This is a genomic window from Pseudomonas putida S13.1.2 (genome assembly GCF_000498395.2).
In the GTDB taxonomy this organism is placed as follows: domain Bacteria; phylum Pseudomonadota; class Gammaproteobacteria; order Pseudomonadales; family Pseudomonadaceae; genus Aquipseudomonas; species Aquipseudomonas putida_Q.
The window spans coordinates 1875971-1933641 of record NZ_CP010979.1; the positions used below are offsets into that span (position 1 = coordinate 1875971).

47 protein-coding genes and 5 pseudogenes (2 of these 52 running past the window's edge) are annotated in these 57671 nt (G+C 60.4%); 14 read left to right on the forward strand and 38 right to left on the reverse strand.

Translation table 11 applies throughout. From position 1 onward, the window contains the following. The 8 genes from N805_RS08510 to N805_RS08540 form a co-directional block, all read right to left on the reverse strand. Window positions 1–422, reverse strand: the beginning of a protein-coding gene (locus N805_RS08510) for a GumC family protein (protein WP_028613939.1). It extends 1141 nt beyond the left edge of the window; the window shows 422 of its 1563 coding nt (coding positions 1–422); it begins with the start codon at window positions 420–422; its stop codon lies beyond the left edge, outside the window. A gap of 19 nt (window positions 423–441) precedes the next feature. Further along, entirely contained in the window at window positions 442–1557 is a 1116-nt protein-coding gene (locus N805_RS08515) for a hypothetical protein (protein ID WP_019473989.1), read from the reverse strand. A gap of 24 nt (window positions 1558–1581) precedes the next feature. Continuing rightward, window positions 1582–2139 carry a polysaccharide biosynthesis/export family protein gene (locus tag N805_RS08520; RefSeq protein ID WP_028613938.1) on the reverse strand — a complete coding sequence of 186 codons (558 nt, stop codon included), beginning with the start codon at window positions 2137–2139 and terminating at the stop codon, window positions 1582–1584. A 265-nt stretch (window positions 2140–2404) separates the two neighbouring features. After that, a complete protein-coding gene (gene eppA / locus N805_RS30735; RefSeq protein ID WP_016487266.1) occupies window positions 2405–2581 on the reverse strand; it encodes an EPS-associated small membrane protein EppA in 177 nt (58 codons plus the stop codon). 251 nt (window positions 2582–2832) lie between these two features. Beyond that, window positions 2833–3375 (reverse strand): helix-turn-helix domain-containing protein, encoded by a 543-nt coding sequence (locus N805_RS08525; protein ID WP_019473928.1) that lies wholly within the window; start codon window positions 3373–3375, stop codon window positions 2833–2835. Window positions 3376–3561: 186 nt separating this feature from the next. Next, window positions 3562–4980 (reverse strand): short-chain fatty acid transporter, encoded by a 1419-nt coding sequence (locus N805_RS08530; RefSeq protein WP_028613937.1) that lies wholly within the window; start codon window positions 4978–4980, stop codon window positions 3562–3564. A gap of 193 nt (window positions 4981–5173) precedes the next feature. Beyond that, on the reverse strand, window positions 5174–5830 hold the full coding sequence (locus N805_RS08535; protein ID WP_028613936.1) for a CoA transferase subunit B: 657 nt from the start codon (window positions 5828–5830) through the stop codon (window positions 5174–5176). A 35-nt stretch (window positions 5831–5865) separates the two neighbouring features. Continuing rightward, window positions 5866–6564 (reverse strand): CoA transferase subunit A, encoded by a 699-nt coding sequence (locus tag N805_RS08540; protein WP_028613935.1) that lies wholly within the window; start codon window positions 6562–6564, stop codon window positions 5866–5868. Window positions 6565–6704: 140 nt separating this feature from the next. On the opposite strand from N805_RS08540, the gene N805_RS08545 reads away from it, so the two are divergent. Both N805_RS08545 and N805_RS08550 read left to right on the forward strand, forming a co-directional pair. Continuing rightward, complete coding sequence (locus tag N805_RS08545; protein ID WP_028613934.1) at window positions 6705–7610, forward strand: LysR family transcriptional regulator; 906 nt, start codon at window positions 6705–6707, stop codon at window positions 7608–7610. After that, the gene (locus N805_RS08550) at window positions 7598–8419 is read left to right on the forward strand and encodes an aldo/keto reductase (protein ID WP_028613933.1); all 822 of its coding nucleotides are present in this window, start codon (window positions 7598–7600) and stop codon (window positions 8417–8419) included. The genes N805_RS08545 and N805_RS08550 overlap by 13 nt, the downstream gene beginning before the upstream one ends. Before the next feature lie 178 nt (window positions 8420–8597). On the opposite strand, the gene N805_RS08555 is transcribed toward N805_RS08550, so the two are convergent. Genes N805_RS08555 through lexA form a run of 4 tightly spaced genes read right to left on the reverse strand, consistent with a single transcriptional unit; the run spans window position 8598 to window position 14337 of the window. Next, entirely contained in the window at window positions 8598–11678 is a 3081-nt protein-coding gene (locus N805_RS08555; RefSeq protein WP_028613932.1) for an error-prone DNA polymerase, read from the reverse strand. Then, window positions 11675–13093 (reverse strand): Y-family DNA polymerase, encoded by a 1419-nt coding sequence (locus tag N805_RS08560; RefSeq protein ID WP_028613931.1) that lies wholly within the window; start codon window positions 13091–13093, stop codon window positions 11675–11677. The genes N805_RS08555 and N805_RS08560 overlap by 4 nt, the downstream gene beginning before the upstream one ends. A 6-nt stretch (window positions 13094–13099) precedes the next feature. Further along, the gene (gene imuA / locus N805_RS08565) at window positions 13100–13720 is read right to left on the reverse strand and encodes a translesion DNA synthesis-associated protein ImuA (protein ID WP_028613930.1); all 621 of its coding nucleotides are present in this window, start codon (window positions 13718–13720) and stop codon (window positions 13100–13102) included. Beyond that, window positions 13720–14337 carry a transcriptional repressor LexA gene (gene lexA, locus N805_RS08570; protein WP_028613929.1) on the reverse strand — a complete coding sequence of 206 codons (618 nt, stop codon included), beginning with the start codon at window positions 14335–14337 and terminating at the stop codon, window positions 13720–13722. Before lexA ends, imuA begins: the two co-directional genes overlap by 1 nt. A 92-nt stretch (window positions 14338–14429) precedes the next feature. Here lexA and N805_RS08575 point away from each other — a divergent pair, with 92 nt between their 5' ends. Both N805_RS08575 and N805_RS08580 read left to right on the forward strand, forming a co-directional pair. Then, the gene (locus tag N805_RS08575; RefSeq protein WP_028613928.1) at window positions 14430–15086 is read left to right on the forward strand and encodes an HAD family hydrolase; all 657 of its coding nucleotides are present in this window, start codon (window positions 14430–14432) and stop codon (window positions 15084–15086) included. Between the two features lie 160 nt (window positions 15087–15246). After that, entirely contained in the window at window positions 15247–16158 is a 912-nt protein-coding gene (locus N805_RS08580; RefSeq protein WP_019473550.1) for a LysR substrate-binding domain-containing protein, read from the forward strand. Here the strand turns inward: N805_RS08580 and N805_RS08585 are convergent. The 4 genes from N805_RS08585 to N805_RS08600 form a co-directional block, all read right to left on the reverse strand. Further along, window positions 16091–17476, reverse strand: a complete 1386-nt coding sequence (locus tag N805_RS08585; RefSeq protein ID WP_019473549.1) for an MFS transporter — start codon at window positions 17474–17476, stop codon at window positions 16091–16093. The genes N805_RS08580 and N805_RS08585 overlap by 68 nt on opposite strands. Before the next feature lie 156 nt (window positions 17477–17632). Further along, window positions 17633–17962 carry an NIPSNAP family protein gene (locus N805_RS08590; RefSeq protein ID WP_019473548.1) on the reverse strand — a complete coding sequence of 110 codons (330 nt, stop codon included), beginning with the start codon at window positions 17960–17962 and terminating at the stop codon, window positions 17633–17635. Then, window positions 17962–19680: an FAD-dependent oxidoreductase gene (locus N805_RS08595; RefSeq protein ID WP_019473547.1), complete on the reverse strand. Its 1719-nt coding sequence runs from the start codon at window positions 19678–19680 to the stop codon at window positions 17962–17964. Before N805_RS08595 ends, N805_RS08590 begins: the two co-directional genes overlap by 1 nt. Continuing rightward, a complete protein-coding gene (locus N805_RS08600) occupies window positions 19677–20504 on the reverse strand; it encodes an SDR family NAD(P)-dependent oxidoreductase (protein WP_019473546.1) in 828 nt (275 codons plus the stop codon). Before N805_RS08600 ends, N805_RS08595 begins: the two co-directional genes overlap by 4 nt. A 177-nt stretch (window positions 20505–20681) precedes the next feature. On the opposite strand from N805_RS08600, the gene N805_RS08605 reads away from it, so the two are divergent. Beyond that, a complete protein-coding gene (locus N805_RS08605) occupies window positions 20682–21554 on the forward strand; it encodes a helix-turn-helix domain-containing protein (RefSeq protein ID WP_019473545.1) in 873 nt (290 codons plus the stop codon). Window positions 21555–21673: 119 nt separating this feature from the next. Here the strand turns inward: N805_RS08605 and N805_RS08610 are convergent, their stop codons facing one another. The 21 genes and pseudogenes from N805_RS08610 to tssI all read right to left on the reverse strand — a co-directional run bounded on the left by N805_RS08610 (window position 21674) and on the right by tssI (window position 48194). After that, window positions 21674–22447, reverse strand: a complete 774-nt coding sequence (locus tag N805_RS08610) for an IclR family transcriptional regulator (RefSeq protein ID WP_019473544.1) — start codon at window positions 22445–22447, stop codon at window positions 21674–21676. A gap of 68 nt (window positions 22448–22515) precedes the next feature. Continuing rightward, on the reverse strand, window positions 22516–23970 hold the full coding sequence (locus N805_RS08615; RefSeq protein WP_019473543.1) for an amidase: 1455 nt from the start codon (window positions 23968–23970) through the stop codon (window positions 22516–22518). Beyond that, a complete protein-coding gene (locus N805_RS08620; protein ID WP_019473542.1) occupies window positions 23967–25277 on the reverse strand; it encodes a citrate-proton symporter in 1311 nt (436 codons plus the stop codon). The genes N805_RS08615 and N805_RS08620 overlap by 4 nt, the downstream gene beginning before the upstream one ends. An 82-nt stretch (window positions 25278–25359) precedes the next feature. Next, entirely contained in the window at window positions 25360–26535 is a 1176-nt protein-coding gene (locus N805_RS08625; protein WP_019473541.1) for a M20 aminoacylase family protein, read from the reverse strand. Between the two features lie 180 nt (window positions 26536–26715). Further along, window positions 26716–27513 carry an RHS repeat-associated core domain-containing protein gene (locus N805_RS29745; protein WP_026034670.1) on the reverse strand — a complete coding sequence of 266 codons (798 nt, stop codon included), beginning with the start codon at window positions 27511–27513 and terminating at the stop codon, window positions 26716–26718. 159 nt (window positions 27514–27672) lie between these two features. After that, window positions 27673–27990: a hypothetical protein gene (locus N805_RS30490; protein WP_157222806.1), complete on the reverse strand. Its 318-nt coding sequence runs from the start codon at window positions 27988–27990 to the stop codon at window positions 27673–27675. Window positions 27991–28061: 71 nt separating this feature from the next. Continuing rightward, entirely contained in the window at window positions 28062–28361 is a 300-nt protein-coding gene (locus tag N805_RS30495) for a hypothetical protein (protein ID WP_329959577.1), read from the reverse strand. 68 nt (window positions 28362–28429) lie between these two features. Further along, window positions 28430–28741, reverse strand: coding sequence for a hypothetical protein (locus N805_RS29390; protein WP_155412680.1), 312 nt, complete (start codon window positions 28739–28741; stop codon window positions 28430–28432). Between the two features lie 12 nt (window positions 28742–28753). Then, window positions 28754–28918 (reverse strand): hypothetical protein, encoded by a 165-nt coding sequence (locus N805_RS30965; RefSeq protein ID WP_019473536.1) that lies wholly within the window; start codon window positions 28916–28918, stop codon window positions 28754–28756. A gap of 666 nt (window positions 28919–29584) precedes the next feature. Beyond that, window positions 29585–30843 (reverse strand): annotated as a pseudogene (locus N805_RS08660) (type IV secretion protein Rhs); the annotation flags it as partial. Between the two features lie 412 nt (window positions 30844–31255). Then, window positions 31256–31975, reverse strand: coding sequence for a hypothetical protein (locus tag N805_RS08665; RefSeq protein WP_019473106.1), 720 nt, complete (start codon window positions 31973–31975; stop codon window positions 31256–31258). A gap of 142 nt (window positions 31976–32117) precedes the next feature. Next, a pseudogene (locus tag N805_RS08670) lies at window positions 32118–33317 on the reverse strand (DUF6531 domain-containing protein); the annotation flags it as partial. Between the two features lie 42 nt (window positions 33318–33359). After that, the gene (locus tag N805_RS08675; RefSeq protein WP_033692680.1) at window positions 33360–34013 is read right to left on the reverse strand and encodes an imm11 family protein; all 654 of its coding nucleotides are present in this window, start codon (window positions 34011–34013) and stop codon (window positions 33360–33362) included. Next, window positions 34010–36373: pseudogene (locus N805_RS08680) on the reverse strand (RHS repeat-associated core domain-containing protein); the annotation flags it as partial. The gene N805_RS08675 and the pseudogene N805_RS08680, both read right to left, overlap by 4 nt. A 235-nt stretch (window positions 36374–36608) precedes the next feature. Next, window positions 36609–37223, reverse strand: a complete 615-nt coding sequence (locus N805_RS08685; RefSeq protein WP_019473964.1) for a hypothetical protein — start codon at window positions 37221–37223, stop codon at window positions 36609–36611. Window positions 37224–37226: 3 nt separating this feature from the next. After that, window positions 37227–40444, reverse strand: a pseudogene (locus N805_RS08690) (RHS repeat-associated core domain-containing protein); the annotation flags it as partial. A gap of 243 nt (window positions 40445–40687) precedes the next feature. Next, window positions 40688–41035, reverse strand: coding sequence for a hypothetical protein (locus tag N805_RS08695; RefSeq protein WP_019473983.1), 348 nt, complete (start codon window positions 41033–41035; stop codon window positions 40688–40690). A 12-nt stretch (window positions 41036–41047) separates the two neighbouring features. Then, window positions 41048–45241 carry an RHS repeat-associated core domain-containing protein gene (locus tag N805_RS08700; RefSeq protein WP_028613925.1) on the reverse strand — a complete coding sequence of 1398 codons (4194 nt, stop codon included), beginning with the start codon at window positions 45239–45241 and terminating at the stop codon, window positions 41048–41050. A 6-nt stretch (window positions 45242–45247) separates the two neighbouring features. Continuing rightward, on the reverse strand, window positions 45248–45712 hold the full coding sequence (locus N805_RS08705; protein WP_028613924.1) for a DcrB-related protein: 465 nt from the start codon (window positions 45710–45712) through the stop codon (window positions 45248–45250). Between the two features lie 33 nt (window positions 45713–45745). After that, window positions 45746–46330, reverse strand: a complete 585-nt coding sequence (locus N805_RS08710) for a DcrB-related protein (RefSeq protein ID WP_028613923.1) — start codon at window positions 46328–46330, stop codon at window positions 45746–45748. A gap of 10 nt (window positions 46331–46340) precedes the next feature. Continuing rightward, window positions 46341–48194 carry a type VI secretion system tip protein TssI/VgrG gene (tssI, locus tag N805_RS08715; RefSeq protein WP_028613922.1) on the reverse strand — a complete coding sequence of 618 codons (1854 nt, stop codon included), beginning with the start codon at window positions 48192–48194 and terminating at the stop codon, window positions 46341–46343. Between the two features lie 267 nt (window positions 48195–48461). Here tssI and N805_RS08720 point away from each other — a divergent pair, with 267 nt between their 5' ends. Together N805_RS08720 and N805_RS08725 are read left to right on the forward strand one after the other, a co-directional pair. Next, window positions 48462–49487, forward strand: coding sequence for a hypothetical protein (locus N805_RS08720; protein WP_028613921.1), 1026 nt, complete (start codon window positions 48462–48464; stop codon window positions 49485–49487). Between the two features lie 50 nt (window positions 49488–49537). After that, window positions 49538–50047, forward strand: a complete 510-nt coding sequence (locus N805_RS08725) for a hypothetical protein (protein WP_033742562.1) — start codon at window positions 49538–49540, stop codon at window positions 50045–50047. Between the two features lie 76 nt (window positions 50048–50123). Here N805_RS08725 and N805_RS30500 read toward each other — a convergent pair. Further along, window positions 50124–50329 (reverse strand): annotated as a pseudogene (locus N805_RS30500) (ADP-ribosylglycohydrolase family protein); the annotation flags it as partial. A gap of 441 nt (window positions 50330–50770) precedes the next feature. On the opposite strand from N805_RS30500, the gene N805_RS08730 reads away from it, so the two are divergent. From N805_RS08730 to tssH, 7 genes are all read left to right on the forward strand, one after another. Then, a complete protein-coding gene (locus tag N805_RS08730; RefSeq protein ID WP_028613919.1) occupies window positions 50771–51520 on the forward strand; it encodes a hypothetical protein in 750 nt (249 codons plus the stop codon). A 64-nt stretch (window positions 51521–51584) separates the two neighbouring features. After that, a complete protein-coding gene (gene tssB / locus N805_RS08735) occupies window positions 51585–52124 on the forward strand; it encodes a type VI secretion system contractile sheath small subunit (RefSeq protein ID WP_012272397.1) in 540 nt (179 codons plus the stop codon). A 14-nt stretch (window positions 52125–52138) separates the two neighbouring features. Continuing rightward, window positions 52139–53641, forward strand: coding sequence for a type VI secretion system contractile sheath large subunit (gene tssC / locus N805_RS08740; protein WP_016499529.1), 1503 nt, complete (start codon window positions 52139–52141; stop codon window positions 53639–53641). Window positions 53642–53666: 25 nt separating this feature from the next. Beyond that, the gene (tssE, locus tag N805_RS08745; RefSeq protein ID WP_028613918.1) at window positions 53667–54149 is read left to right on the forward strand and encodes a type VI secretion system baseplate subunit TssE; all 483 of its coding nucleotides are present in this window, start codon (window positions 53667–53669) and stop codon (window positions 54147–54149) included. Continuing rightward, entirely contained in the window at window positions 54149–55969 is a 1821-nt protein-coding gene (gene tssF, locus N805_RS08750; protein WP_028613917.1) for a type VI secretion system baseplate subunit TssF, read from the forward strand. The genes tssE and tssF overlap by 1 nt, the downstream gene beginning before the upstream one ends. After that, window positions 55933–57003: a type VI secretion system baseplate subunit TssG gene (gene tssG / locus N805_RS08755; protein WP_028613916.1), complete on the forward strand. Its 1071-nt coding sequence runs from the start codon at window positions 55933–55935 to the stop codon at window positions 57001–57003. Before tssF ends, tssG begins: the two co-directional genes overlap by 37 nt. Beyond that, window positions 57000–57671: the start of a type VI secretion system ATPase TssH gene (gene tssH / locus N805_RS08760; RefSeq protein WP_028613915.1), read on the forward strand. 1926 nt of this gene lie beyond the right edge of the window; 672 of the gene's 2598 nt are visible here — the first part of the coding sequence; its start codon is at window positions 57000–57002; the stop codon falls past the right edge of the window. The genes tssG and tssH overlap by 4 nt, the downstream gene beginning before the upstream one ends.

Here is a 57671-nt window from a genome sequence, read left to right on the forward strand (position 1 = left end):
TGTTCGAAGGACACATTGAACGCAACTGTCGCCTCGCCCCGCCCGCGCACGAACGTGGTGAGGGTTTCGACCACGATGGCGTTGCGCATCTGGTCGATCTTGTCGGACTCGCTCAAGCGCTTGTCGGCGAACAGGTTGTACTTGTCGATGATGCGCAGCAGGTTCTCGCGCGTCATCACCCGCTGGCGAATCACCTCGATGCGCTCATCGGCAAAGCTGGTGGTGTTGGTCGACACCAGCTCGGGGGAAATCTGTTGCGACTCCACGAGAATGGTGCCGGTCGACTGGTAGATCGGCGGCACCATCAACGCGACACCCACGGTCGCGGCAAGAATGACTACGGCACTCACCCCTAACACCAGGGCCCTGTCCTTGATAATGGCGATGTAATCTCTGATGGAGAGTTCGTAGTCAGACTTCATGGGGCCACCTGCCTGAAGTTCAGATGTCGGGGTACCTGTACGTCAACGTCAAACCAACGATCGTAGCGGTTGCATCGGGCGCTTGGTCCTGTTGCCGTTCCTTGTACATGAGCGATAGGCGCAGGTCCCAGTACGGGGAAAACTGCCGGCTGGCCCAAACGCTGTAAGTCTGCAGTGTGTTAGGGCTCTGCCCCTTGCTGTCTTGCCAGGCAGCGTCAGCGCCCACCCGGGTCAGTTCGGTGACAGCGTAACTCCACACGCCACGCACCTGGTCCAGCTCGGCGAACCCGCCTTCGGCACTGGCCACCGTGCTGCGCTCAGCGGTCAGGCTGGCAATGGCACGCGTGCCGGTGTACAGCAACGCCACCCCTCCCTCACCGCGCCGGCCGCCGTCATCGCCAGACACCTGGTTGACGCCAATGTGGGCATCGGCGCTCAGGCCTTCGGCAAGCTGGTACTTGATGCCCACTGCCGGGGTGTAGCTGTTGGACGCGGTCGCGGTAAGGTCCTGCTCGGGGTCATAGCGTCGGGCACCGAAGCGGGTATACACATCGGCCCGCTCGCTCCAGGCGTAGGTCCAGGTAAATACGTTTGCCAGTTCGTCGTAGCCGGTCAGTGTGCTGATGTCATAACGGGCACGGTTGTAGGTGGTTTCGTTGCTCAGGGTGCTGCGCTCGGTAATCGCCTGGCTCCAGTTGCCGGTCAGGGTGTAGAGCTTTTGCGTACCGTCGGTGGTGATCACCCCGGTATCCAGCACTGTCCCCGACAGCGTCGAGCTTTCGTTGTACCGGGCCACCAGGCCGAAACGCCCACGTTCGGTGGTGCGCTGCCAGCCCAGGCTGATATCGGGGTCTTCACGGTCATCGACCACATCGGTGTCAGACGATCGCAACACATGCATGCCCAGCCCCAACCTCAATTCGTCTTGGTCGAAGGTACCGATCAGGGTGTAATCCGGCGCGATGATCGTGCGCGTTACGCCCTTTTCCCCCGACGTCAGCAACAAAGGGTTGCTGTCATACTCGACGGATGTCGGTACCACCACCGTAGACTGCCAATTTGCCGCCAGGACCGCGTCCGTAAACGGCAAAGCCAGGATTGCCGTTGCAATGCTAGTTGTTCTTAGAAGAGGCATTAAGTGTTCTTATTAAAGGCAAGATCAAGGAACGACCAGCGTATCGCCAGCCTGAAGTTGGATGTTGGTGGACATGTCCCGCCCAGACACCAGGTCCTTATATCGCACGGGCAGGATCTTTTGGGAAGCGCCGGTGCCGCGGACCACCTTGATATCGCTTTCGTCAGCAAATTTGTCCAGGCCGCCCGACATGCTCAGCGCCTGAAGCACTGCGGTAGGGCCCGCCATTTGCACAGGGCCCGGTTTGATCACTTTACCCTGTACATAGACCAGGTTGCCGGCGATGCTCTTGACGACAACGCTGACGTTCGGGTCGGGGAGGAATTTTTCGAGTTTGGCAGCCACTTGCTTCTCAACTGCCGTTACATCCAGCCCGGCAACATTGATGCGCCCGGCCAAGGGGAAGGTAATACTGCCATCGGGTAGTACGGTGGCTTCTTGACGCAGGCTGTCTTCCTGCCACACCGAAACCATCACCACATCACCGGGGCTGAGCAGGTAAGCCGCACCGCTCTGATCGGCGTTACCGGCACTGGACCACACGGCCAGCGCACAGAATGCGGCAATCATTGAACGCATCATGAGGGTCCCTCCGGCCAAATGGCCCGAAAAAGAGCACTGAATGAGAACAGCACACCAACTCTCGCTCTGCTTCGCGGCTTAAACCCGCCGCGATGGCCCGTCCTTCCTGGAGGCCCCAACCTTGACGCTTTACAGGTAGGCTGCCTTGCTCTGCAACCAAGGCCTTTCAAGGGCTACTGGGAATATAGCAACGGTTGGGAAATTCACAAGCCAGGCCCTGGGCTTGCAACAACTTGCGCTCGCGTTGAAAACGAGCCGATCAGGTTCAGATTTTTCTTCTGTTTGCCACCAGTACAAAGCCGACAACCGCGAATGCCAATAACCAGCCGGCGGTTGAAACAGGAATGATACTGTTTTGGTTTACGTATGAATCAGCCGCACGCGCAGCCCCACTCAGCAACACCAGCAAGAACATCGATTTGATAATCAAAGTCGTGCGCATACGCCCCTCCTAAAATTAGGAAAATCAATTAGTTATTTGCACGGTGTGGCGGGAGTTGTTTCGCTGTTGACTTGAGCTTATGGGCACAATGACACTACGTCAATGATCCGACACCATAATAAAATTCAATGGGAGATGGGGGCATTCGTCAAAATACCGACATGCAAAATATGCAAAGGGGTGGTGCTGTGATGGAGGCTGCGTTTCACGCATGAGAACAGGTGGGGGGCGTGCTCTACCCCCCCAGGGGTTTATTCGTCTGCGTGGTGAACCACGACCAGCAATTGCGCCGGTAGAGCACCCACCGAGCGTAGTCGATGCGGTGTCTGCGCGTTGAAATGCAGGGCATCGCCTTGCTCAAGCAGCACCCGTTCGTTCATGAAATCCACCTCCACCTGGCCTGCGTGCACAAACAGGAACTCCTCGCCCAGGTGTTCCTTGAACGTCGGGTCGCTGAACTCGTTCGGCGGCTGGATCAGAAACGGCAGCAGGCTGCGCTGCCCGACCTGGCTGGTGAGGGCTGCGTAGCCCGGTCCTTGCCCATCTCCTACCAGGGCCTGACGTTCGCCATGGCGCACCAGGCTGTAGCGGCTCTGGCCGACCTGCTCTTCAGCGAACAGCTCTTCGACATTGACGTTCAATGCCCGTGCGAGCTTTAGCGCGGCGGCAATCGAGGGTGTATTCAGGCCGCGCTCGACCTTGGACAGGTAGCTTTTGGTCATGCCGGTCTTCTCGGCCAGCATTTCCAGGGTCATTCCCAGTTTCTTACGCAGCAGTTTCAATCGGATAGACATGTGACGCGGGTTTCCCAGGCTGAGGCAGCCTGGTAATGATACGTGGACTGCCGGCGAAATGCTGGGGCTGCTTTGCAGCCCATCGCCGGCAAGCCAGGCTCCCACAAATACAGCGTCACTTTTTGGGCATGCGCCGGACCTGTGGGAGCTGGCTTGCCGGCGATGGGCCGCACAGCGGCCCTGCCTTCATGGCATCACAGGCGGTACGTATTGCAGCGTCGTGCCCAGCGCCCACAGCAACACCAGCACCAACGGCACATGCACCAGCAATTGCACAAACGAGAAGCCGATCAGGTCGCGCGCCTTGAGCCCCAGCACGCCCAGCAGCGGCAGCATGTAGAACGGGTTGATCAGGTTCGGCAAGGCTTCGGCAGCGTTGTAGATCTGCACCGCCCAGCCCAGGTGGTACTGCAGGTCGTTGGCCACCAGCATCACGTAGGGTGCTTCGATGATCCACTTGCCCCCGCCCGAAGGGATGAAGAAGCCCAGAACGGCCGAGTACACCCCCATCAGTACGGCATAGGTGTCATGGGTGGCAATCTGGGTGAAGAACAGCGAAATATGGTGGGCCAGCGTCTGTTCATCCACGCCCTTCACCTGGGTGAGAATGGCCGCGATGGACCCGTACAGCGGGAACTGGATCAGCACCCCCGTGGTGGTCGGTACGGCACGCGCCACCGCATCAAGGAAGCTGCGCGGGCGCCAGTGCAGCAAGGCACCGAGCATGATGAACAACAGGTTGTAGGTGTTTAGCCCGGAGATCGCGGTAATCGCCGGCTTGGTGGCGAACTCCTGGTACAGCCAGCCAGCGGCCAGGGCCACCAGCAGCAGGATCAGGATCGGGCTGTGCTCCAGCCACTCACCGGGGCGGGTGCGCTGCGGTGTAGGTGGCGCTGTGAAGCTAGGGTCGACGCCGCAGTCTTCGGCACTGCGTGCGCTGTTCGGGCCAGGGGCCGTGGCATAGGCGATCACCAGCGAGACCAGCACCAGCGCCAGCAGCATGACGCCAGACTGCCAGAGGAAGATGGTTTCAGTGAACGGGATCACCCCGGTAATCGACAGGATCGAAGGGGGCAGGCTGGCCGGGTTGGCCTGCAGTTGCGCCGCCGACGATGACAAGCCCAGCGCCCACACCGCACCCAGCCCCAGGTAGGCGGCCGCGCCAGCGGCGCGGTAGTCCATCTTGAGTTCGGTGCGCCGCGCCAGGGCGCGTACCAGCAGGCCGCCGAACACCAGCGACAGGCCCCAGTTGAGCAAGGAGGCCAGCATCGAGATCAGGGCTACCCAGCACACTGCCGAGCGACCATTGCCGGGGATGCGCGCCAGGCGATCGATCAGCCGTGCGGCCGGCGGCGAGCTGGCCACCACGTAACCGCCAATGACCACGAAGGCCATCTGCATGGTGAACGGGATCAGGCTCCAGAAACCGTCACCAAAGGCCTTGGCGGTGTCGGTCGGTTTGGCACCCATGGCCAGGGCACCGATACACACCAGCAGCACCGCCAGGGCAGCGAACACCCAGGAATCGGGGAACCAGCGTTCGGCCCAGTTGGAACAGCGCAAGGCAAAGCGCGCAGAACGGCTGTCTTGGATTTCAGCGGCCACAGTTGAATTCCTTTTATTGGTTTTATCGGATAAATCAGCCAAAACACAAAACCCCTGTAGGAGCGGCCTTGTGTCGCGAAAGGGCCGCAAAGCGGCCCCACGATCTCAGCGTCGATGCCGAAATCGCGGGGCTGCTTTGCAGCCCTTTCGCGACACAAGGCCGCTCCTACAGGGGGCGGTGTGTTGCGGGTAACTAGAAGGTCATTTCCTTCACATCATCCGGCACGATCAGCTTGCCGGCGGTTTTCGCGATGATCTCTTCAACGCTTACCCCCGGCGCGGTTTCGCGCAGGATGAAGGCGCCGTCTTCGATTTCCAGGTAGGCCAGGTCGGTGAGTACCTTGCGGATGCACCCGGCACCGGTCAGCGGCAGGCTGCATTGTGGTAGCAGCTTGGACTCACCGTCCTTTGAAGCATGGGTCATGGTGACGATGATGTTCTCGGCGCCGGCTACCAGGTCCATGGCACCGCCCATGCCCTTGACCAGCTTGCCCGGGATCATCCATGAGGCGATGTTGCCTTGCACGTCCACCTCGAAAGCGCCCAGTACGGTGAGGTCGACATGGCCACCACGGATCATGGCGAACGATTGTGCCGAATCGAAGATCGAAGCGCCGCGGCGGGCGGTGACGGTTTGCTTGCCGGCGTTGATCATGTCGGCATCGAGGGTGCTTTCGGTAGGGAACTCGCCCATGCCGAGCAGGCCGTTTTCCGATTGCAGCATCACATCCATATCGGCGGGTACGTAGTTGGCCACCAGGGTCGGAATGCCGATACCCAGGTTGACGTAGTAGCCGTCCTTCAGTTCACGGGCGACGCGTTGCGCCATCTGTTCGCGGGTCAGTGCCATGGTCAGGGTCTCTTTGTTGTTCTGATGGAGGGCGCTCAGGCCTTGACGGTGCGCTTTTCGATACGCTTTTCGAAGGTGCCGACGATGACACGGTCCACGTAGATACCCGGGGTGTGAATTTCGCTGGGCAACAGCACGCCGGGTTCGACGATCTCTTCCACTTCGACCACGGTGATCTTGCCGGCGGTGGCCGCCAGCGGGTTGAAGTTTTGCGCGGTATTGCGGTACACCACATTGCCGTAGTGGTCGGCCTTCCAGCCCTTGACGATGGCGAAGTCACCGGTGATGGCTTCTTCGAGGATGTACTTGCGGCCGTTGAACTCGCGCACTTCCTTGCCCTCGGCGACCGGGGTGCCGTAGCCGGTGGCGGTGTAGAACGCCGGGATTCCCGCACCGCCGGCGCGCATCTTCTCGGCCAGGGTGCCCTGTGGGGTCAGCTCCACGTCCAGCTCACCGCTGAGCAGTTGGCGTTCGAACTCGGCGTTTTCACCCACATAGGAGGCGATCATCTTGCGAATCTGCCGGTCTTCCAGCAATACGCCCAGGCCGAAGCCGTCGACGCCGCAGTTGTTCGATACTACGGTCAAGCCCTTGACGCCGCGTCGCTTGATTTCGCTGATGAGGTTTTCCGGGATGCCGCACAGGCCGAAACCGCCGGCCAGTACTGTCATGTTGTCGGTCAGGCCTTCAAGGGCCTGTTCGTAGGTTGCAACGCGCTTGTCCAGTCCGGCCATGCTGATCCGCCTTTTGTAGTTGTAGAACCGACGAGGCTGTCGGTGAGCGTGTGCAGACATCTTCACCGCACGCGACTGATTTGTTAATTTTGTTTTCGTCATCGATTGATAATTTTTACAAAACAAACCATAGGCCTGTCATGAACGTCAAGCAACTGCGCGCCTTTGTCGCCGTGGCCAAGTACCAGAGCTTTGCCCAGGCCGGTGAACACCTGCATATCTCGCAACCCGCCCTGAGCCTGACCATCAAGGCCCTGGAAGAAAACCTCGGCGGCGCCCTGCTCAGCCGCACCACGCGCAGCGTCAGCCTCACCGCCGAGGGCGAAGTGTTGCTGCCGCTGGCACGGCGCCTGCTGGCAGACTGGGACGACACGGAAGAGATGCTGCGCCAACGTTTCACCCTGCAACTGGGCCGGGTGTCGGTGGCGGCCATGCCGGCCTTTGCCGGCAACCTCCTGCCCCACTCGCTCAAGGTATTTCGCCAGCGCTACCCCAAGGTCAACGTCACGGTGCATGACGTGATCAACGAGCAGGTGCTGGAACTGGTACGCCATCGCCGCGTCGAACTGGGCATCGGCTTCGAGCCAGAAAACATCGACGGGCTGGATTTCCACCCGTTGTACCTGGACCGCTTCGTAGCGGTGGTACCGGCCGACTCGCCCCTGGCGTTGCTGCCCCAGGTCAGCTGGGCACAGCTGATGGCCGAAGACTTCGTGGCCCTGCAACGCCCTTCGGCGGTGCGCCTGCTGATGGAGCAGAATGTGGCCGCCCACCACGGCAAACTGGCCGTGGCTTTCGAGAGCCACCAGTTGGCAACCATCGGCCGCATGGTCGCCAGCGGCCTGGGGGTCAGTGCCGTACCGGCGCTTTGCATCAACCAGATGCAGGAGCTCGGCGCCCGCTGCATCACCTTGGTGGAGCCCACGGTCGAGCGGCGCATCGGCGTGATTGCCCTCAGCGAACACAAGCTTTCCACTGCGGCGCAAGCGCTGCTTGAGGTTGTGCTTTCCAATACCCGCATCCCGGAGGTGACATGCGTTACGTGAAACTGGCAGGTTCGAGCGTTCCGGCCATCGGCCAGGGCACTTGGTACATGGGTGAGGACCCCGGCCGCAAGGCTGCCGAAGTGGCGGCCCTGCAACAGGGTATCGAGTTGGGCCTGACCCTGATCGACACCGCCGAGATGTATGCCGAAGGCGGCGCGGAAGAAGTGGTTGGCCAAGCCATTGCCGGGCGCCGCGACCAGGTGTTTCTGGTCAGCAAGGTGTACCCGCACAATGCCAGCCAGCGCGGCATGGCGGCCGCCTGCGAGCGCAGCCTCGCCCGCCTGGGTACCGACTGCATCGACCTGTACCTGCTGCATTGGCGTGGCCAGCACCCGCTGGAAGAAACCGTCGAAGCCTTCGAGCGTTTGCGCGAGCAAGGCAAGATCAAGCGCTGGGGCGTGTCCAATTTCGACCTCGACGACCTGCGCGAACTGCACAACCCGGACTGCGCCACCAACCAGGTGCTGTACAACCCGGCTCAGCGAGGCATCGAATTCGACTTGCTGCCATGGTGTGAAAAGCGTGCGTTGCCGACCATGGCCTACTGCCCGCTGGCCCAGGCCGGGCACTTGCTGCAGCACCCAGTGCTGGCAGAAATTGCCGAGCGCCATGGCGCCACGCCGGCACAGGTCAGCCTGGCCTGGGTGACCCGTAGTGACGGAGTGATCGCCATCCCCAAGGCCGTGGCGCCCGAGCATGTGCGGCTGAATGCAGCTGCAGGTTCGCTGACCTTGAACAGCGAGGACCTTCGGGCCATCGACCGGGCGTTCCCGGCACCGACGCGCAAGCAGCGGTTGGCGATGGTGTAACCGGCGAGCCGTGAATCGTTTTAATCTTGCCAATCTGAAAGCGTGCGCGGCCCTGTGGGAGCGGGTTTACCCGCGAAGAAGGCAACACGGTGGATGGCACGGGCTTCGCCCGTGTTCGCGGGTGAACCCGCTCCCACAAGGGATACGCGAGAATCACGGTTTTTGGTAGGGCCGGGGGTTAGTGAAAATCCCGGCTGCGAACATCAAGCCCTTGCAGCAACGGGGTCACATCCTCCAGCCGCCGGGCAATCAGGTGCCGCACGCCGTTCTCCTGCTCCAGCCGCCCACTGACCTTGAGCAGCTGCGACCCCACCAACGCCCGCCGCTGCCGTTCGGCAATGTCCCGCCACACCACCACGTTGACCATCCCGTGCTCGTCTTCCAGGGTAACAAAGGTCACTCCGCTGGCGGTCTGGGGTCGTTGGCGGCCTACTACCAGGCCGGCCACGGCAATGGTGTCGCCATGCTCGACACCTTGCAGCTCACTCGAACTGCGACACCCCAGCGCCCTCAGGCGGGCGCGCAACAGGGCCAGCGGATGCGGCCCCAGGGTGGTACCCAGGGCCTGGTAATCGGCCATCAGGTCTTCACCTACGGTGGGCACAGGCAAGTCCACTGGCGTTTCAGGCACCGCTTGCACATCAGCGAACAGCGGCAGCTGCGGCTGCACCGCCGCCACCTGCCAGCGTGCCTGGTGACGATCGCTGGCCAAGGCTCGCAGCGCCCCGCCATCGGCCAGCCGGGCTCGGGCCCGTGCGTCGAGCCCGGCACGCAGGCACAGGTCTTCGACATCGCGCCATGGCCGTTGCGCCCTCGCCTGCTCCAGGCGCCTGGCATCGGCCTCGGCCAAACCGCGCACCAGGCGCAAGCCCATGCGAATAGCCAATGTGCCTTCAGCATCAGGCTCGAGGGTGCAGTCCCACTCGCTGTGGCAGACATCAACCGGGCGCACCTCGATACCCTGGCGCCGGGCGTCTTGCAGCAACTGGTCAGGGCTGTAGAAGCCCATGGGCCAGCTGTTGACCAGCGCGCAAGTGAAAATCGCCGGCTCATGGCACTTCAGCCAGCTGCTGGCATAACACAGCAAGGCAAAGCTGGCCGCGTGCGATTCCGGGAAGCCATAGCTGCCAAAACCCTTGATCTGCTCGAAGATGCGCTCGGCAAACGCCAGGTCGTAACCATTGCGCAGCATGCCTTGCACCAGCCGCTCACGGTGCGGTTCCAGGCCACCGTGGCGCTTCCAGGCCGCCATGTTGCGACGTAGCTGGTCGGCCTCGCCCGGCGTGTAATCGGCAGCAACCATGGCCAGCTCCATCACCTGCTCCTGGAACAGCGGCACGCCCAAGGTACGCTCGAAGACTTCCTTGAGCTGCGGCGATGGGTAGGTGACGGGCTCCTGCTTCAGGCGCCGGCGCAGGTACGGGTGCACCATGTCACCCTGGATCGGCCCGGGGCGGACAATCGCCACCTCGATGACCAGGTCATAGAACGTGTTGGGCCGCAGCCGGGGCAGCATGGCCATCTGCGCCCGCGACTCGATCTGGAACACTCCCATGGTCTCGGCGCGGCTGATCATCGCGTAGGTGGCCGGGTCTTCGCCGGGGATGGTGGCCAGGGTCAGTTGTTGGCCGCGATGGCGTTGCAGCAGGTCGAAGCAGCGGCGCAAGGCACTGAGCATGCCCAGCGCCAGCACGTCGACCTTGAGCAGGCCGACCATGTCCAGGTCGTCCTTGTCCCACTGGATCACAGTGCGCTCCGCCATCGCGGCATTTTCCACCGGCACCAGCTGGTCGAGTGGCTGCTGGGAGATGACAAAGCCGCCCGGGTGCTGCGACAGGTGCCGGGGGAAGCCGATCAGCTCGCCAGCCAGCACCAGCACCCGCCGCAGTGAAGGGCTGCCGGCCTCAAAGCCGGCCTCGGCCAGGCGCTGGTCATCGGGAATGCGGTCGCTCCAGCGACCACAGCACTTGGCCAGGGCATCCACCTGGTCCACCGGCAAACCCAATACCCGCGCCACATCGCGCACCGCACCCGCGGCGTGGTAGGTGTTGACCACCGCCGTCAGCGCCGCACGGTGTCGGCCATAGCGGCGAAACACATACTGGATCACTTCTTCGCGCCGGTCGTGCTCGAAGTCCACGTCAATATCAGGCGGCTCGTTGCGTTCACGCGACAGGAAGCGCTCGAACAGCAGGCGATGCTGCATGGGGTCGAGCTCGGTAATGCCCAGCACGAAACACACCACCGAGTTGGCCGCCGAACCGCGGCCTTGGCACAGAATGCGCTCACGGCGGGCGAAGGCGACGATGTCGTGCACGGTCAGGAAGTAACTTTCGTAACCCAGTTCTTCGATCAGCGCCAACTCCGTGGCCAGCACCTCACGCACCTTGTCACTCGGCCCGCCTGGCCAGCGTAGCGGCAAGCCTTGCTCGCACAGTTCACGCAACCAGCTTGCCGGGGTATGGCCCTGGGGCACCAGTTCGCGCGGGTACTGGTATTTCAACTCGCTCAGGTCAAATTGGCAGCGCTCGGCAATGGCCAGGGTCTCGGCCAGCAGGTCGGCAGGATAGAGTTCGCCCAACTGTGCCTGGCTGCGCAGGTGCCGCTCGCCATTGGCAAACAGAAAGCGCCCGGCCTCGGCGACCTGGCAGTGCTGGCGGATGGCGGTCATGCAGTCCTGCAAGGCACGGCGACCGCGCACATGCATGTGCACATCGCCACAAGCCACGGCGCGGATACCCACTTCAGCCGCCAGGCCTCGCAAGCCTTGCAGGCGCAGGGCATCGTCACTGCCCCGGTGCAGGTGCACGGCCAGCCACAGGCGTTCGCCGAACACACTGCGTAACCACTCACCCGTGGCAGTGTCGGCGCAGTCATCGGCCACCCATAGCGCCAGCAGGCCTTGATGGTGTTGTTGCAGGTCGTCGCGAAACAGCTGGTACTCGCCCTTGTGCGCCCGCCGGCGGGCCCGCGTGATCAGCGCGCACAAACTCTGGTAACCGGCAAGGTTCTCTACCAGCAGCACCAGCTTGGGGCCGCCCTGCAGAAGCACCTCGCTGCCCACGATCAGCCGCAGTTGGTGCTCTTTGGCAGCCTGCCAGGCCCGAACAATGCCAGCCAGGGTGCATTCGTCAGTGATCGCCAGGGCCTGGTAGCCCTGCTCATGCGCGCGCCGGAACAGCTCGTCAGCGCTCGACGCCCCGCGCTGGAAGCTGAAGTTGGACAGGCAATGCAGCTCGGCATAACCCGGCGTGTTCATGCGAACCAGCCCTGCAGCCACAGCGGGCCGGCCTGGCCCAGGTCGCGGTAGGCCCAGCCGCGCAGGCCATCAGGGGTTTCGATGCGGTAGTAGTCGCGGCGCACGTCGCCGCCATCCCACCAGCCCGACTCGATGCGTTCGGCCTGGCCCTGTACCTGATAGCGGGTGGCGTCCAGCGCCATCGGGGCTGGCAGCAGCCAGCCCGGGCGAGTGCCCGGGGCAACCGGCATGCTGCCTTGGGCGCCTTGCTCTGCCAGTTGCCATGCGCATTCGGGGCGATGATCGGCTGCCGCGCTCAGGCCCTTGACGGCCTCATCCCCCAGGCGCGCGCGCAGCCGCTCGCGCAACTGTTCCCAGGGTTGTGCCTGCTGCGCACGTGGGTCGAATAACGCCTGGTGTTGCGGGACAAAGGGTGGCAGGTCCTCGGCAACCAGCCGCAGGTTGCGCACGGGTGCGGGGATGCGCAGCGGCTCCAGGCGCCCACGGGCCAGTTCGAACAGCATGGCGGCATCGCGTTCGGCCGCCAGCAGGCCCACCTTGAGCAGGGTGTCCGGCCCTTCGGCATGTTCCAGGTGCAGGCAAAAGCGCTGCACGCCACAGTCGCGCCCGCCAAGGAATGCGGCAAGGTCGTTGAGCATGCGCCGCAGCGGGAACAACAGCGCCTGGTGCGACTCGACGTCGAAGTTGAGCTCCAGTCGGGTTTCGAAGCGGTCCGGTGGCTGGTAGAAGTCCAGCCCCGGTTTACGCAGGCCAAGCAACTGGTCGAGGTGCAACTGCACCTGGGCTGGAAAGCGCCTGGCCAATGTATCGCGCGGCAAGGACAGTACCTGGCCCAGTTGACGCAGGCCCATGCGGGCGAACGCTTCGGCGGCGTCTGCCGGCAGGCCGATACGGCCGATGGGCATGCCTAGCAGTGCCGCACGGGTGGCGTCGGCATCGCCCACGGCCAAGCCATCATGACCATTGGCAAGCATGCGCGCCGCTACCGGGTTGCTGGCCAAAACGATGCGTTGGCGCAGGCCCAAATCTGCCAGCTCCTGACGCAGACGTGCCTCGAACAAGGGCCAAGGGCCGAACAGTTGCAGGCTGGAGCCTACTTCCAGGAGCAACGCCCGCGGGTAATGCAGGCTGACCTGGGCACTGAAGCGATAGGCCCAGGCCGCCAGCAATTGCTGCACCTGCTCGATACGCCTGGGATCGGCTTCGACGCAGGTGAAACCCTCCGCCAAGGCACGTGCCGCTGTAAGAGTCTGCCCTGCCCGCAACCCGAGTGCGGCCGCTGCCGGGCTGACCGCTTGCAATACCCGTCGCTGGGTAGGCCCGCCAAGCAGCACCAAGGGAGTGTCGGGGTCGTCACGCTCACGCAGGACCGTGTCCAGCGCCAGCTGCGGGAGCAGAATGCAGGCCCAGAGCATGGTGCATCAGCCCCGCCCCGGGCAGGCGATGGGCAGCGCCGGCGGCATGCCGCCCCGGCTTTTCAGCACACGCCACTGCGCGGGACGGGTGTCGACGGCAATGCGCAGCGCTGCTGGCGATGGGTTGTGAGCTGCCTGATGCGGCCGGCAAGCGAATGCCAGCGCCTGGCCGGTTTCCGCGGCCACCTGCAAACGCCGCAAGGCCCGATCATCGGCACGTTCAGGCCAGCACAGCACCGCCGCGCAACTGCCCGAGCGCAGGCACTGCTCGGCGGCCCACAGGGCATCGGCAGGGGCGGCGTCCACCTGCACCAGCCAGCGCAAGTCGACGCCCGCTGCCTGCCAGGCCGGCGCATAAGGAATGAAGGGCGGCGCCACCAGCACCACCCGGCTGCCTTCTGCACTCAGCCGGGCCAATGTGGGCCACAGCAGTTGCAATTCGCCGCAACCGGGGCTGGCCAGCAGCAACTCGCTAAGTGCCGCCGCCGGCCAGCCGCCTTCAGGCAGGCGCTCGTCAAGGGCAGCATGGCCGGTCGGCTGTAAACCGAGTGGCCGGGCCTGGGCCTGCCGGCCGCGCCATACACGGCGCTGGTCCAGCAGCCTGTCGAGGTCGACCACCGCGCCCATCAGTCACGCCTCAGCAAGCCGCAGAACACGCCTTCGATGAAAAACGCCTGGTCGGGCGTGACATCGATGGGTGCATAGGCTGGGTTGCGTGGCAACAGCCGGTAACCGCTGTCCAGGCGTTGCAGGCGCTTGATGGTCACTTCGCCGTCCAGGCGCGCCACCACGATCTGGCCATCGCGGGCGTCGGCCTGTTGCAGGATGCCGACCAGGTCACCGTCGAAGATGCCGTCGTCGACCATCGAATCGCCACGCACTTTAAGCAGGTAGTCAGGGGTGCGGCGGAACAGGCTGGGGTCGATCAGCAGCTGTTCGTGGATATCGAGGTCCGGGCCGATGGGGGCGCCAGCCGCCACCTGGCCAAGCACCGGCACTTCGAGGATTTCTGGCCGACGCAGCGGTTCGGCCAGGCGAATGCCCCGCGCCTGGTTCGGCGTGACATCGATATAACCGGCCTGGCACAAGGCGGTGATGTGCTTGCGCGCAACGCTGCGCGAAGCAAAACCGAAGCGCGTGGCGATATCGGCCAGGCTCGGTGGCTGTCCTAGATCGGCAATGCGCTCGCGGATGAATTCGAAAATGGCGCGGCGTTTGGGGGTAAGATTGTCCATGGAGCACATTTGTACTCTTTTCGGAGCACGCTGAACAGCCCCCTTCGTCGTCAGCTTTGGTTATCATCCCCTGGCTTGTGTTTTCTTGATCTGGATACCCCATGCTGACCGCCCTGCTATTCGACCTCGACGGAACCCTCACCGACACCGACACCCTGCACCTGCAGGCCTTCCGGCAACTGCTGCGTGAACAGGGCGGCCGTGAGCTGAGCCAGGCCCAGTTCGATGCCCAGGTCAGCGGCCGCGCCAACGGCGAGCTGTTCGCCGAGCTGTTCAGCGGTGCGAGCGTCGAACAGTGCCGGGCGCTGGCCGACCGCAAGGAGGCGCTGTTTCGCGACCTGTCACCGTCTCTTGACCCGATGCCAGGCCTGTTGCGCCTGCTGGAGCATGCCAAGGCCCACGACATCGGCATGTGCGTGGTAACCAACGCACCGCGGCTGAACGCCGAACACATGCTGAACGCCATGGGCCTTGGCCAGCAGTTCGAGCATGTGCTGGTGGCCGAGGAACTGGCGCGGCCCAAGCCAGACCCGCTGCCCTACCTCACCGGCCTGCGGCGGCTGGGCGCCGAGGCCGGGCAGGCGCTGGCCTTCGAGGATTCACTGCCGGGGGTGGCGGCCGCCAGTGGTGCGGGGATATTTACCGTGGGCGTGGCCACGACACAGACGCCGGAGCGGTTGCTGGAGGCGGGTGCCAAGCTGGTAGTGAATGATTTCAATGACCCGGCGTTGTGGGCGTTGATCGAGTCCATGCAATGACCATTCGGGGCCGCTTCGCGCCCCATCGCCGGCAAGCCGGCTCCCACCCCGACCGTGCTTTTCCTGTGGGAGCTGGCTTGCCGGCGACGGGATGCGCAGCGGCCCCAACACTTCAATCCAACCTGCATGCCCCTGCTATTGTTCGCACCCAGGCCAGCCCATGCTCATCGACGAAGAACTGACCCTCAAAAAGCTGGAAACCTTTCTTGCCTTCATGCGCACCGGCAACCTCGGCCGCGCGGCGGTCGAGTTGTCTACCAGTGCCGTCAGCGTGCACCGCGCCATCCACTCGCTGGAAAGCGCCCTGCGCTGCCCGTTGTTCAAGCACGAAGGCCGCCAGCTGATCCCGCTGGAAAGTGCCTACGTATTGGAAAAGAAAGCCCGGCAGCTGATCCAGGACGCCGAGCAGATGGTGCGCCAGACCCGAGAGGCCGCGGGCTTCTACGCTGAGCGCTTCCGCCTGGGTGCGCTCTACTCATTGACGGTGAAGACCGTGCCCAAACTGGTCATGGGCCTGAAGCTGCGCCGCAGCGAGCTGAACATCGACCTTACCCTGGGCTCCAACGTCGACTTGCTGCAGCGCCTGAAAAACCACGAACTGGAAGCCATCCTGGTGTCACTCGACGAAAGCGTCAGCGACCCGGCCTGCGAGCAGCTGCCGCTGTTCTCCGACGACATCTTCCTTGCTGTCCCCACCGACTCGCCCTTCGCCGAACAGCCCGAGGTGGACCTGGCCGACCTCGCCGACTCCACCTTCATCACCCTGACCCAGGGCTTCGCCACCCACCGCGATGGCGCGCGGGTATTCCAGCAGGCCGGCTTCGAGCCCAAGGTAGCCATGCAGGTGAACGATATCTTCACGCTGCTGAGCATGGTCAGCTCGGGTGTGGGCTTTGCCTTGCTGCCCGGACGCATTGCGGCGGTGTACGAAAACCGCGTCAGGCTGATTGCCTTGAAGCCGCAATACCGCTTGCAGCAACATATTGGCGTGGTGTTTCTGAAGGCTAGGGAGCGGGAGCCGAACCTGCTGGCGCTGCTGGCGGAGTGCCGGATGTACAGCCTTGAGCGCTAACCCGTAACGCAGCATTGCGCCCCTGCAACCCTACCGCCAATGCCGCCAGCCCGGCAGGCAGCAGCAGCGAAGCGAACACTTGGCCAAAACTCCAGCCTAACGCCAGCATCTGAGCCCCCGCAAACGCACTGAGCACCGCGCCAATGCGCCCGATGCCACTCATCCAGCTGGCCCCGGTCGCCCGCGCGTGGGTCGGGTAGAAAGCCGCCGCCAATGCATTCATGCCAACGCTCGCACCATTCAAGCCAAAGCCCACAGCCCAGGCAATAGCGCACAACCAGGCGAAATCACCCACCACTTGGCCAATGGTGAAGATGGCCGCGCCGCTGAACAGAAAAGTCAGCACCAGTACACGCTGCGGCTGACAACGGTCCATGGCCCAGCCTACCGAAATCGCCCCTACCGGGCCGCCAATCTGGAAACAGGCCGTGACAATGGCGGCTTCAGACACCGAAAAACCCCCGCCCTCCTTCACCAGTGTCGGCAGCCAGCCGCTGAACAGATAGACCAGGAACAGCGCCAGCACGTAGCCGGCCCAGAGCATGCAGGTACCAAAGCGATAGCGCGGCGAGAGGATAGTACCAATCGCACCGCCAGTACCCTGGGGTTTGGCGGGCATGACGAAGGTACTGTCAGCATTGACATGTTCAGGGGCCAGGCGGCGGACAATCGCCAGAATGCGCTGGCGATCTGCGCCCTTGCTGACCAGGAAGGTGACCGACTCTGGCAGGCGCCAGTACAGCAGCGGCAGGACCAGCAGCGGCAACACCCCGCCCAGCACCAGCACACTGCGCCAACCCAGGTTGGGTATCATCCAGGCGCTGACGAAACCACCCATCGCTGCCCCCAGGGAGAACCCGCAGAACGCCAGGGTGATCAGCAGCGAGCGGCTGCGCGCCGGGGCGTATTCGCTGACCAGGGTGCTGGCATTGGGCATGGCAGCACCCAGGCCCAGGCCGGTAAGAAACCGCAGCGCGACCAGGGTTTCCAGGTTTGGGGAAAAGGCCGAGGCCAGGGTCCAGATGCCGAACAGCAGCACGCTGCACAGCAATACTGCCTTGCGCCCGTAGCGGTCAGCCAGGGGGCCGGCAATCAGCGCGCCAAGGGCCAGGCCTATCAGCGCAGCGCTCAATACCGGGCCCAGGCTTTGCGCATCCAGGCCCCAGTCGCTTTTCAGCTGCGGGGCAATGAAGCCGATGATGGCCACGTCCAGGCCGTCCAGGGCGATGATCAGGAAGCCGAGGAACACTACCCATTTCTGGTAGCGGCCGATGGGTTGCTGGTCGATCAGTTGGCGCACGTCGAGTGTGTTGTTCATGGGTATCACCTGTTGTTGTTTTTATGACGGTGTTTCGGGGCCGCGTTGCGGCCCAATCGCCGGCAAGCCAGCTCCCACAGGGGAATCATGGCTACTGAGAACAGCACTCCACCTGTGGGAGCCGGCTTGCCGGCGATTGGGCCAGCACAGGCAACATCACTGCCTGTCGAGGCTGCGCAGATACACAGGCCTGATGATCCGTGTTTCCTGCGCCACCACCAGGTCACGGGTGGCATGCAGATACGCGGCAAAGTCCGGGTCGGCATCCCGCGCCGCGCTGCGCTTTTCAAAGTCCTCGAGGCTGTCATAGCCCCACAGGTGCACCACCTGGTTCAGCGGCCCGATGCTACTGGTGTAGAACGCCAGCGGTGCGCCGAGGTGGCGCAGCAGGATTGGCATCGCCAACTGGTCGAAGGCTTCGAGAAAGGCCGCCATGCAGCGCGGGCGAATGGTATAGATGCGGTGATCGACCACAGCCTTGTCCATCACGCCACCTCCCGCGCATTGCCCGCCGCCGCCAGCCCCTGCTCGACACCTGCCAGGTGGCGCCCGGTGATGTAGCCAAAGGTCATGATCGGCCCCAGGGTAATGCCGGCACCGGGGTAGTTGCCGCCCATGATGCTGGCGCGGTCGTTGCCCACCGCATACAGCCCTTCGATGGCCTGCCCATCAGCTGCCAGCACTTCACCGACCACGCTGGTGCGCAGCCCGTCGAAGGTGCCCAGATCACCCATGATGACCTTCACGGCAAAGTACGGCCCCTCGCCCACTGGCGCCACGCAGGGGTTGGGCTGTTGCTGCGGGTCGGCCAGGTAGCGGTTGAAGCTGGTGCTGCCGCGGCCATACTGGCGGTCCTCGCCCTGTGCTGCGCCAAGGTTGTACTCGCGCACGGTCCGCTCCAGCCCTTGTGCATCCATACCAGCCTTGCCGGCCAGCTCGGCGAGGGTCTTGCCCTTGAGCAGGTAGCCGTTACGCAGCAATGGCCCCAGCGGCATCGGTGCAGGCTTGGCAAAGCCCAGGCCGTACTTGGCCAGGGTGCGACGGTCGCACACCAGCCACATGGCGGTTTCCGCCTGCCCGGCGCAAGCCTCGATCAGCGCTGCGCCCACGTCGTGGTAGGAGTTGGACTCGTTGGTGAAACGCCGACCAGAGCGCAGCACCCCGATCACACCTGGCTTGTAGCGGTCCAGCAGATGCGGAAAGGCGATGTATCGCCCGGCACCTACCGGCACCTTCGACACGGGCATCCAGGCCGCCGGCGCTTGCAGGCGGATATCAACCTTTGCCCCCAACGCCTCGGCCATGCGAGCGCCATCGCCGGTATTACCCGCTGGCACCGGTGAAAAATGCTCACCACCACGGCGCACATGCGGGTAGGCCTGGCGCAACCGTTGCAGGTCATGGGAGAACCCACCACAGGCCAGCACCACCCCGCGCCGTGCCTGGATGCGCAGTTCGCTGTCGCCTTGCCCGGCCAGTGCGCCCACCACCCGCCCACCGTCGCGCAGCAGCTGCCGCGCCGGGGTGCCGGTGAGGATCGGGATGCCCAGGTCCAATGCCGAGCGCACCAGCCGCGCCGCCAAGGCATTGCCGCTGGTAACCTGGGTACCGCGGCGATACAGGGCCAGCTCCTTCAGGTGGGTGAGCATGCGCCTGGCCACATACACGAACGAAGTCAACGAGCGGGTAACGTTGAAGAAGTGCTTGAGGTCGGCATTCGACGAGTTGAACATCATGCCGATGAAGGTGATGGTTTTCAGCGGCGGGCGCAGGCGTGCCATGTCCGGCCCCAGGCCGCGGATGTCGTAAGGTGCGGCCAGTATCGAGCGGCCCACATCGACGCCACCCTCGACTTGAGGGTGATAGTCGGGGTACAGCGTGGGGACGAACTTCACGGCGGTTTCCTGCTCGAAAAAGTCCACCATCTGCGGCCCGTAACGCAAGAAAGCCTCAACCCCGGCCGCCTCAAAGCACGCACCGGTTTCGTTGCGCAGGTAAGTCATGGCCGCCTCAGGGCTGTCGTTGACGCCGTGCCTGTTGCCGGGCACCCACAACACACCGCCGGAAAACGCCGTGGTACCGCCAAAGCAGTCGTCCTTTTCGATGACGATCACGTCAAGGCCATGCTTCTTTGCAGTAATCGCGGTCGCCAGGCCACCCGCACCCGCACCGATAACCAGCACATCGCAGCTACGTGTGGTCATGCGCGTGCCCCCTCAAAGCCTGGGCGCGGGATCAGCGCCATGGGCATGCTTTCGAGCCCGCCATCCACGGTCAGCTCTGCGCCGTTGATATAGTCGGCGCGCTGGCTGGCCAGGAACAGCACGGCTTCGGCGATATCCTGTGGTTCACCAATGCGCTGGTTGGCGGTCATGGCGCTGCGCTGGCGTTCGATCTGCGGGTCGGCATAAAACGCTGCGGACAAGGGTGTGCGGATCAACCCCGGGCAGACGGCATTGCTGCGCACACCACGCGGCCCCCATTCCACGGCAATCTGGCGCGACAGCATGCTGACCCCGGCCTTGGCCGCACTGTAGGCACCGCTGTTGGGTTGCGGGTAATGGGCGGCGATCGAGGCCACGTGCACGATACGGCCCTGGCCCCGGGCCAACATCGAACGGCCGAAGGCCTGGGCACACAACAGGTAGCCCGTGAGGTTGACCGCCAGCACCTGGTTCCAGTGCTCCAGGCTCAGCCCGTCCAGCGCACCGGGGCGCAGCACGCTGGCATTGTTGACCAATACATCGCAGCGCCCATGCAGCGCCTGAACCTGGGCAGCGGCCTGCTCCACGCTGGCCGGGTCGGCGATGTCGCAGCCCAGGGCGCTGACCTCACCGACGCTGTGTTCACCCAAGGTGGCAGCCAGTTCACGGCATTTGTCCAGGTCACGGTCCAGCAGGACCACATGGGCGTGCTGCCCGACCAGGGCGCCGGCCAGCGCCGCGCCAATCCCACCGGCGGCACCGGTGACCACGCAGACGGCCGAGTCCAGGCCCAGCCATTGAGAGGGGATCTTGTTGTTGTGCATGCTGCTCTCCAGAGTGTCGCTTCATCTGGGTCACAGCCTAGGGCCGGCAGGCACACCGGCAGAATGGACAAAACCTGCAACCAGCCCCACATTCCCGACAATTTTCGCCCTGCCGCCTGAAGCCTGCAGGCAGCTGTGGCACAGTAGCCAGGTACCGAACAGAACAATTACAACATCATGAACAAGATCCCCAACTACGCCCTGTACGGTGAAACCGCGCAACCGGTGTGGCACGAAGCCCTGCATGTGGAGCAGATCTCCCAGCGCTCTGGCGCACACAACTGGGAAATTGCCGCGCACCGTCATGAAGGCTTGCTGCAGCTGCTGTACCTGCAAAGCGGCGGCGGTGAAGTGCTGTTCGACAGTGACCGGCTCCAGGTGCAGGCACCCTGCGTGGTCTATGTACCGGCACAAGTGGTGCATGGTTTCCATTGGGCTGGCCAGGTCGAGGGCCTGGTGATCACCGCCGCCCAGCACCCGCTGGAAAGCATTGCCCAGGTGCTGGCACCCCACCTGCTGGTGCAGGTGCGCAAACCCCAGGTGATCGCCCTGCCGTCGTGGGCAGCCGACGAAGACCCGTTGCTGCCGCTGTGCATGGCCTTGCGCGAGGAGTACCACAACCGCGCCCGTGAGCATGTGGCCAGCAGCATGGCGCTGTTGCTGACGTTGCTGATCCAGGTGCTGCGCCATGAACCGCACATGCCCCACGGTGAGCAGCGCCCAGTGTCAAGGCGCAGCCAGCAGCTGACCGCATTGCGTGAATTGGTGGACATGCATTACCGCGCGCACTGGCCACTGGCGGACTACGCCGCCGAGCTCGGCATGACACTGGCTACGCTGGGGCGGTTGTGTCAGGAGCACCTGGGCATGACGCCCATGAACGTGATTAACGCCCGGTTGGTACTGGAGGCCAAGCGCATGCTGGGGCATTCGAGCCTGAGTGTGAAAGAGATCGCCCATGAGCTGGGGTTTGCCGATGTGGGGTATTTCAGCCGGTTCTTTCGCAAGCATGCGGGGGTGAGCCCTAGCGGGTTTCGCGAGGGCCAGTAATACCGTCAGGCTTTTGTGGTCACCTGCACCGGCCCTTTCGCGGGTAAACCCGCTCCCACAGGGTCAGCGCAAAGCCTGGAGTCTGCATTCATTCTGTGGGAGGCCGGCACAGGTCAGCACTAGATTGCCAAGGCCCGCTGCACCTCGCCCACTGTGGTCGTCAGGCTGCTCAGGTGCAGATTCATTACCCGCTCCACCGGCGCCTGATCCAGCGGCCAGTGCAAGGCAATGCTCCCGGCCAGGCGCCCTTCGGCATGCACCGGCAACGCAATGGCGCGGATCAGGAATGGCAAGCGCACCGGGTACTCCCAGTACCCTTCGGTCCGCTGGCCAAAGCCCTTGTGCGCGTCTTCTTCGATGTTGCGCAGCACCGTGTCATCGCGCAGCCGCTCATGGGCCGCCAGGCGCTGCACTTCATCGACCGCCAGTTCACCCAGGCAGGCCCGCCCCATCGCCGAGTGAAACAGGCTGGCATGGTGCCCGACGATCTGGCAGGTATGCGGGTACCGCTTGCGCAATACCTGAGGGATGGCGCTTTCCATCACCTCCAGCCGCTCGCCGTCGAAACACGACAGGTCCACCACCAGCCCGGTGCGCTCGCTCAGGTCCAGCAGCATTGGTGCAGCACTTTCCACCAGGCGCCGCTTGAAGCGCATCTGCCGGTCACCGAACAGCCGCCGCGCGCACAGGCGATAACGCCGGTCGCTGAGGCCACGGTAGACCCAGCCCTGCTCCTGCAAGGTGGCCAGCATGCGCGAGGCCGTGGCCTTGGGCAGGCCGGTAAGGTAATGCAGTTCTTCCAGGCCCAGCGCCTGGTGCTCGCCCAGCAGGTCGACAATGGCCAGTGCGCGCTCCACCGAACGCACGCCGCCACTGTCTGCCGTAATGCCCATGGGTATGACCTCCCTGTAGCTGGATGGTCAGCATAGCCAGCAAGAACCGCGCCTGCCCAGTGCTTTCATCAGGCCTGCAGGCACGGTGGCGGGCGCCGCTCAACCCACCGGGTCAGCTGTTCATGGGCGTATGCCAGTTGCAACACCGCATGATCGGCCTGGGCCGGGCCTATGATTTGCAGGCCCATGGGCAAACCGTCGCTGTTGAAGCCGACCGGCACGCTGATGCTCGGCAAGCCGGCCAGGGTCGGCCCGATCACCACCTCCATCCAGCGATGGTAGGTGTCCATCGCCCGGCCCCCAACGGCCGTCGGCCACGCCAGTTTTGCATCGAAAGGGAACACCTGGGCGGACGGCAACAGCAGGTAGTCGTAACGGTCGAACAGGTTGGCCAAGGCGCGGTACCAGTCGCTACGGTCCAGCGAGGCTTGGTACAGCGAGGCCGCGCTCAGCTGCAAGGCGCCCTCTACCTCCCACTGTGCTTCGGGCTTGAGCAAGGCGCGCCTGGCTGGGTCGGCATAGGCCGCGCCAAGGTTGCCGTGCACCAGGAAGTGGCGGTGGGTGAGCCAACATTGCCACAAACGCGCCGGGTCGTATGCCGGTTGGCAAGCCTCGACCCGGCAGCCCAGTTCGGCGAAATCGGCCAACGCTGCTTCACACAGGCCCAACACCCCGTCATCCATCGGCAGGTAGCCGTTGTAGTCACCCAGCCAGCCAACCCGCACACCCCGAAAATCGCGCTGCAGCACTGCGGCGAAATCGCGGCGGCCCTCGCTCAGCGACAGCGGCACCCGTGCATCTACGCCTGCCTGGGTCGACAACAGCCGCGCCACATCCACCACGCTGCGCCCCATCGGCCCTTCGGTAGCCAGCTGCTGCACGAACAGTTCGGGTGCCGGACCATGAGGCACACGGCCCTGCGACGGGCGCAGGCCGAACACATTGTTGAACGCCGCCGGGTTGCGCAGCGAGCCCATCATGTCGCTGCCGTCAGCCACCGGCAGCAGGCGCATGGCCAGCGCCGCTGCCGCCCCGCCACTGCTGCCGCCGGCCACCCGCTGCGGGTTGTAGGCATTGGTGGTGGTACCGAACAGGGTGTTATAGGTTTGCGAGCCGAGGCCGAACTCCGGCACGTTGCTTTTGCCAACGATCAGCGCCCCGCTCGCGCGCACCCGCGCCACGCTGATTGCGTCATGCTCGGGTACCTGTTCAGCGAACAACGGCGAGCCCAGGGTGGTGCGCAGCCCGGCAGTGGCAGCCAGGTCCTTGATCGCCTGTGGCATGCCGTGCATCCAGCCGCGGGAATGGCCTCGCGTCAGCTCACGGTCACGCTCATCGGCCTCGGCCAGCACCGCCTCGGCCGGGCGCAGCGACACCAGTGCGTTGACCTGCGGGTTGCAGCGCTCGATATGCGCCAGGTAGGCCTGCATCACCTCCCGGCACGATACCTGGCGGGCATGGATGGCCTGGGACAAAGCTTGGGCATCGAGGGCAACGATAGGGTCGATGGCTAACGGCTTCACGGTTTTACTCCAAGGTTGAATGCGGCAGGCTTACCCGCCCGGGGTGCTTCTTTCAGGCAATAGGTACCCAGCAGCGTCAGCAGGCAGGCGAACAGCACGTAGAACGACGGTGCCACCGGGGTAGCGAGCACCTTGGTAAGCCAGGTGACGATCAATGGGGAAAAGCCGCCGAACACCATCACCGCTACGTTATAGGCCACCGAGACACCGGTGGAGCGCACCTCGACTGGGAACTGCTCGGCCAGGGCGGTCGGGGCCGGGCCAAAGAAGCCGCCGATGGCCGTGCACAGCAGTAGTTGCATCACCAGCAGGCGCTCCAGCGAAGGCGCAGCGGCCACCCACACATACAGTGGGTAGACCATCACGAAAAAGGCCAGGGTGAAAGCCATCAGCACCGGGCGCCGCCCCACCCGGTCAGACAACGCCCCGGCCAGAGGAATGACCACGGTCATCAGCCCCACGGCCAGCATCTGCACCAGCAGCACCTGGTCCAGCGGCAGCCCGAGGTTCTTGTGGGCGAAGGTCGGCATGTTCACCAGTACCACGTAGAACGACACCGTGGCGCCACAGGCCAGCCCCATCGACACCAGCAGGCTGCGCCGATGCTCACGCAGTACTTGCCACAGGCTAGGCGACTGGCCCTTGGCCTGGCGGCGCGCCTCGACGAACTCCTCGGGCTCTTCCATATGCTTGCGTATCCACAGCCCCACCGGGCCGATCAGCAGCCCGAGCACAAACGGGATGCGCCAACCCCAACTGTCCAGTGCCTCAGGCGAGCACAGGTGGGTAACCAGTGCCACCATCGCCGCCCCGGAAAACACCGCCAGGCACTGCCCTACCAATTGCCACGAGCCATACAGGCCCTTGCGGTGGGCCGGCGCGCTTTCTACCAGAAACGCCGTGGCGCTGGCGTACTCGCCACCGGTGGCAAAGCCCTGCAGCATGCGCGCCACCACGATCAGCAGCGGCGCGGCCATGCCGATGGCCAGGTAGTCGGGGGCAAAGGCGATCATGGCGATCGACACGGTCATCAGGCGGATGATCATCTGCATGGCCGCCTTGCGGCCCTTGCGATCGGAATACATGCCCAGCAACACGCCACCCACCGGTCGCATGAAAAAGCCGACCCCAAAAGTGGCCAGGGCCATCAGCAGAGAGGCGTACTCGTCATCCGACGGAAAAAACTGCCGGGCAATGATGCTGGCCAGAAAGCCGTAAACAATAAAGTCGTACCACTCCAGGGCGTTGCCGATAACGGCGGCGACCACTTGCCGGGTACGCGACACGCCGGTGCTCGAAGTCTGCATAGGGAACACTCCACACAATGATTGGGTGATCGCCCAGGCGCGGTCGCGCCCGGGTTCCAGCGGCAGTCGTCAAAAAGGCAGTTCAGGCGGGCGCGAGCCAGCGCTCTGCCAGCGCGCCCCAGTAGGCGGCACCGGTCAGCAGGATGTCGTCGTTGAAGTCGTAGGCCGGGTTATGCACCATCGGCCGCGATACACCATTGCCGATGAACAGGTAGGCGCCCGGGCAGCGTTGCAGCATCCAGGCAAAGTCCTCGCTGCCCATCAGTTTGCGGGTGTTGGCATCCACCGCCTCGGCACCGAGCAACTCCACCCCCACCTGCGTGGCGAAGGCGTTTTCTGCGGCATGGTTGACCAGTACCGGGTAGGCCGGGCGGTGCTCGATGCTGGCACGGCAACCAAAGCTTTCGGCCTGGCTGACGATAATTGCCCGCACCCGCTCCAGGGTCTGCGCCCGCACCTCGGCGTTCAGCGCACGCAGGCTAAGGCGTAACAGCGCCTGTTGCGGAATCACGTTGGCCGCTTCGCCGGCCTGCAACGCGCCGACGGTGACCACCGCAGCCTCCTGCGCATCGATGTTGCGCGCCACCACGGTTTGCAGCGCCATCACCACACTGGCCGCAGCCACCAGCGGGTCTACGGTCAGGTGCGGCATCGAGCCATGGCCGCCCACCCCGTCGAGGGTCACCGTAAGCAGGTCTTGCGAGGCCATCATCGGCCCCTCGCGAAAACCAAGATGCCCGGCCGGCAGCCCGGGCATGTTGTGCATGCCGAACAGCGCATCGCAGGGGAAGCGTTCCAGCAGGCCGTCGGCCAGCATCGCCTCGGCACCGCCCTGGCCCTCCTCGGCCGGCTGGAAGATCAGCGTCAGCGTGCCGTCGAACTGCCGGGTTGCTGCCAGGTAGCGCGCCGCACCCAGCAGCATGGTGGTGTGCCCGTCATGGCCACAGGCGTGCATGCAGCCCTGGTGCTGGCTGCTGTATACAGCGCCCGTTGCTTCGTGGATGGGCAGCGCGTCCATGTCGGCGCGCAAGCCCAGCCGGCGTGTGCTGCTGCCATTGCGCAGCACACCGACCACACCGGTCTTGCCGATGCCGGTGTGCACTTCATAGCCCCACGCCTCGAGCAGCCGGGCGACCAGCGCCGAGGTGCGGCTTTCTTCAAAACCCAGTTCCGGGTGGGCGTGGATATCGTGACGGATCGCCTGCAGGTCGCTGGCCACATCGTTCAGCCAGGCCAGGATGTGCTGATGTCGGGACATGTAGAGTCTCCTCGCGCGGGTGGTTTCCCGTTCTTGTTGTTCGCCTTGAGGTCACGACGTATAAGGCAGGTCGTGCTTGGCTTACAGATAAGCGCGAGGAGAGATGAAGCACAATCGAATCTGGTTTCACACTGTGGAACCGAAAGCATCGAGGCGACCTGGCACCGTTTGCCAGACTGTTCATCCCCTGCCGGCAGGCAGGCGAACTAATAATACTTTTTCTGGCAACGGCTCGAGGATGGCCGACTCCTGGCCGCGTATTCGATTCCACCCCGTAGCTTCCTTGATGGACTCAATTGCCAACCTACCGAAGGGCAGTCTATTCAACCTGGCTTGATGATAGGTCGACCTCATATCGGTCAACAGTTGCCTGATTTTACCCACCCCCGCAAGAGACGCGGCCCCTATCCCGGCCCCAGTCACCAGTTCAGCCCCTATAGACTCAAAGGGCGCTGAAAGAGCGAGCGCCGCCGCGGGTGCCTTGATCACAGTACCGGCCAGCCCACCAATAAATATCATCGCATTGTTGGTACGGCTCGCGTTATCAAACTCCTTCGGTATTGGCTGCCCTTGAGCCTTTTTAATCGAACGGTGGACTATTGCTCTGGATGCCTTGTTCAGCGACGAGAGCATCCCCACCGTTCCCCAGACGAGTCCGGTGGCCTGCCCGACTGCACGTGTGGGCGAATGGCCATCGCGGTCGCCATGGTTGATGGGATCACCCGTGCAATAGGCGTATGCATTGAGGCCTCCCCGACCAAACGGGCTGAATGCATCGGGGCTGAGAAAGCGCATTTGCACGGTGTGGCAGCCACGTTTGCCATTACCCAGCAGATAACAGTGCGGCGCTTGCGCAACAGCCTCGCCGGCAAAGGCCAACAAAGGCCTGCCCCGAACCACGTGATAACCATAGGGCGTGTATGCCCGCAGCAGGGCATCATTGCCTGTGTGTACTGGGGCTTGTTGGTAGGTTTGCATGGCTTCAATTTCCTGTTAGTGGTGATCGGCCATTCACACTAACCCCATCAACATGCCACAAACAACTCTCAGACTTGATGGCCGGAAACATTACCCACGGACGATCGAGACTTCCCTATGTATTCGGCTGAATCGGTGCCGGTTTCAGTCCTTGGATTATCAAAACTCAACAACCCCCACAGAAAACGCCCTGTCACTTACGCCCTCAGATATAACCAGCAGGTCTTTCCTATCTGCACTTTTCAAACAATATTCATAAACTACTTCCGGAAGCTTGTGCTGAAAAAAATAGCAACCGGCGTATTCATCCACGCAAGCAAAGGACTGCAATAAGTCACCTTTAGAGAACATACCAACCTCATTCATCGTCTCGCCCTCATGCCCTATGGCGATCAGGTCGCGAATACGAAATCGACTGGAAACTGCTAGCCGAGAAATAGTCTTCGAATCATCACCTAGCCTGAAAGTTTCGCTCAAGGCCACTTGGCCGGGCTCGCTGGCTTACGGCATGCACTGCCTGTATTCAATACTCTCGCAAAAATTCATACCTAACAAGGCTCGTTAGAGTCAGAGTTCTCCAAAAAAATTGACATCCATGAGTCCATCACATTCCATAAATCGATTCCTTCTGTGGGACTTTCTGGCTTTTCATGCCACCAGATAAAAGCCTCGCCTTTGAATGGGCCATCACCCAAAGCCAAATAATCACCAGCCCCGCTAGAAAAAACTCCTAGCATATCAGGAAGCGTCGGATAATCTTCATCGCACAAATCCTTGATTGGAACAAAATCTTCCAACCTTGATGGCCCCATAGTACAACCAACATAAAACCCAAAGCCATTATGCAATCTTGAATAGAACTGCCTGAAGCTCGCAGGAAGGCTGGGATAACTATCGAGATCTGACCCTTCAACGCCTAGCGGAGCCCCCCCATATAGAAATACAAATCACCACCCTCGCCATATACATACATGAGATACGGCCTATCACTCACTGCCAAAACAGTTCCTAACACACATTTGTCGAGCCACGCGCTTACCCAAGGCAAAAACTCAGAAAAATCAGCCCACTCCACAGGAATATGTTTTTTTTCACTATCTAGAAAACCAAACCCAAGCCACTGCTTGGGAAAGTCGACTTCAAGAGGAACATCGTCAACTGAAAAATACACATCATAACCCTTTAGCTCGCTTGTAATACGCAGCCTTAAAGAATCAGACCAATTCATCCTCATGTCACCTCAATACCCCAAAAGCAAATCATTGATATATTGCTGTAATTCCGGCTCCAATTTAGCGGCCTTATCTATCATGGCAGAACGAAACGCCGGACCAACAGAAACATCCCCCTTCTTGTACAGCTCCCACTCGGTGAAATACTTTGCCCCTTTTGAAGTATTTGCCACTTCACTCAATCCTTAGAAGTTCGGCTTCTAGTTTAGCACCTTTACTTGATTCTCGAAAGTCAACCGGGAAAGGCCCTACATCTCAGTAATTTTCTTCATGGGAACAATGTGATCCGCATGGAGAGGCTTCGTAACCTCAAGCCCGGGAAGCGCGGGGTCTTTCATGGGAAGAGTAACATCTTGATTCACAGCTTTTCGAATTGCAGCACTGGGAGTCTTACTCCTTAGCTCACCATATAGATCTGGTGAAACTTTATCAGACTTCGGAGGGAGAACCGGTTGTTTACAAGCTTGACGTTACCAAGGTTAGAGCCAAATCCCTGAGACTTAAACTCATATCGCGCATCGAGAGCTTTCCCACCTTCGCCACCAATACCACCCCCAAGAAGAGCACCACCCAAGCGAAAGATAGGTACCAATCGGTTGACCGATTCCAGCGCCAGTAGCTGCTCCCGCGCCAACCATCGCGGCTAGCGCTACAGCCCCAAGCCCGCCGCTCCCGATAACGGCAATACCTATGAGTACCGCGCCTGCACCAATTGCTAAGCCAGCAAGCAATCCACCTAAAGCGCTGGAGTGCTCGATTGGATCATCTAATCTAGCAGCAGCCGCAGTCATGCTGATTCGCCCTGTTCAGCATCCCTCTCGTTCGCGGGCAGATAGCGCACTGCCTACCAGCGAGCCAGTATCACGGCTACGCAACTGGCCGTTGGCTTCTATTTGTACTTGATCTCACCACGCAGCTTGTCGAGGGTGCGCACCAGTTCACCGGCCGGGTCGTACTGGTAACAGCGGTGGATCGGGTTGTACGCATGCTCCACCAGCAGCGACGTATTCACGCCAGTGTTGTGCACTTGCGAGAGCTTGTCAGCCGACAAGGTTGACGCAAACTGCCAGGCCTTGCGCCCCATGGCGTCATAACCGAAGCAGCTGGTGAGCTTGCCCTGGGTGCGGTACACCTCGCGGTGCAGGTCGTCTCGCTCCATGTCGCTGATCACCAGCCCGTCCAGGTTCAACTGGTGCAGGTGGCCGCTGCCGTAATACAGGTGATTGACCTTGCGCCCATCCGGCAGGGTCAGCGTGGTCAGGTTGCTGAGTGGGTCGTACTCGTAGCCAAGCGTTCCGGCGGGGGTGATTTCCTTCGTCAGCCGACCGAGCAGATCGTAGGCGTACTCAAGCTTTTCTTCCGTGATCCCAAGCTGCTTGCCGATCCCGGTCGGTTGCCGCTCGATGCTCAGCAACCGGTCACCGTCGTCATAGGTGAATCGCTGTTGTGCGTCGCTATTCAGTTTGGCGATCAGGCGACCAATGGCATCACGCTCGAACAGCGTATGGCGCTCTGGCCGCTCGGCATTCTCGCCATAGCCAATCTCATCCAGTCGCGTGAGATGGCCACCGACGTTGTAGCTGAAACGCCGGGTCAGGTTATCCACCCGCACTTCTTCGCTCAGCCGGTCCGACACGTCGTAGGCAAAGCTGTACGTGGCGTTGTTCTCGTTGACCAGCGCGGTCAGGCGAATGGCCTTGTCGTACTCGTAGCGAACCCGCTGGCCCTTGGCATCCTGGCGGCTGCTCGGCAGGCCGCAGGCGGTGCGCATCAGGCGGGTGGTCTGGCCCTTGCCGTCGGTGTGGCTGAGTACCTGGCCGTAGACGTTGTAGGTGAAGGTTTCGGTGGTGCCGTCCGGGTGGCTGATGCGCTGCACTTCGCCATCGGGCTTGCGTTCCAGCGTGGTGGTCTGGTTCAGCGCGTCCGTTACCGCCACCAGGTGCTGGCGCTCGTCATAGCGGTAGTACGTGCTCTTGCCCGAGCAGTCCTGATAACGCTCGACCTGGGCCAAGGTGTTCCACCACAGGTACTTGGACTTGTAGGTCGCATCAATGATGGTGTGCGGCAGGCCGTCATCGCTGTTCAGGTACTCGGTCATCTGGCCGAGGGCATCGATTTCGGCGAGCAGGTTACCCTTGTCGTCGTAGCGCGCCTGCCAGGTGCTGCCATCCGGGTAGCTGACTTTGGTCACCAGCGTGGTCGGGTGCCGATATTCGTAGGTGGTCTTGCGGCCCAGCGGGTCAGTCCCCTCGAGCAGGCGGGGGGTGTCCTTCCAGTAACTAAAGACTGAAGCTGGCAACTTAGTCTTTAGTACCCAGTTTATAAGTCACATCAGACCGACCAGAGTTCATCATGAATGAGCACCATTTCCAGGATCATCTGAAACCAGGATGAATCGTCTGCCCTTCAGCACTCAGCACTGCTTGCCTAGAAATTTCGCCGTGCTGCTGCGCGAAATTTGTTCGTGGCACCCCTGTAGATTTGAGATCAAGAGATACAGAAAATATAAATCAGGCAAACACGAAAGCCTTAACCGTAACGATCAGATCATCCAGCGAAAGCACGTGCTCGTCCCGCCGATCCTTTATCAAAACATACACATCTGCACTAGGAGAAATAACCTCTACGACTTGGTCAGACCAGTTTGTAATCTCAATAAAGCCGTCTGAAACGCCATTGATATTATCAATCTCTCTAAGCAGGCTTGACCACTGAAAATAGGCACCAGCCTCGTCAGTTCCACCGCCCGTTCTGGGATTATCAAAATAGACGCGCAGTTTAGGGTGCTTTTCTCTATGCCAGTTCAGGACCGGAATGTAGTGCAAACGCAACTCCCTAAAATCCTCCACTGACTCGCGACCAGAAAACTCACACCTATAAATTGGCAGGCATAAAAAAAGACTGCTTCTATCGATACCTTCTATGCCTTTCAAATAGCCATGATAGGTGGGTGGAACCACCATTATGTGCGTAAAGTTTGCTGTCACGCCCTTGAGTCCCAATACCGTCGGGGCAAATAAATTTAAATTTGACGAGACGGAGCCTATAACATCAATCGCTAGCTGATCGACTAGCTCGTCCTGACAAACCACAATCAAATCTTGGAACCCGGAAGACCTCAACCAATAATTATACGTATAATCTCGCATTTTATCTTGAAAGAAATATATATTACCAGGAAGTACCTCCACACTATCGCACTCTTCAAGCAAGTCATTTTTCGATATCATAAAAGTCATCCCTATTCGTAATTCGGCCCAACATCTTGCCGATATCTAATCCCAGAAGCGCCCATCTTAGCACTCTCTGAACTGTTAGCTGAGCGTAATTTTAGACTTATATTTTGAGTATTATTATATAAATCATTTCTTACGGGTAGCTGACTTTGGTCACCAGCGTGGTCAGGTGGTGGTACTCGTACTGGATCTTGCGCCCCAGTGGATCGGTTTCTTCCAGCAGGCGGGCGTATTCATCGTACTTGAAGGCGAGCCGGTTGCCGTCTGGCAGGCCCAGGCCGACCATGTTGCCGTGCTCGTCCAGCTCGATGGTGTAACGCTCGCCACCGTAGTCGCGGCTGGCGACCACGCGGTGGTCGGCGTTGTACTGCACTTGCAGCTCACGGCCGAGCACGTCGGTGGCGCAGCTGGTGCGGCTGTCGAGGTCGTAGCGGAAGTGGTAATGCTCGCCGTCGCTGGTCCAGTGCTCGACCACGCGCGGCTTGTCGCCCAGGGTTTGCCAACGGTAGTGGCAGCCCAGGCCCAGGGCGTTGCTGTGGGTCACCATCAGGCCGTCGGCGTAGCTGAAGCTGCGCACGGTGTCGCCGTTGCGGTTGATCACCGCGCTCAGTTGGCCGTGTTCGTCGTAGCGGTACTGGGTGAGCGTTTCCACCGCTTCGTTGTTCACCACGCGCTTGATGTCGGTCAGGCGGCCCAGCGGGTTGTCGTAGTGCAAGTGCACGCGGGTGCCGCCGGTGGCGCTGATGTCAGTCAGCGTGCCGTCGGGTGTGCGGGTGAAGTGCAGGAAGTGGCCGAGGGCGTTCTCGATGCGTTGCAGCGGCACTTCGGTGTTGGTGTCGGGCACTTCGCCGAAGTAGAAGAACAGGTTGTCTAGGGTCTGCAGGATGTAGTGGCCGCCCTCGGTGCACACCAGGTACACCTGCTCATGCGGGTTGTAGATCCGTTCGCCCGGTTGCAGAGTCACGAACGGGACTTCGCGGCCTTGGTTGTCGGTGAGGTAGATGAATGCACCCTGGCGGCGCAGGCTCTGCTCCCAGGGCAGCACCCAGCCGCGGCCGAGTACGCTGTCGACCGACAGGTCGCTGGCGTAGAAGCGCGACCACTCGATCGGCATCAGGCCCGGCAAGCTGAAGTCGATTTCATCGGGGATCAGCTTGCGGCCCGTGGTGAGGTCGACCGGGTTGCCGACCAGGCCGCCGATCGCCTTGCGGGCCACGGGTTCGACCACGTAGCGGCTGGCCACTTCACCGGCGACGAAGCCGGCAGTGAACTTTAGCGCGCAAGGCATGATGGCTTTCATGCCGGCTTGGGTACCGGCCTTGGTCAACTGGGTTAATATTTAGTAGATAGTTTATAAATCACCATGCATCAATAGCAATTAGAGCTCATCAAGCTCCGCCCATGGATCATACTTATAGAAACTATCCACCTTGCCAAACGAAATCCCCTTTAAATCACTTGCCGCCAACAAGAACCGCTCACTACAAAATAACTCCAGCGTCTCTTGGCAACGAAAAATATCACTTTTTACAGATTTAGAAACAACAAACAAATCTATTTTATCAATACTCACTGAGCCAGGGTAAAGCGGACTATTTATTATGAGGCCGCTCTCAATATCTTTTGACACTTCGTATATGGAGCGCTCTTTATCCATCGCCGCCAAGCTTTCGCCCGGAAGAAAAATAAAAAATTCACCCTGTCTTATTTTGTTTCCAGATTTCAAGTCAAAGGGAACAGCCCTGTACTTGGCACCCACACTATCGCAAACGTCTAAGAATTTTTTTGAAACATATATAGCGCCGACCTGATAAAAATCGAAATCTAAACTTCCAAAATCCAAATCCAAATCCAAATCCAAACTCGTCAACTCAAGACTATAGTGATGCTTTATATCCAACTTTTCAGGATTCGATTCATAGGGATCCCATTCGAATTTCTGGCAATTGAAAAAACCTGCCATGCTCACAGGACATCCTGCCTCCGTCGAGTTATAGCTGATAACATAGTAATTCTCTTCATTCTCACTCATAGCAAGCGCCCCGTAATCGCATCCACTACAAACCTGTTGGCTTCAAGCCCTTCTCTCGCGAAGTTTTGGATTTTACCAATACCTAACACCAACTGAGTATCAGATAGCTTCCCAGCCTCAAACATTTTACTTAAATTTGAAACCTTCGACTCAATCACGTCCGTGTACTTTCCGTGATTTGACCAATGACCCGCAAGATTAATTTTTTGCGTCAAACCTTTGCTACCCGGCAGGAAAATCCAATTTGACGCTCCATCACCATTAAATCCAACCAATTTAAGCCGCTCAAACATATTTGCGTATTGCGGGTTGCTTAGTATTTCTTCTGGAATAAGGTGATGGTTTGCCATTCCATCACCTTTTCTAGCTCCCATATTTTTCCCCAGATTCGTGGAACACCACCCTAAAGGGTCAATTTCTTGAACGGGGTTAGTAGCATACAAATAAGTATTAGTACCACCAGCCAATCCTATCGGATCATGCGATATAAACCTTCCGATTTCAGAGTCGTAGAATCTAAACGTATTGTAATGTAAGCAAGTTTCATGATCGAAGTACTGACCCTGAAAGCGTAAGTTCTGCTCAACCTCACTAACAGCCAGTTGCTCTACAGCCCCCCAAGAACGGTAAGTAGCCTGCCAAACAATCTCACCCTCGCTATCCGTCAACTCCAGCGGCGTACCAATCTGGTCAGTATGGAAGTAATAAAGCTTCTGCTCCTCCCCTTCCACCTGATCGACGCGCGCTAACGGCGCATAGCTACCCGGCTCGTACAGGTACAGGATGTTCTGTCCAGGCGTTTCCTCCCGCAGCATCCTTAGCCCTTGCCAGAGGAAGCGCTTCTGTTCGACCTCACCGTCGATCTCAGCCCGCTTGGCCACCCGCCGCCCCAAGCTGTCATACCGGTACTGCCCAGTGCTTCCCAGTCTGTCACCGACATACGTTTCAGCTTTAACCAGCCGGTTCTCGCAGTCATAACTAAAGCTCTGCAGCTTGCTGTGCCCAGAGCGCTTCTCGATCAGGTTGCCCCACGGGTCGTAGCGGTACTCCTGGTCCCGCCACTGTTTGATCCGGTTGTCCTTGACCTTGTCGAACTGCCGCGCATTGAAGTCCAGGCGGTTAGCCGCCGGGTCGTAGCGGAACTCTTCACTGCCTACCAGCGAGCCGGTATCACGGCTACGCAACTGGCCGTTGGCTTCATATTCGTACTTGATCTCACCACGCAGCTTGTCGAGGGTGCGCACCAGTTCACCGGCCGGGTCGTACTGGTAACGGCGGTGAATCGGGTTGTACGCATGCTCCACCAGCAGCGACGTATTCACGCCAGTGTTGTGCACCTGCGAAAGCTTGTCGGCCGACAAGGTTGACGCAAACTGCCAGGCCTTGCGCCCCATGGCGTCATAACCGAAGCAACTGGTGAGCTCGCCTTGGGTCCGGTACACCTCGCGGTGCAGGTCATCGCGCTCCATGTCGCTGATCACCAGCCCGTCCAGGTTCAACTGGTGCAGGTGGCCGCTGCCGTAGTACAGGTGATTGACCTTGCGCCCATCCGGCAGGTTCAGCGTGGTCAGGTTGCTGAGTGGGTCGTACTCGTAGCCGAGCGTGCCGTCAGGGGTGATTTCTTGGGTCAGACGGCCGAGCAGGTCGTAGGTGTATTCAAGCTTTTCTTCCGTGATCCCAAGCTGCTTGCCGATCCCGGTCGGTTGCCGCTCGATGCTCAGCAGCCGGTCGCCGTCGTCGTACGCGAATGTCTGGCTCGCATCACGGTTGATCTTGGCGATCAGCCGGCCAATGGCATCACGCTCGAACAGCGTATGGCGCTCTGGCCGTTCGGCATTTTCGCCATAGCCAATCTCATCCAGTCGCGTGAGATGGCCACCGACGTTGTAGCTGAAACGCCGGGTCAGGTTATCTACCCGCACTTCTTCGCTCAGCCGGTCCGACACGTCGTAGGCAAAGCTGTACGTGGCGTTGTTCTCGTTGACCAGCGCGGTCAGGCGAATGGCCTTGTCGTACTCGTAGCGAACCCGCTGGCCCTTGGCAGCCTGGCGGCTGCTCGGCAGGCCGCGGCCGGTGCGCATCAGGCGGGTGGTCTGGCCCTTGCCGTCGGTGTGGCTGAGTACCTGGCCGTAGACGTTGTAGGTGAAGGTTTCGGTGGTGCCGTCCGGGTGGCTGATGCGCTGCACTTCGCCGTCGGGCTTGCGTTCCAGCGTGGTGGTCTGGTTCAGCGCGTCCGTTACCGCGACCAGGTGCTGGCGCTCATCATAGCGGTACCAGGTGCTCTTGCCCGAGCAGTCCTGAAAACGCTCGACCTGGGCCAGGGTGTTCCACCACAGGTACTTGGACTTGTAGGACGCATCGAGGAAGGAGTAGGGCAGGTTGTGTTTTCTGTAACAGTAATCGTGAGCATGTCGAGTGAATACAGATCTTGCAGGTGGAGAATTGTGAAGATAACTGGCAAAGAAATTGCCCTCCTCGCTTCGACTGAAACATACGTTTCAGCCGTGAATAGCCAGTTTTTTAAAGATCAACTATCAAGTGCATTAGCGGCTGAACACGTAAACAGCACACTTCAAAACATTCGCTACAAAAGCACTACAGGAGTCCGTCGAGCAGCGGAATATCGTAGGCCTTGTCCTTTACAATTTTCTTTGAGGTCATCGCTTCTTTTATTTTAACATCATTCCCAGCCACGCCCCCCAACTTAGCAGCACAATGTATCAATACAGCAGGATATGAGTATTCATCTGGAGACAAAACAATATCACTTATAGTCCTATCAGTTGGCACGATAGCAGCTAGCATTTTGGGAACATAAAACTCCTCCAGAACAATCCGAATATGACTACAAACCTCATCCACCAGAGCATTAGGCGGTGTTTTTATAGCCCCATCCCCCCCGCCACTAAACCGCTTACTGTGCTCACCTGACGAAATGAAAGAAAAACAGCCATCATTAAATAAATTACTTTTGTAAGGAGGGCTGAATTTTGACGCGCACTCAAAAAGCTCCCCCCCGGAAACTATCCCGGCAAGCACATAAGAATCTACGCGCGCAAGGTGATCCAAGAAAAGTTCAGCCACATTCTTTTTATTATACTTAAATTTTAATTTATTCTTTACGGCCATCACGCCTTCAAACCTTGAGGCAACTACCTTTAGCTCTTTAAGCAAAGCAGCTTCAAAATGCAACCGATCCTCTGAACTCATAATTCACCCATATTTAAGGACGTTAAATATCGCATCATGCACGGCTCCTTTACCACCAAGCAATTTGCCGCGCGCACTTTTAGTATCAACTTTCAGCTTAGCCGCAGTACCGTTGGATGGCTTAATGGTCCCACCCCCAAGGTGCTGCGTAGTATTTGCAGGATTGCTCATGTCAAATACACCTGCGGCTTTTTGGTTTTTAGTAAGCGAACCTGCGCCATGCTTTACTTCGAACACATGCAAATTCCCCTGAGCATCTCTAGCAACGAAATCCGCTCTAACCCTACTTCCATTAACCTTCATGGTAACTTCTTCGGCAACGATCTTAAAGCCGTTACGCTCTAAGTCGTGCATCGCCTTTGATCGTCCCTTCTCACCACTAGCGGCGCTTTTGCACAAGCCTAATGGATCAATCCAGGTCAACGCACTTGGTGCATACTCATAGAGATTATACCCGCCCTGAAGGCTTATCGGATCCTGCGTAATAAATCGCCCTGTCTCAGGATCATAATATCTGAATAGACTATAATGCAGCCCTGTTTCGCCATCAAAGTATTGGCCTTGGAAGCGCAGATCCTGCTCAACCTTACTAACGGGCAGTTGCTCTACCGCCCCCCACGAGCGATACGTTGCCTGCCAAACAATCTCACCCTCGCTATCCGTCAGCTCCAACGGCGTACCAATCTGATCGGTATGGAAGTAATAGACCTTCTGCCCTTCCCCTTCAACCCGATCAACCCGCGCCAACGGCGCATAGCTTCCCGGCTCGTACAGGTACAGGATGTTCTGTCCAGGCGTTTCCTCCCGCAGCATCCTTAGCCCTTGCCAGAGGAAGCGCTTCTGTTCGACCTCACCGTTGATCTCAGCCTGCTTGGCCACCCGCCGCCCAAGGCTGTCGTACCGGTACTCGCCTCGGCTTTCCAGCTTGCCGTTAACCAACGTCTCCGCCCGCACCAGCCGGTTCTCGCAGTCATAGCTAAAGCTCTGCTGCTTGCTGTGCCCAGAGCGCTTCTCGATCAGGTTGCCCCACGGGTCGTAGCGATACTCCTGGTCCCGCCACTGTTTGATCCGGTTGTCCTTGACCTTGTCGAACTGCCGCGCATTGAAGTCCAGGCGGTTAGCCGCCGGGTCGTAGCGGAACTCTTCACTGCCTACCAGCGAGCCGGTATCACGGCTACGCAACTGGCCGTTGGCTTCATATTCGTATTTGATCTCGCCACGCAGCTTGTCGAGGGTGCGCACCAGTTCACCGGCCGGGTCGTACTGGTAACGGCGGTGAATCGGGTTGTACGCATGCTCCACCAGCAGCGAGGTATTCACGCCAGTGTTATGCACCTGCGAGAGCTTGTCAGCCGACAAGGTTGACGCAAACTGCCAGGCCTTGCGCCCCATGGCGTCATAACCGAAGCAGCTGGTGAGCTTGCCCTGCGTGCGGTACACCTCGCGGTGCAGGTCGTCACGCTCCATGTCGCTGATCACCAGCCCGTCCAGGTTCAACTGGTGCAGGTGGCCGCTGCCGTAGTACAGGTGATTGACCTTGCGCCCATCCGGTAACGTTAGCGTGGTCAGGTTGCTGAGTGGGTCGTACTCATAGCCGAGCGTGCCGTCAGGGGTGATTTCTTGGGTCAGCCGGCCGAGCAGATCGTAGGCGTACTCAAGCTTTTCTTCCGTGATCCCAAGCTGCTTGCCGATCCCGGTCGGTTGCCGCCCGATGCTCAGCAGGCGGTCGCCGTCGTCGTACGCGAATGTCTGGCTCGTATCACGGTTGATCTTGGCGATCAGGCGGCCAATGGCATCACGCTCAAAGAGCGTATGGCGCTCTGGCCGTTCGGCATTCTCGCCATAGCCAATCTCATCCAGTCGCGTGAGATGGCCACCGACGTTGTAGCTGAAACGCCGGGTCAGGTTATCCACCCGCACTTCTTCGCTCAGCCGGTCCGACACGTCGTAGGCAAAGCTGTACGTGGCGTTGTTTTCGTTGACCAGCGCGGTCAGGCGAATGGCCTTGTCGTACTCGTAGCGAACCCGCTGGCCCTTGGCATCCTGGCGGCTGCTCGGCAGGCCGCGGGCCGTGCGCATCAGGCGGGTGGTTTGGCCCTTGCCGTCGGTGTGGCTGAGTACCTGGCCGTAGACGTTGTAGGTAAAGGTTTCGGTGGTGCCGTCCGGGTGGCTGATGCGCTGCACTTCGCCGTCGGGCTTGCGTTCCAGCGTGGTGGTCTGGTTGAGCGCGTCCGTTACCGCGACCAGGTGCTGGCGCTCGTCATAGCGGTAGTACGTGCTCTTGCCCGAGCAGTCCTGATAACGCTCGACCTGGGCCAGGGTGTTCCACCACAGGTACTTGGACTTGTAGGTCGCGTCGATGATGGTGTGCGGCAGGCCGTCATCGCTGTTCAGGTACTCGGTCATCTGGCCGAGGGCATCGATTTCGGCGAGCAGGTTGCCCTTGTCGTCGTAGCGCGCCTGCCAGGTGCTGCCATCCGGGTAGCTGACTTTGGTCACCAGCGTGGTCAGGTGGTGGTACTCGTACTGGATCTTGCGCCCCAGTGGATCGGTTTCTTGCAGCAGGCGGGCGTATTCATCGTACTTGAAGGCGAGCCGGATGCCGTCTGGCAGGTCAAGGCCGACCATGTTGCCGTGCTCGTCCAGCTCGATGGCGTAACGTTCGCCACCGTAGTCGCGGCTGGCGACCACGCGGTGGTCGGCGTTGTACTGCACTTGCAGCTCACGGCCGAGCACGTCGGTGGCGCAGCTGGTGCGGCTGTCGAGGTCGTAGCGGAAGTGGTAATGCTCGCCGTCACTGGTCCAGTGTTCGACCACGCGCGGCTTGTCGCCCAGGGTTTGCCAACGGTAGTGGCAGCCCAGCCCCAGGGCGTTGCTGTGGGTCACCATCAGGCCGTTGGCGTAGCTGAAGCTGCGCACGGTGTCGCCGTTGCGGTTGATCACCGCGCTCAGCTGGCCGTGTTCGTCGTAGCGGTACTGGGTGAGCGTTTCGACCGCCTCATTGTTGACCACGCGCTTGATGTCGGTCAGGCGCCCCAGCGGGTTGTCGTAGTGCAAGTGCACGCGGGTGCCGCCGGTGGCGCTGATGTCGGTCAGCGTGCCGTCGGGCGTGCGGGTGAAGTGCAGGAAGTGGCCGAGGGCGTTCTCGATGCGTTGCAGCGGCACTTCGGTGTTGGTGTCCGGCACTTCTCTAGATTGTCGAGGGTTTGCAGGAGGTAATGAGCCACCTTGGATACAGGCCCGCACAATCACCTATACACGTTTAGCGAACGTGACTTTTGACAATGACAAAAATAATTATATTAACTAAGGCGGCTTCATTCCAGCCGCTCGACAGTATCGGCTAACGGAAAAATAGTTGAAGCTGGCACCCCAACTATTTTCAATAGCTTTTTTAACATCTATTTTTCAACAATGTCACATAAGAACAAAAACCGAAGCCAGACTAAAAAAGCCTCAAAAAATCAATCGTAAACACCATCTTGCTGAGATTTTTCGATAAATATATCCTGCAAGTCACCCTGAATATCTTCACCATCTAATTTTACAACAAAATCGCCCTCAAGGTCATCCGGAAAATGGACACCATCCAACGTCCCAAGCACTACAGAAGCGCTGTCTGCGATAACGATTTTAAAAAAGTTAATGATATCATGTTTTTGAGTATCATCTAGCGATGCTAGAGCATTACGCGCACGAGCATATGAGTCCTTATCTCCGTTGACGGGCTTAGTAAGAGAATTTTTATATTGAGGGAAGTTTTTCTCAAACAATTCGGAATAAATAGCATCAACAAATTTATTATCACCCATAAATTTCTCCCTCTACTTCCGCATTTCTGGATACATAGATTTATTCAGAGCGATTAGCTCCTGTAGCTTTTCATTCGGCACTTCGGGATAAACACGCCTAAGTTCTCTAATGTCGCGCGCAACCACATCACGAGCACTAGTAAAAGGGAGTCCTGTCCTGGGATTTATACTACTTCTAGACACAATTCCTACACCTTCTTTAGAAACTGTATGTCCTACTCGGGGTACCAGCATAGCAGGCCCTGTAGCAGGATCGTAGCCCTCGACAAGGTCTTTCATCAAATTTTTCTGCCCAACATGATGTGAGTCTAGGCCTAGATTCTTCCCTTTAACTGCATTTTTGTTTGCCTGATGGGTACTAACATCCCACTTATCACACGCTAGCCCTAATGAGTCTATCCAGGACTGAGTGTTTTTCGCATACTGATAAAGATTATCACCACCAAACAAACCAACAGGATCTTGTGTTACAAATCTCCCCAATGCCGGATCATAATAACGAAAAGTGTTGTAATGCAGCGCAGTCTCGCGGTCGAAGTACTGTCCCTGGAATCTTAGATTTTGCTCTACCCCATTGACCGTTAGCTGCTCTATCTCCCCCCAAGAACGATACGTCGCCTGCCAAACGATCTTGCCATCGGTATCGGTCAACTCCAAAGGCGTGCCAATCTGATCCGTATGGAAGTAATAGACCTTCTGCCCTTCCCCTTCAACCTGATCAACCCGCGCCAACGGCGCATAGCTTCCCGGCTCGTACAGGTACAGAATGTTCTGTCCAGGCGTCTCCTCACGCAGCATCCTCAGCCCCTGCCAGAGGAAGCGCTTCTGTTCGACCTCACCGTTGATCTCAGCCTGCTTGGCCACCCGCCGCCCAAGGCTGTCGTACCGGTACTCGCCTCGGCTTTCCAGCTTGCCGTTAACCAACGTCTCCGCCCGCACAAGCCGGTTCTCGCAGTCATAACTAAAGCTCTGCAGCTTGCTGTACCCAGAGCGCTTCTCGATCAGGTTGCCCCACGGGTCGTAGCGGTACTCCTGGTCCCGCCACTGTTTGATCCGGTTGTCCTTGACTTTGTCGAACTGCCGCGCATTGAAGTCCAACCGGTTGGCTGCCGGGTCGTAGCGGAACTCTTCACTGCCTACCAGCGAGCCGGTATCACGGCTACGCAACTGGCCGTTGGCTTCATATTCGTATTTGATCTCGCCACGCAGCTTGTCGAGGGTGCGCACCAGTTCACCGGCCGGGTCGTACTGGTAACGGCGGTGAATCGGGTTGTACGCATGCTCCACCAGCAGCGAGGTATTCACGCCAGTGTTATGCACCTGCGAGAGCTTGTCAGCCGACAAGGTTGACGCAAACTGCCACGCCTTGCGCCCCATGGCGTCATAACCGAAGCAACTGGTGAGCTTGCCTTGGGTGCGGTACACCTCGCGGTGCAGGTCATCGCGCTCCATGTCACTGATCAGCAGCCCGTCCAGGTTCAACTGGTGCAGGTGGCCGCTGCCGTAGTACAGGTGATTGACCTTGCGGCCATCCGGCAGGGTCAGCGTGGTCAGGTTGCTGAGTGGGTCGTACTCGTAGCCGAGCGTGCCGTCAGGGCTGATTTCTTTGGTCAGCCGACCGAGCAGATCGTAGGCGTACTCAAGCTTTTCTTCCGTGATCCCAAGCTGCTTGCCGATCCCGGTCGGTTGCCGCTCGATGCTCAGCAACCGGTCACCGTCGTCATAGGTGAATCGCTGTTGTGCGTCGCTATTCAGTTTGGCGATCAGCCGGCCAATGGCATCACGCTCGAACAGCGTATGGCGCTCTGGCCGCTCGGCATTCTCGCCATAGCCAATCTCATCCACTCGTGTGAGATGGCCACCGACGTTGTAGCTGAAGCGCCGGGTCAGGTTATCCACCCGTACTTCTTCGCTCAGCCGGTCCGACACGTCGTAGGCAAAGCTGTACGTGGCGTTGTTCTCGTTGACCAGCGCGGTCAGGCGAATGGCCTTGTCGTACTCGTAGCGAACCCGCTGGCCCTTGGCATCCTGGCGGCTGCTCGGCAGGCCGCGGGCGGTGCGCATCAGGCGGGTGGTCTGGCCCTTGCCGTCGGTGTGGCTGAGTACCTGGCCGTAGACGTTGTAGGTGAAGGTTTCGGTGGTGCCGTCCGGGTGGCTGATGCGCTGCACTTCGCCGTCGGGCTTGCGTTCCAGCGTGGTGGTCTGGTTCAGCGCGTCCGTTACCGCGACCAGGTGCTGGCGCTCGTCATAGCGGTAGTACGTACTCTTGCCCGAGCAGTCCTGAAAACGCTCGACCTGGGCCAGGGTGTTCCACCACAGGTACTTGGACTTGTAGGTCGCATCAATGATGGTGTGCGGCAGGCCGTCATCGCTGTTCAGGTACTCGGTCATCTGGCCGAGGGCATCGATTTCGGCGAGCAGGTTGCCCTTGTCGTCGTAGCGCGCCTGCCAGGTGCTGCCATCCGGGTAGCTGACTTTGGTCACCAGCGTGGTCAGGTGGTGGTACTCGTACTGGATCTTGCGCCCCAGTGGATCGGTTTCTTCCAGCAGGCGGGCGTATTCATCGTACTTGAAGGCGAGCCGGTTGCCGTCTGGCAGGCCCAGGCCGACCATGTTGCCGTGCTCGTCCAGCTCGATGGTGTAACGCTCGCCACCGTAGTCGCGGCTGGCGACCACGCGGTGGTCGGCGTTGTACTGCACTTGCAGCTCACGGCCGAGCACGTCGGTGGCGCAGCTGGTGCGGCTGTCGAGGTCGTAGCGGAAGTGGTAATGCTCGCCGTCACTGGTCCAGTGTTCGACCACGCGCGGCTTGTCGCCCAGGGTTTGCCAACGGTAGTGGCAGCCCAGCCCCAGGGCGTTGCTGTGGGTCACCATCAGGCCGTTGGCGTAGCTGAAGCTGCGCACGGTGTCGCCGTTGCGGTTGATCACCGCGCTCAGCTGGCCGTGTTCGTCGTAGCGGTACTGGGTGAGCGTTTCGACCGCCTCATTGTTGACCACGCGCTTGATGTCGGTCAGGCGCCCCAGCGGGTTGTCGTAGTGCAAGTGCACGCGGGTGCCGCCGGTGGCGCTGATGTCAGTCAGCATGCCGTCGGGTGTGCGGGTGAAGTGCAGGAAGTGGCCGAGGGCGTTCTCGATGCGTTGCAGCGGCACTTCGGTGTTGGTGTCGGGCACTTCGCCGAAGTAGAAGAACAGGTTGTCGAGGGTCTGCAGGATGTAATGGCCACCCTCGGTGCACACCAGGTACACCTGCTCATGCGGGTTGTAGATTCGTTCGCCCGGTTGCAGGGTCACGAACGGGACTTCGCGGCCTTGGTTGTCGGTGAGGTAGATGAATGCACCCTGGCGGCGCAGGCTCTGCTCCCAGGGCAGCACCCAGCCGCGACCGAGCACGCTGTCGACCGTCAGGTCGCTGGCGTAGAAGCGCGACCACTCGATCGGCATCAGTCCCGGCAGGCTGAAGTCGATTTCATCGGGGATCAGCTTGCGGCCCGTGGTGAGATCGACCGGGTTGCCGACCAGGCCGCCGATCGCCTTGCGGGCCACGGGTTCGACCACGTAGCGGCTGGCCACTTCACCGGCGACGAAGCCGGCAGTGAACTTTAGCGCGCAAGGCATGATGGCTTTCATGCCGGCTTGGGTACCGGCCTTGATCAGCTGGGCAATACCGCCTGCGGCACCGGCGATGGCCATCAGCACATCCACGGTGGTGCGCAGCCATTCCGGGACTTCATCGTCCACGGGCAGGTAGCGGTGGGTGCCGCCGCCGATGATGACGTTGTCAGAACCACCGGAAATGGTCGCGCCGCAGGTCAGCTTGTCGCCCTTGCGCGCAGCGGCCACGCTGTTGATGAACACATTGGTCGAGCCTTCGGCAATTTGCACCGGCCCCGGGTGTTTGTCGCAGGCGCCAATGCTTTTTTCAACACGCGCAGCCTTGCGGCTGTTGATGAATACATTGGGTGAGGCAGTGGTTATCGTCCCTGAAGGGGACGAGAACATACTGCCTATCGCCTCTCCGGCAGCGGTCAGCAAGCTGCCTCCAATACCAGCTGCAAGGCCGGCCAGCAACGCCACGCCAAACCCGCAGGTGAACGTGGCGATCGCCACCGTGGCAACCAGTGCGATACCCAGGGCGGCGCCGATCAGGAAGCCCCCCAACGCGCTGGTGTGCGATATCTCGTCGCCGAACCTGGCCGCTTCGAACATGAGGGGTTACTCCTGTTCGCCGGGCTCGGAACGGCTTACGGGCGTGCGCGGAGTGAAGCTCGCCAGCAGGTTGTCCCAGTCCTGGTTCTGTTCGGCACTGAAATCGGCCTGTGCAGTGGTGGAGAAGATCAGCGCACGGCCAGGGCTGATGATGAAGGCCGCCTGGCGCTGGTAAAGCGGGCGGCCTTGGTTCATGTAATAGGCGTCGATCTGAATACCAGCAATGGGTGCGGTAGCAGAAAGCGCGACGGCCTTGTTGCCCAAACGGGTGTAGCCACGCAGCTTGGAGGTCAGCATCTTGACCTGGCGATCGACATAGGCCTGCAGGGCTTCGTCTGGCAGCAAGGTGTCACGCGAGATGGTGATGCTCAACGGCGCGGGAACACTGGCACCCAAGACGAACATGTTGACCGTGCGGTCCTCGAACCCTGCTGGCAGCGCTATGCCGCCTTCCTGCAACTCGTAATCCATGCGATGAAAATTCCTGATAACAAAAAATGGGGGTCAGCTCAGCGCGAAGCCATCGAGCATGCGGTCAAACTCGGCCAGCCACTGGCTCAGGCCCGGCTTGCTGGGGTCGATTACGCATGAGATATCCAGCCATTGCAGTGACTCGCTGCCGGCGATGGGCACCAGCGCGCCGACCAGGCGACCATGACGGGGCTCGTGGCCGGCATTGAAGTGAAAATCCACCACTTTGGCGGGGTTGCCGACCAGGTGGCAGTCACGTTTGCGAATCACGCGCAGTTGCGGGCTCATTTCGCGCAAGGCCTCGATTGCACGCTCGAACAATTGCTCCAGCGGCTGCCTGGCGCGTACATCACGGCGGCGGATGCTGAGGCTGACTGGCTCGCCTTCATGCTCAAGGGTGGTCTGGATATCGCGGAAACGAAAGCCAACTGGAAATTGCAGGTTGAAACCCGCGAAGGTGAAACCGCTGGCCACATCCTGCAGCACTGCCGGCACGGGTTCCGGTGTGGGCACAGGTTCGGGCACATGAGCAGCTTCTGCCAGCTTGGCCAGGCGCGCTGCCTCCTCTTGCGCTTCGCGCCTGGCGGAGATGCGGTCGTAGATCGAGGGCTTGTACATGTACCTTGCCTCAGTCGTTGATCCGCACTGCGGCGCCAGTGATTTGGGTGGTGTCGGTACTGGTGGTCACGATGACTTTGCCTTTGATCTCGATGCCTTCCGGGGTCAGCGTGATGCTGCTGTCGCCCACCTGCAGGATGATGTGCTGCTTGGCGGCCACCTGGATGAACTGGTTGTCGACCTGCAGGGTGTAAGAACCTTCGGTCACTTGCACCACGGTGTCTTTCTTGACCGTTTCGGTGTGCGTACCGCCAACCGTAATCGAGCGGTTGTTCCCTACATCATGGGTCTCATCCAGCTCGATTTCGGTATCCATGTTGCGCTCGGCATGCATGATGATCTGCTCGGCGCCGGCCTTGTCTTCGAAGCGGAAGAAGTTGGCGGTACCGCCGTCGCCCTTCATCGAACGCGTCAAGAACCCACTCTGGGTCTTGTTCGCCGGCAGCGACCATGGCGGGGTGTTGGTGCTGTTGTACAGGCTGCCCATGATCAGCGGCCGGTCGGGGTTGCCGTCGAGGAACACCACAACCACTTCGTCGCCTATGCGTGGGATCTGGATGCTGCCGAAGCCGCCGCTGGCGCCAGACTGGGTGACGCGTACCCAGCAGGAGCTCTGATCATTGAATTCACCGTTACGATCCCAGTGGAACTGTAACTTCACCCGCCCCAGCTCATCGGTGTAGATCTCTTCGCCGTGTGGACCGACCACAATGGCAGTCTGCGGGCCGCTGATACCCGCCCTTGGGGTGCGCAATGCGGGGCGGAACGGGATTTTACGGCGGATGCAGCTAAAGCTGTTGCGGTAGCCCGCTTCGCCATCGTTGGCATAGTTGTTCTGTCCCCAATGGGTGACGGAAAGCAGCAGAAACTGGCGATCGTCCGGGGCGTCGTTGTCGTGATCGTAATGCTGGCTCAGCTCGAAGTAATGGCCAGGTTCCATGGCGCGGCAATTACTCTCGCCATGGAAGGTCTTGCCGTCGACTTCCATCGCCTCCAGCCGACGACGAGCCTTGCGCATGCCTTCATCGGAATCGGCATAGCCGTAGAGGCCTTCATATTCGAAGACCTCGTACTGGCCTACCTCACCCTGCTGGTTGACCGAGTTCAGCTGCACCAGATGCGGGTTACCGGGTTGCTTGTAGTCGAAGGACTTGAGGGTCAGGCGGGTTGGCTGCATCCGTCGCGCCGACGACCACGCCGTGATCGAGTCGGCGGTTTCGGTGACCGAAGCACTGTGGTAGCGGATCAGCGGCTGGCGCTCCAGCTGCGGAAGCATGCTGCTGTCATCGCTGATGATCATGCGATGGCCTTCCTGGGAGTGCTCGAAGGTGAAGAACAGCCCTTCCTGCTCGAGCAGGCGCAGCACGAAATTCAGGTCCGATTCCTGATACTGCGTGCAGTAGCTGATTGGCTTGAGCGGCTGGCTCAGACGGAACTCATGCTCGGCCAGGGACAGGTAGTAATCGAAAACTTCCTTGACGATCTGCTCGGTGGTCTTGTCCTGGAAGATGCGCGAGTCGCGGCGACGGCTGAGAATCCAGATCCAAGGCACCAGTTCAGCGGTGTAGTTGGCAATGCCGCCATCAGCACCGGTGTGCACGAAGTCCGACACGTGCGCACTGATGTACCTTGTGGTGCCGTCGGCCAAGGCAATCCCCAACGTGACCTTCTTGCCGATAAGCTTCTTCAGTTCGATGCGAGCGTCTTGCGAAATGAGGTGTGCCTGGAAACTGAACAACTCCGAAATCGCCTCGCGGCCGCTGAAGCTGAGGAGTTGCAGTTCTTGCTCGGGAGGCAGTGGAGAATCGAAGGTGAACAGGCGTTGATGCTGGGTGAGCATCGACTCGAGGGCATCCGTAATCATATCAATGCATCCTGCATCAAGCTGGAAATCTCACAATGAAAACGCGCTTGGCTGAGGCTGTCAAATGATGGCGATAAGCCAGAGCAACTCACATCGAGGACAAAAGCCGCGTGCAACTGGTGCATCATGGGCCGGTGTATCAGTCGACACTTTCTTGATTAATTACATCGAAATATGTCCTCCGGTTTGATCTGCTGGAGGTCTGGAGTGTAGGCTCCCTACGCCTCGCCATGAGGCAGTAGATCGCGACTATCAGGGAGAATCGCCATGAGCGTGAGCGAAAGCCAACTCAGCCAACTGGACCGGGAGATGGACCAGAATCACCGGGAAATGGTGATCATGTCGATAGAAGACTTCCACGCACAGGCCCAGTTAGCCCAGCAGGCACATGGCGCCACGCAGCCTCCGCAAGTGTGTACTCGCACGCAGGGTGACCTTCTGACCGGTACCTGGAACGGCGTGAAATCCACCTACAATGGCCTGCCCCACACCTTCGTCAACACTACTTGGGGCGTGCCTACGGCCATGGCAGCCTGGGACGCGAAAAACATCGTCGGTTTCATTCGTGACATGAACGGGATGGGCACGAAAGTACGCTACACCGTGCGCAATGGTAAGCAGTACGTGATTCTCACCGGCTACCCAGGCCTGCGCAAAACGCTCAATGCAACACGCTATGGTGTTCAGAACGCCAAGTTGGTCAGCATGGGCATCGGCAAATACGGCGTGCGCGGCTCTTCCATCAAGGGCTTCAAGCTCTCGTGCTATGTGGCGGTAGCCATCGAAGTCGCAGAGTGGGTGTTTGGCGACGAGCACATCATGAGCGACCTGTTTGGCGGCATTGGGGTGGAGTTGATCAAGGCTGGCATCGCTTCGGCGCTCGGCTACGCCGCAGCGCTGGCTGCTGGCGCACTGTTCACGGCAGCCGCAGCACCGGTCATCGCCGGTGCGCTGGTCGTTTTTGCAGTGGGCCTTGGGCTTAATGCACTGGACAACCACTTCGGCATCAAGAACGCAGTGAAGGCCGGCCTGCGCTATGCCGTGGATCATATCGAGGCAATCCACAAGACCATCACCGAGATCAAGCCAGCCGACCTGCGTCGCTATGCTGAAGAAACGGCTACCAACATCGCAGGCAGAATTGCCGACGAGCTTTACGATGAAGCCAAGTCGTGGATCATCCGCAAAGTGCGCCCCGACGGGATCGACCTGCCAAACTGGCCAAGCGCACCCCGCCTGCCATCGATGCCTTCATTGCCATCGCTGCCCACGTTCAACCTGCCCAAGTTCTGAAAATGACTACACACTCTTCACAGATATCACCCGGGCTATCGCCTCTCAAGATCAGGTTGCTGGCTGTTGGCATGATTGCCGCAATGCTGCTGGTTGGCGCCATTTCCGTTTATGCTTACCTCAACTACCTGTTCCCGCTCTACGGCAGGCTCCTGCGCGGGGCCCCAGTGGTCGAGACGCCGTATCTCGCATTTGGCCTGCTCATGGCTCCGCCGGCACTGGCCATTCTGCTGGTGGGCAGCGCGATTTGCGCCTGGACGGGTAAAAAGTTCGACCCTCCTCCTGCCTCACGGCTACACCGTTTCCAGACTCAGATGTTCGGGTTGTCACTGAAGACACTGCTTTATGTCGTTCCAGCAGTGATGATTCTGACAACCGTGGCGTTGCTGGCCAGAGGCTATTCGCCCTGCCCGAAACTGTTGATATCAGGTTCTGCCTGGCAGTTGTTCTGGGTCAACGATGACCGGGTCTGCTTTAAACCGGATCACTACATAAATGACAATTGGCCCTGCAAAGTCATCAATGGCAAGGATGTTTGTATTCAGGTCGATGGCCGCTGAGCCGGTGACTTTTGCTGTTCGGGTCATCAACCAATAATGCCTGGGGGCGTGCCCCCCTGGGCCAACCCGAAAAGACACCTTGTTGCGATCTTTCGAACAGCCGCGTCGCCAGCGCCCTGATGTGTTGCGACCAGGCGACCTTGGCCACCCCTCAGGCGGCATCCCGGCAACACCATACAGCGCCCCCGCAATCTGCCCCGCCGTCGCTGCCACGCTGTCAGCATCATCGGCAAGATTGGCAGCCAGCAGGATTGCATCCCTGAAGTTGTCCGTGTGCCCAACGGGTGGACGCTTGATAACACCCTTTCGGCGCGGCACATTTCGTCGCACTGCCATCATCCTGACGTGCCCCGTCAAAACCTCTGGGAGAACACGGTCCGCGCAAAAATGAGACCGGATTCACTTTTTGTAAAAAACTTCTGCAAATAATTTTTCTCACGCTCATACCCGTCGCACACCCACGTTTTGGGGCTTGAACCCCCATTTTTCGCGCCTGAACCCGTTTGTCAATATCACGGCGCCATCATTGCGTCACATCACAAAACGGGGAAAAAATCGCCACCCAAGCGGAACTTCTTCCGCAGCGAGGTGCCCTACTCGGCATTGCTGGCAACACGATATTCATGTGCCAGCACTCAAGTTTTCCGCCGTCGAGAGGCGCAATTTCAGGTCCACGCCACTGGCGTTTCAGGACGATCAAGCAGGCACACGGACGATGCACCGATGACACAGACATTCGATGTCGAAGCACTGATCAAGCTGCGTAGCCAGACGCGGGCGATCTCCGATGCGCTGAAGGCGCAGGCGGCGGATTACCTTGCCACCGTGGCACCGCTGATCCGTCCGCAAACCCTGTTTGGCGAATACCTGCAAGGCGCCCAGCGCAGCAGCGGGCGCGAAACCCAGGGCCACTTCCAGGCCCTGGTCGAACTCTACGAGCGTATCGGCTCGGCCGCGCCGTTCCAGCTGGTCACCGAGCTGGAAGTACCGCTGAACCTGATCAGCACCACCCCCGAACTGTTCCCGCTGGAATACGACAAGGTCCTCGAACAGAGCGGCCAGACCATCCGTATCACCAGCCCAACCCGCTGGGTAGTGGGCTTCCACGCCTTCGACCTGGCGCGGTTTCGCAATGTCATCAAAGACCCCAACCGCAGCAGCGCCGAGCTGTACCGCTTCGTGGTGCACTACCTCGTGCTGTTCTACTGCCTGAGCAAGTCGCCTGGCCTTGGCCGGCTGTTCGAAGGCCTGCGCTACGGGCTGAGCTTCGAACGCCTCAAAGGCTTTGGCGACCTGCCGTTCTGCGTCATCAGCTCGCCGGTGCGCTCGGAACTTCCCGACGATTCGGTCATCCGTAGCAGCACGCAAATTGCCGGCAACACCAGCTTCGAAGAACTGGTGGGCCGCGACAACATTCTGGAAATGAACGACGACATCCGTCAGCGCCTGCTGCTGACGATCGAAGGACTGTAACCCGCAGTGCCCCACACCGGGCCGCGCAATGATTCGCAGCGAACTGCTAGCACTGGAGAACACGATGGCGAAGAAGGAAAGCACCCAGCACAAACTCGACCGCGTCCGCGCGCCGCGGGTCCATATCACCTACGACGTGGACATCGGCGATGCCATCGAGAAAAAGGAGCTGCCCTTCGTCGTCGGCGTACTGGGCGACTTTTCCGGCAACCCGCTGGAGCCGCTGCCCAAGCTCAAGGACCGCAAGTTCGTCTTCATCGACCGGGACAACTTCAACGGTGTGCTCAAGGGCATCAAGCCACGCCTGACCTACCGGGTCGACAACACCCTGGCCAAGAACGGCACCCAGCTGGGCGTGGAGCTGAACTTCAACAGCCTTGAAGACTTCGAGCCACAGAACGTGGTCAAGCAGGTCGAGCCGCTGCGCAAGCTGCTTGAAGTGCGCAACAAACTGGCCGACCTGCGCAACAAGATGGGCGGCAACGACAAGCTCGAAGAGCTGCTGATGGACGTGCTGCAGAACACCGAAAAACTCAAGACCCTGGGCAAGGAATTCGGCCGTGAAGCCGAAGTGAAAGACCCATCCAGCAGCGATCGCGCCTGAGCAGGAGCCCGAACATGACCGACAAGCAAACCGCACCGCAACAGGCCGGCGAACTGGTCGAAGTAGAAAACTTCGCGCCACAGCCCTCACTGCTTGACAGCATCATTTCGCAAAGCCGCGTGGCCCGTTCCGACACCGAGCGCAACCGCACCCGCGACCTGATTGGCGAATTGGTGAACCAGGTGCTCGAAGGTGAGATGACGCCGAGCAAAGACCTGATCGCCGTGCTCGACTCGCGTATCGCCGAGATCGATTCGATGCTCTCCGAGCAGATGAACGAGATCATGCACGCCCGCGAGTTCCAGCAGCTGGAAGCCTCCTGGCGCGGCCTGAAATACCAGGTAGACCAGACCGAAACCAGCACCACGCTGAAGATCCACCTGCTCAACGCCTCGAAGAAAGACCTGGTACGCGACCTGAAGGCCGCCAGCGAATTCGACCAGAGCGCGCTGTTCAAGAAAGTCTACGAAGAAGAGTACGGCACTTTCGGTGGCGCGCCGTTCGGTATGCTGATCGGTGACTACGAGTTCAACCGCAACCCCGAAGACATGTACCTGCTGGAAGAGATCTCGCACGTGGCAGCGTCGGCGCATGCACCGTTCATCTCCGCCGCCTCCCCCGAGCTGTTTGGCTGGGACTCGTTCACCGAGATGTCCGGCCCGCGTGACCTGGCAAATCTCTTCGACACCGTCGAGTACGCCAAGTGGAAGTCGTTCCGCGCCTCGGAAGACTCACGCTACGTCGGCCTCACCCTGCCCCACGTGCTCGGCCGCCTGCCATATGGCCCTGATACCACGCCGGTGGAAGAATTCAACTTCGTCGAAAGCGTCGACGGCCGCGACCACAACAAGTACTTGTGGATGAACGCCGCCTATGCCCTCGGCACCCGCGTCACCGATGCCTTCGCCCGCTACGGCTGGTGCGTGGCCATCCGCGGCGTAGAAGGTGGCGGCCTGGTCGAAGGCTTGCCAACCCATACCTTCAAGACCGACGACGGCGAAATCGCCCTCAAGTGCCCGACCGAGATCGCCATCACCGACCGCCGCGAAAAAGAGCTGTCGGACCTGGGCTTCATTCCCTTGGTGCACTGCAAGGGCACCGACTATGCCGCGTTCTTCGGCACCCAGTCGGCGCAGAAGCAAAAGCAATACAACACCGACATCGCCAACGCCAACGCACGCCTGTCGGCCCAGCTGCAGTACATCTTCGCCACTTCGCGCATCGCCCACTACATGAAGGCAATCATGCGCGACAAGATCGGCAGCTTCGCCTCACGCATGGACGTGGAGCGTTTCCTCAACCAGTGGCTGGCCAGCTACGTGCTGCTGGACGACACCGCCAGCCAGGAGGCCAAGGCCAAGTTCCCGCTGCGCGAAGCCCGCGCCGAGGTGTTCGAGGTACCAGGCAAGCCAGGCGTGTACAAGGCCGTAACCTACCTGCGCCCGCACTACCAGCTCGACGAACTGACCGCCTCGCTGCGCCTGGTCGCCGAACTGCCTCAAGGGGCGCGCGGCTGACAGCCGGTGTGTACAGGGATGACACATGAGTAACCAGGCCCGCCTGCTGCCCTCGCTGCTCGACCGACTGCTGGACGACCGTCCGTTCCAGTCGGCCGAGCCGGCCGCGCAGCGCACCTGCTCGCTGGCCGAGTACAAGGCCAGCATCGTCCGTGACCTTGAGGTGCTGGTGAATACCCGCCAGTCCCTGGTCGCCGAAGAGCTCGACGGCTTCAGCCAGCTCGGTGGTTCCATCCTTGAATACGGCATGCCCGACTTCATCAGCCGCAGCGTGCTCGACCCACATGACCGCCGCCTGATCCAGCAACAGCTGGAGCGGGCGATCAGTACCGGAGACCGGCGTTTCCGCCGGGTCCGTGTGCAGCTGTTGGCCCAGCAAAACGGCCACCGCATGTTGACCTTCCGCGTGGACGCCGTATTGCGTCTGCAGGACATCAGCCGCCAGGTCTCTTTCGACGCCGTGCTGCAGGTCAACACCCAGGAATACAAAGTGCAGAACCTCAACTGATGCTCGACGAACTGCTGCCCTACTATGAAAAGGAACTGTCGCACCTGCGCTTCCTCGGCCAGGAGTTTGCCGCGCAGTACCCGAAAATCGCTTCGCGCTTGCTGATCGAGGGCGACAACTGCGAAGACCCGCACACCGAGCGCCTGATCGAGGCGTTCTCGTTCCTTTCTGCGCGGGTGCACAAGAAGCTCGATGACGAGTTTCCGGAAATCGTCGAATCCTTCCTTGAGGTGCTGTACCCGCATTACCTGCGCCCTACCCCCTCGATGTCGATTGCCGAGCTGAGCCTGGGCAGGCACGAGAAAGTCACCGAAGCGTACCGGGTGGCGCGCCATACCGAGATGCATGCCAACGCCATAGAGGGCGTGGTGTGCAAGTTCCGCACGTGCTACCCGGTAGAGCTGTGGCCGATTGCCGTGCAACAGGCCTCGTTCGTCGAAATGGAACGTTCGGCCTTCAACGGCCACAGTGCCGACCTGGTCGCACACCTGCGTATCCGCCTTGCAGCCACCGGCGATGCTCTGTTCGGGCAGATGCAAATGGACCGCCTGCGGTTTTTCCTCGACGGCGAAGCAACGCTCATGCTGCACCTTTACGAATTGCTGTTCAATAACCTGGCCAAGGCGACCTTGAGCTTCAACGACGAGGGCCGCCGCCGTGAGGTTGCACTGCCCGCCGATGCTCTCAAGGCCGTAGGCTATGCCCGCGACGAAGGCCTGGTTGACTACTCGGAGCGCTCGTTCCTTGGTTACCGGCTGCTGCACGAATATTTCACGTTCCCCGACAAGTTCATGTTCTTCGACCTCAGTGGCTTTACCCGCATTCTGCAGGGCAAGGCCATCGAGCAGGTCGACATCAATTTCTATTTTTCCGACTACGACCTTGGCGAGCGACTGGCGCGGTTGACCCAGAATATCGGGCGCAACAACTTCAAGCTCAACTGCACGCCCATCATCAACCTGTTCCGCCAGCAAGCCGAGCCGATCAAACTGACCCACACCCAGCACGAGTATCCGGTCACCCCGGACACCCGGCTGCACAACGCAGCAGAAGTGGTATCCATAGACCGTGTGCGTCGGGTTCGTAAACTGGGGGGCAGCGACCAGGTTGCCACTTGCCAGCCGTTTTTCGAGCCGCGAGGCGAGCAAGACCCGCACAGCAGCTTCTGGGTTGCCCGGCGGCGCGCCCAGGGTGACGCCACTGCCATGAGCATTCGCGTGGTCGACCGCGACCTGGAGCTGATCAGCGCCAGCAGCGACACCCTCAGCATCGCCCTCACCTGCAGCAACCGCGATGTGCCGCTCATGCTCCCGTTCGGCGGCGAGCGTGGCGATTTCAACATTCCCGCCAACTCGGTAATCAAGGATATCCGCTGCCTGCGCAAACCCACCGCCACGGTGCGCGTGCCATTGGGCAAAGGCTTGATATGGCGCCTGATCGCGCACCTGTCGCTGAACCATATGTCACTGGTCAGCCAAGGCCGTGAAGTGCTGCTGGAGCTGTTGTCGCTTTACAACTACCGCAACGTCTCGGCCATCCGCAAACAGATCAACGGCATCAAGGCCATCAACAGCGAGCCGGTCGTTGCGCGTATCGGCCATCCGCGGCCGAACTTCGTGCGGGGCGTGGGTATTACCCTCACCCTCGACGAGCACCAATTCACCGGCAGTGGCGTGTTCCTGTTCGGCATGGTGCTGGACCACTTCTTCGGCCAGTACTGCTCGATGAACAGCTTCACGCAACTGACCCTGCGCACCCAACAACGAGAAAAGAGAGTCGTCCAATGGCCAGCACGTACTGGCGATCAGCCCCTGGTCTGATCGATCAGGCCCGAGCCGAGCCGCACCGATTCGAATTCTTTCAATTGGTGCGCCTGCTCCGCCTGCACTACAGCCGCACCGGGCGCATGGACCTGGCAACCCGGCCCCACGAAGACCCGCTGCGTTTCCGCACCCAGCTGTCGCTGGCGTTTCCGGCCAGCGAAGTCAGCGACCTGCACTTCGAGCACGCAGGCAAGGTCTCGCCGGCCGGCCTGCCACTCTCGGAAGTGCAGGTTACCTTCATGGGCCTGGTCGGGCCGTCAGGCGTGCTGCCGCGTCCGTACACCGAGTTGCTGCTTGAGCGCCATGTGCAGTTTCGAGACGATGCCGCCCATGCCTTTCTCGACATTTTCTCGCACCGCATGACCACGCTGTTCTACGAGGCCTGGCAAAAATACAAATTCCATATCGAGCACGAGCGCACTGGCAGCTCGGGCTTCGATGGCTACCTGCTCAACCTGGTGGGCCTCGGCCCGCGGGCGCAGAAGCTCAAGTTTGAAGAACAACCGTCAGCATTGCGTCGCGAGCTGTTCAGCTATTTTGCCGGCCTGCTCAGCCAGAAGCCGCGCAATGCGCTGAACCTCGAGCGCATGCTCGGCTTCTATTTCTCGCTGCCGATCCACGTCAAGCAGTTTGCCGGGCGCTGGTTGCACCTGCCGCCTGAGCAGCGCACCCAGCTTGGCCGGCGCAACGCCCAGCTTGGCCACAGCGCCGTTGCTGGCAAGCGGGTGTGGGACTACCAATCGTGCATTCGCATTGAGCTGGGCCCACTGAGCCTGGCCGATTACCAGCGTTTCCAGCCTGGTACCGAGTGCTATCGCAAGCTGGTCGAGCTGGTGCGCTTCTATACAGGTGCCGGCCTGGACTTTGAAATCGCCCCGCGCCTCAAGCGCGAGGCGGTGCCGTGCGCCCGGCTCGGCCGCAACGGCAATGTCGCGTTGGGCTGGCTCGGCTGGCTCAAACGCCCTGGCCGTGACGCGGAGCCTTCGCGTTGCGCCGTTTTCCATATTCCTTACGATGGGGTCGCCTTGTGAACCTGAAGTCGCTGTTCGCCAAGCTCAACGAAACCAGCCGCACGGCCACCGAAAGCGCAGCGGCCCTTTGCCTGTCAGAGCACCACTACGATGTCGAGGTGGAACACCTGCTGCTGCAGTTGCTCGACACCGGTGACAATGACCTGGCCCCGATCCTGCGCCACTATGAGGTGGTCGCCGAGCGCCTGCAGGCGCAACTGGTCACCGCCCTGGGCACGTTCAAGAAAGGCAATACCCGCACCCCGGCGCTGTCGCCGCACATTACCCGCATGATCGAGCAGGCCTGGCTGCTGGCGTCGATCGAGTACGGCGTCGGCCAGGTGCGCAGCGGCCACCTGCTGCAAGCCCTGCTCGACGACGCCGAACTGCGCCGGGTGGTCGTTGCCTCGGCGCCGGAGCTGGAAAAGATCAACGCCAACGACCTGCGCCTGAACCTCCCCGCGCTCGTCGAAGGCAGCGCCGAGTCCCGCCAGGCAAGCGCCCTGGCCAGCCCGGCGGCACCGGTGGCCAACAGCAGCAAGGCAGGCGGCAAGACCCCTGCGCTGGACCAGTACACCGTCAACCTCACCCAAAGTGCACGCGAAGGCCGCATCGACCCAGTGCTGGGCCGTGAGTTCGAAGTGCGCCAGATGGTCGACATCCTCACCCGTCGCCGGCAGAACAACCCG

Excerpts from the sequence above, each read along its gene's own strand:
- N805_RS08515 (WP_019473989.1), bottom strand. The coding sequence starts at position 1,557 with ATGCCTCTTCTAAGAACAACTAGCATTGCAACGGCAATCCTGGCTTTG.
- N805_RS08520 (WP_028613938.1), bottom strand. The coding sequence starts at position 2,139 with ATGATGCGTTCAATGATTGCCGCATTCTGTGCGCTGGCCGTGTGGTCC.
- eppA (WP_016487266.1), bottom strand. The coding sequence starts at position 2,581 with ATGCGCACGACTTTGATTATCAAATCGATGTTCTTGCTGGTGTTGCTG.
- N805_RS08525 (WP_019473928.1), bottom strand. The coding sequence starts at position 3,375 with ATGTCTATCCGATTGAAACTGCTGCGTAAGAAACTGGGAATGACCCTG.
- N805_RS08535 (WP_028613936.1), bottom strand. The coding sequence starts at position 5,830 with ATGGCACTGACCCGCGAACAGATGGCGCAACGCGTCGCCCGTGAACTG.
- N805_RS08540 (WP_028613935.1), bottom strand. The coding sequence starts at position 6,564 with ATGGCCGGACTGGACAAGCGCGTTGCAACCTACGAACAGGCCCTTGAA.
- N805_RS08545 (WP_028613934.1), top strand. The coding sequence starts at position 6,705 with ATGAACGTCAAGCAACTGCGCGCCTTTGTCGCCGTGGCCAAGTACCAG.
- N805_RS08550 (WP_028613933.1), top strand. The coding sequence starts at position 7,598 with ATGCGTTACGTGAAACTGGCAGGTTCGAGCGTTCCGGCCATCGGCCAG.
- N805_RS08555 (WP_028613932.1), bottom strand. The coding sequence starts at position 11,678 with ATGAACACGCCGGGTTATGCCGAGCTGCATTGCCTGTCCAACTTCAGC.
- N805_RS08560 (WP_028613931.1), bottom strand. The coding sequence starts at position 13,093 with ATGCTCTGGGCCTGCATTCTGCTCCCGCAGCTGGCGCTGGACACGGTC.
- imuA (WP_028613930.1), bottom strand. The coding sequence starts at position 13,720 with ATGGGCGCGGTGGTCGACCTCGACAGGCTGCTGGACCAGCGCCGTGTA.
- lexA (WP_028613929.1), bottom strand. The coding sequence starts at position 14,337 with ATGTGCTCCATGGACAATCTTACCCCCAAACGCCGCGCCATTTTCGAA.
- N805_RS08575 (WP_028613928.1), top strand. The coding sequence starts at position 14,430 with ATGCTGACCGCCCTGCTATTCGACCTCGACGGAACCCTCACCGACACC.
- N805_RS08580 (WP_019473550.1), top strand. The coding sequence starts at position 15,247 with ATGCTCATCGACGAAGAACTGACCCTCAAAAAGCTGGAAACCTTTCTT.
- N805_RS08585 (WP_019473549.1), bottom strand. The coding sequence starts at position 17,476 with ATGAACAACACACTCGACGTGCGCCAACTGATCGACCAGCAACCCATC.
- N805_RS08590 (WP_019473548.1), bottom strand. The coding sequence starts at position 17,962 with ATGGACAAGGCTGTGGTCGATCACCGCATCTATACCATTCGCCCGCGC.
- N805_RS08595 (WP_019473547.1), bottom strand. The coding sequence starts at position 19,680 with ATGACCACACGTAGCTGCGATGTGCTGGTTATCGGTGCGGGTGCGGGT.
- N805_RS08600 (WP_019473546.1), bottom strand. The coding sequence starts at position 20,504 with ATGCACAACAACAAGATCCCCTCTCAATGGCTGGGCCTGGACTCGGCC.
- N805_RS08605 (WP_019473545.1), top strand. The coding sequence starts at position 20,682 with ATGAACAAGATCCCCAACTACGCCCTGTACGGTGAAACCGCGCAACCG.
- N805_RS08610 (WP_019473544.1), bottom strand. The coding sequence starts at position 22,447 with ATGGGCATTACGGCAGACAGTGGCGGCGTGCGTTCGGTGGAGCGCGCA.
- N805_RS08620 (WP_019473542.1), bottom strand. The coding sequence starts at position 25,277 with ATGCAGACTTCGAGCACCGGCGTGTCGCGTACCCGGCAAGTGGTCGCC.
- N805_RS08625 (WP_019473541.1), bottom strand. The coding sequence starts at position 26,535 with ATGTCCCGACATCAGCACATCCTGGCCTGGCTGAACGATGTGGCCAGC.
- N805_RS29745 (WP_026034670.1), bottom strand. The coding sequence starts at position 27,513 with ATGCAAACCTACCAACAAGCCCCAGTACACACAGGCAATGATGCCCTG.
- N805_RS29390 (WP_155412680.1), bottom strand. The coding sequence starts at position 28,741 with ATGAATTGGTCTGATTCTTTAAGGCTGCGTATTACAAGCGAGCTAAAG.
- N805_RS08665 (WP_019473106.1), bottom strand. The coding sequence starts at position 31,975 with ATGATATCGAAAAATGACTTGCTTGAAGAGTGCGATAGTGTGGAGGTA.
- N805_RS08675 (WP_033692680.1), bottom strand. The coding sequence starts at position 34,013 with ATGAGTGAGAATGAAGAGAATTACTATGTTATCAGCTATAACTCGACG.
- N805_RS08685 (WP_019473964.1), bottom strand. The coding sequence starts at position 37,223 with ATGAGTTCAGAGGATCGGTTGCATTTTGAAGCTGCTTTGCTTAAAGAG.
- N805_RS08695 (WP_019473983.1), bottom strand. The coding sequence starts at position 41,035 with ATGGGTGATAATAAATTTGTTGATGCTATTTATTCCGAATTGTTTGAG.
- N805_RS08700 (WP_028613925.1), bottom strand. The coding sequence starts at position 45,241 with ATGTTCGAAGCGGCCAGGTTCGGCGACGAGATATCGCACACCAGCGCG.
- N805_RS08705 (WP_028613924.1), bottom strand. The coding sequence starts at position 45,712 with ATGGATTACGAGTTGCAGGAAGGCGGCATAGCGCTGCCAGCAGGGTTC.
- N805_RS08710 (WP_028613923.1), bottom strand. The coding sequence starts at position 46,330 with ATGTACAAGCCCTCGATCTACGACCGCATCTCCGCCAGGCGCGAAGCG.
- tssI (WP_028613922.1), bottom strand. The coding sequence starts at position 48,194 with ATGATTACGGATGCCCTCGAGTCGATGCTCACCCAGCATCAACGCCTG.
- N805_RS08720 (WP_028613921.1), top strand. The coding sequence starts at position 48,462 with ATGAGCGTGAGCGAAAGCCAACTCAGCCAACTGGACCGGGAGATGGAC.
- N805_RS08730 (WP_028613919.1), top strand. The coding sequence starts at position 50,771 with ATGACACAGACATTCGATGTCGAAGCACTGATCAAGCTGCGTAGCCAG.
- tssB (WP_012272397.1), top strand. The coding sequence starts at position 51,585 with ATGGCGAAGAAGGAAAGCACCCAGCACAAACTCGACCGCGTCCGCGCG.
- tssC (WP_016499529.1), top strand. The coding sequence starts at position 52,139 with ATGACCGACAAGCAAACCGCACCGCAACAGGCCGGCGAACTGGTCGAA.
- tssE (WP_028613918.1), top strand. The coding sequence starts at position 53,667 with ATGAGTAACCAGGCCCGCCTGCTGCCCTCGCTGCTCGACCGACTGCTG.
- tssF (WP_028613917.1), top strand. The coding sequence starts at position 54,149 with ATGCTCGACGAACTGCTGCCCTACTATGAAAAGGAACTGTCGCACCTG.
- tssG (WP_028613916.1), top strand. The coding sequence starts at position 55,933 with ATGGCCAGCACGTACTGGCGATCAGCCCCTGGTCTGATCGATCAGGCC.